Origin of the sequence: Phycicoccus sp. Soil802 (genome assembly GCF_001429605.1) — a bacterium.
GTDB lineage: Bacteria > Actinomycetota > Actinomycetes > Actinomycetales > Dermatophilaceae > Pedococcus.
The window spans coordinates 566,371-621,213 of sequence record NZ_LMSS01000001.1 but is presented as its reverse complement, the minus strand read 5'-3'; the positions used below and the strand labels follow the sequence as shown (position 1 = coordinate 621,213).

58 protein-coding genes and 1 tRNA gene (2 of these 59 cut by a window edge) are annotated in these 54,843 nt (G+C 71.4%); 30 read left to right on the top strand and 29 right to left on the bottom strand.

Translation table 11 applies throughout. From position 1 onward, the window contains the following. From ASG91_RS02925 to ASG91_RS02905, 5 genes are all read left to right on the top strand, one after another. On the top strand, positions 1-125 hold the final stretch of the coding sequence (locus ASG91_RS02925; RefSeq protein ID WP_056921078.1) for a sulfate adenylyltransferase subunit 1. Its footprint begins 1,234 nt before the window's first position; only the last 125 of its 1,359 coding nucleotides appear in the window; the start codon falls outside the window, past its left edge; its stop codon occupies positions 123-125. Next, positions 125-1,474: a uroporphyrinogen-III C-methyltransferase gene (gene cobA, locus ASG91_RS02920; RefSeq protein WP_056921077.1), complete on the top strand. Its 1,350-nt coding sequence runs from the start codon at positions 125-127 to the stop codon at positions 1,472-1,474. Before ASG91_RS02925 ends, cobA begins: the two co-directional genes overlap by 1 nt. Next, entirely contained in the window at positions 1,471-2,175 is a 705-nt protein-coding gene (locus ASG91_RS02915; protein WP_056921076.1) for a sirohydrochlorin chelatase, read from the top strand. Before cobA ends, ASG91_RS02915 begins: the two co-directional genes overlap by 4 nt. Then, positions 2,172-2,963 carry an enoyl-CoA hydratase/isomerase family protein gene (locus ASG91_RS02910; RefSeq protein ID WP_056921075.1) on the top strand — a complete coding sequence of 264 codons (792 nt, stop codon included), beginning with the start codon at positions 2,172-2,174 and terminating at the stop codon, positions 2,961-2,963. The genes ASG91_RS02915 and ASG91_RS02910 overlap by 4 nt, the downstream gene beginning before the upstream one ends. A 195-nt stretch (positions 2,964-3,158) precedes the next feature. Then, on the top strand, positions 3,159-5,027 hold the full coding sequence (locus ASG91_RS02905; RefSeq protein WP_056921074.1) for an ABC transporter ATP-binding protein: 1,869 nt from the start codon (positions 3,159-3,161) through the stop codon (positions 5,025-5,027). A gap of 13 nt (positions 5,028-5,040) precedes the next feature. Here the strand turns inward: ASG91_RS02905 and ASG91_RS02900 are convergent, their stop codons facing one another. Then, the gene (locus tag ASG91_RS02900) at positions 5,041-5,838 is read right to left on the bottom strand and encodes an SURF1 family protein (protein WP_056921073.1); all 798 of its coding nucleotides are present in this window, start codon (positions 5,836-5,838) and stop codon (positions 5,041-5,043) included. Between the two features lie 32 nt (positions 5,839-5,870). On the opposite strand from ASG91_RS02900, the gene moaA reads away from it, so the two are divergent. Beyond that, complete coding sequence (gene moaA, locus ASG91_RS02895) at positions 5,871-6,917, top strand: GTP 3',8-cyclase MoaA (protein WP_056921072.1); 1,047 nt, start codon at positions 5,871-5,873, stop codon at positions 6,915-6,917. Positions 6,918-6,948: 31 nt separating this feature from the next. On the opposite strand, the gene ASG91_RS02890 is transcribed toward moaA, so the two are convergent. Beyond that, positions 6,949-7,158, bottom strand: coding sequence for a hypothetical protein (locus ASG91_RS02890; protein ID WP_056921071.1), 210 nt, complete (start codon positions 7,156-7,158; stop codon positions 6,949-6,951). Further along, positions 7,158-7,478 carry a DUF3099 domain-containing protein gene (locus ASG91_RS02885; RefSeq protein WP_056921070.1) on the bottom strand — a complete coding sequence of 107 codons (321 nt, stop codon included), beginning with the start codon at positions 7,476-7,478 and terminating at the stop codon, positions 7,158-7,160. Before ASG91_RS02885 ends, ASG91_RS02890 begins: the two co-directional genes overlap by 1 nt. A gap of 122 nt (positions 7,479-7,600) precedes the next feature. On the opposite strand from ASG91_RS02885, the gene ASG91_RS02880 reads away from it, so the two are divergent. From ASG91_RS02880 to ASG91_RS02870, 3 genes are all read left to right on the top strand, one after another. Next, on the top strand, positions 7,601-8,311 hold the full coding sequence (locus tag ASG91_RS02880; protein WP_056921069.1) for a beta-ketoacyl-ACP reductase: 711 nt from the start codon (positions 7,601-7,603) through the stop codon (positions 8,309-8,311). Positions 8,312-8,374: 63 nt separating this feature from the next. Beyond that, complete coding sequence (gene fabI, locus ASG91_RS02875; protein WP_056921068.1) at positions 8,375-9,133, top strand: enoyl-ACP reductase FabI; 759 nt, start codon at positions 8,375-8,377, stop codon at positions 9,131-9,133. Positions 9,134-9,174: 41 nt separating this feature from the next. Beyond that, the gene (locus tag ASG91_RS02870) at positions 9,175-11,394 is read left to right on the top strand and encodes a tetratricopeptide repeat protein (RefSeq protein WP_056921067.1); all 2,220 of its coding nucleotides are present in this window, start codon (positions 9,175-9,177) and stop codon (positions 11,392-11,394) included. Positions 11,395-11,401: 7 nt separating this feature from the next. On the opposite strand, the gene cphA is transcribed toward ASG91_RS02870, so the two are convergent. The 3 genes from cphA to serB are packed head-to-tail and all read right to left on the bottom strand — an operon-like array spanning position 11,402 to position 16,405. Then, positions 11,402-14,257, bottom strand: a complete 2,856-nt coding sequence (gene cphA, locus ASG91_RS02865; RefSeq protein ID WP_056921066.1) for a cyanophycin synthetase — start codon at positions 14,255-14,257, stop codon at positions 11,402-11,404. Positions 14,258-14,295: 38 nt separating this feature from the next. Further along, entirely contained in the window at positions 14,296-15,165 is an 870-nt protein-coding gene (locus ASG91_RS02860) for a cyanophycinase (protein WP_056921065.1), read from the bottom strand. Between the two features lie 16 nt (positions 15,166-15,181). Continuing rightward, on the bottom strand, positions 15,182-16,405 hold the full coding sequence (gene serB / locus ASG91_RS02855; RefSeq protein WP_056921064.1) for a phosphoserine phosphatase SerB: 1,224 nt from the start codon (positions 16,403-16,405) through the stop codon (positions 15,182-15,184). A 432-nt stretch (positions 16,406-16,837) separates the two neighbouring features. Here serB and ASG91_RS02850 point away from each other — a divergent pair, with 432 nt between their 5' ends. Together ASG91_RS02850 and ASG91_RS02845 are read left to right on the top strand one after the other, a co-directional pair. Next, a complete protein-coding gene (locus ASG91_RS02850; RefSeq protein WP_056921063.1) occupies positions 16,838-17,236 on the top strand; it encodes a hypothetical protein in 399 nt (132 codons plus the stop codon). 15 nt (positions 17,237-17,251) lie between these two features. Then, entirely contained in the window at positions 17,252-17,491 is a 240-nt protein-coding gene (locus ASG91_RS02845; protein WP_157605952.1) for a hypothetical protein, read from the top strand. Between the two features lie 3 nt (positions 17,492-17,494). Here the strand turns inward: ASG91_RS02845 and ASG91_RS02840 are convergent, their stop codons facing one another. Both ASG91_RS02840 and glgC read right to left on the bottom strand, forming a co-directional pair. Next, positions 17,495-18,310 (bottom strand): LLM class F420-dependent oxidoreductase, encoded by an 816-nt coding sequence (locus ASG91_RS02840; RefSeq protein WP_056921061.1) that lies wholly within the window; start codon positions 18,308-18,310, stop codon positions 17,495-17,497. Continuing rightward, a complete protein-coding gene (glgC, locus tag ASG91_RS02835) occupies positions 18,307-19,560 on the bottom strand; it encodes a glucose-1-phosphate adenylyltransferase (protein WP_056921060.1) in 1,254 nt (417 codons plus the stop codon). Before glgC ends, ASG91_RS02840 begins: the two co-directional genes overlap by 4 nt. Positions 19,561-19,636: 76 nt before the next feature. Here glgC and glgA point away from each other — a divergent pair, with 76 nt between their 5' ends. Further along, positions 19,637-20,827: a glycogen synthase gene (gene glgA / locus ASG91_RS02830; protein ID WP_056921059.1), complete on the top strand. Its 1,191-nt coding sequence runs from the start codon at positions 19,637-19,639 to the stop codon at positions 20,825-20,827. Positions 20,828-20,844: 17 nt separating this feature from the next. On the opposite strand, the gene ASG91_RS02825 is transcribed toward glgA, so the two are convergent. Together ASG91_RS02825 and ASG91_RS02820 are read right to left on the bottom strand one after the other, a co-directional pair. After that, positions 20,845-22,554: an FAD-dependent oxidoreductase gene (locus ASG91_RS02825; protein ID WP_056921250.1), complete on the bottom strand. Its 1,710-nt coding sequence runs from the start codon at positions 22,552-22,554 to the stop codon at positions 20,845-20,847. A 31-nt stretch (positions 22,555-22,585) separates the two neighbouring features. Next, positions 22,586-23,353 carry a hypothetical protein gene (locus tag ASG91_RS02820; protein ID WP_056921058.1) on the bottom strand — a complete coding sequence of 256 codons (768 nt, stop codon included), beginning with the start codon at positions 23,351-23,353 and terminating at the stop codon, positions 22,586-22,588. A gap of 32 nt (positions 23,354-23,385) precedes the next feature. On the opposite strand from ASG91_RS02820, the gene ASG91_RS02815 reads away from it, so the two are divergent. The 4 genes from ASG91_RS02815 to ASG91_RS02800 all read left to right on the top strand — a co-directional run bounded on the left by ASG91_RS02815 (position 23,386) and on the right by ASG91_RS02800 (position 26,767). After that, on the top strand, positions 23,386-24,204 hold the full coding sequence (locus tag ASG91_RS02815; protein ID WP_056921057.1) for an ABC transporter ATP-binding protein: 819 nt from the start codon (positions 23,386-23,388) through the stop codon (positions 24,202-24,204). 47 nt (positions 24,205-24,251) lie between these two features. Further along, on the top strand, positions 24,252-24,719 hold the full coding sequence (locus tag ASG91_RS02810; protein WP_056921056.1) for an NfeD family protein: 468 nt from the start codon (positions 24,252-24,254) through the stop codon (positions 24,717-24,719). A gap of 11 nt (positions 24,720-24,730) precedes the next feature. Further along, positions 24,731-25,888 (top strand): SPFH domain-containing protein, encoded by a 1,158-nt coding sequence (locus ASG91_RS02805; RefSeq protein ID WP_056921249.1) that lies wholly within the window; start codon positions 24,731-24,733, stop codon positions 25,886-25,888. Between the two features lie 90 nt (positions 25,889-25,978). Further along, positions 25,979-26,767 carry a sulfite exporter TauE/SafE family protein gene (locus ASG91_RS02800; protein WP_056921055.1) on the top strand — a complete coding sequence of 263 codons (789 nt, stop codon included), beginning with the start codon at positions 25,979-25,981 and terminating at the stop codon, positions 26,765-26,767. A gap of 24 nt (positions 26,768-26,791) precedes the next feature. On the opposite strand, the gene ASG91_RS02795 is transcribed toward ASG91_RS02800, so the two are convergent. Continuing rightward, the gene (locus ASG91_RS02795; protein WP_082593844.1) at positions 26,792-28,558 is read right to left on the bottom strand and encodes an Ig-like domain-containing protein; all 1,767 of its coding nucleotides are present in this window, start codon (positions 28,556-28,558) and stop codon (positions 26,792-26,794) included. Between the two features lie 132 nt (positions 28,559-28,690). Between ASG91_RS02795 and ASG91_RS02790 the strand changes: the two genes are divergently transcribed. Beyond that, on the top strand, positions 28,691-29,503 hold the full coding sequence (locus tag ASG91_RS02790) for an RNA methyltransferase (protein WP_056921053.1): 813 nt from the start codon (positions 28,691-28,693) through the stop codon (positions 29,501-29,503). Position 29,504: 1 nt separating this feature from the next. On the opposite strand, the gene ASG91_RS02785 is transcribed toward ASG91_RS02790, so the two are convergent. From ASG91_RS02785 to ald, 7 genes are all read right to left on the bottom strand, one after another. Beyond that, positions 29,505-29,900: a DUF3037 domain-containing protein gene (locus ASG91_RS02785; RefSeq protein ID WP_056921052.1), complete on the bottom strand. Its 396-nt coding sequence runs from the start codon at positions 29,898-29,900 to the stop codon at positions 29,505-29,507. Next, positions 29,897-30,664, bottom strand: coding sequence for a HipA family kinase (locus ASG91_RS02780; RefSeq protein ID WP_056921051.1), 768 nt, complete (start codon positions 30,662-30,664; stop codon positions 29,897-29,899). Before ASG91_RS02780 ends, ASG91_RS02785 begins: the two co-directional genes overlap by 4 nt. A 29-nt stretch (positions 30,665-30,693) precedes the next feature. Next, positions 30,694-31,908 carry an MFS transporter gene (locus ASG91_RS02775; RefSeq protein ID WP_056921050.1) on the bottom strand — a complete coding sequence of 405 codons (1,215 nt, stop codon included), beginning with the start codon at positions 31,906-31,908 and terminating at the stop codon, positions 30,694-30,696. 35 nt (positions 31,909-31,943) lie between these two features. Then, positions 31,944-32,381 (bottom strand): MarR family winged helix-turn-helix transcriptional regulator, encoded by a 438-nt coding sequence (locus ASG91_RS02770; protein WP_056921049.1) that lies wholly within the window; start codon positions 32,379-32,381, stop codon positions 31,944-31,946. A gap of 57 nt (positions 32,382-32,438) precedes the next feature. Next, positions 32,439-32,627 carry a hypothetical protein gene (locus ASG91_RS02765; RefSeq protein ID WP_056921048.1) on the bottom strand — a complete coding sequence of 63 codons (189 nt, stop codon included), beginning with the start codon at positions 32,625-32,627 and terminating at the stop codon, positions 32,439-32,441. A gap of 101 nt (positions 32,628-32,728) precedes the next feature. Continuing rightward, positions 32,729-34,261: an ATP-dependent DNA ligase gene (locus tag ASG91_RS02760; RefSeq protein WP_056921047.1), complete on the bottom strand. Its 1,533-nt coding sequence runs from the start codon at positions 34,259-34,261 to the stop codon at positions 32,729-32,731. Positions 34,262-34,309: 48 nt separating this feature from the next. Continuing rightward, positions 34,310-35,431: an alanine dehydrogenase gene (gene ald, locus ASG91_RS02755; protein WP_056921046.1), complete on the bottom strand. Its 1,122-nt coding sequence runs from the start codon at positions 35,429-35,431 to the stop codon at positions 34,310-34,312. 195 nt (positions 35,432-35,626) lie between these two features. On the opposite strand from ald, the gene ASG91_RS02750 reads away from it, so the two are divergent. Then, on the top strand, positions 35,627-36,589 hold the full coding sequence (locus ASG91_RS02750) for a sensor histidine kinase (protein ID WP_056921045.1): 963 nt from the start codon (positions 35,627-35,629) through the stop codon (positions 36,587-36,589). Between the two features lie 28 nt (positions 36,590-36,617). Here the strand turns inward: ASG91_RS02750 and ASG91_RS02745 are convergent, their stop codons facing one another. Beyond that, positions 36,618-36,800: a hypothetical protein gene (locus ASG91_RS02745; protein WP_056921044.1), complete on the bottom strand. Its 183-nt coding sequence runs from the start codon at positions 36,798-36,800 to the stop codon at positions 36,618-36,620. A gap of 103 nt (positions 36,801-36,903) precedes the next feature. Then, positions 36,904-37,632, bottom strand: a complete 729-nt coding sequence (locus ASG91_RS02740) for a sulfite exporter TauE/SafE family protein (protein ID WP_056921043.1) — start codon at positions 37,630-37,632, stop codon at positions 36,904-36,906. A gap of 147 nt (positions 37,633-37,779) precedes the next feature. Here ASG91_RS02740 and ASG91_RS02735 point away from each other — a divergent pair, with 147 nt between their 5' ends. Further along, positions 37,780-38,964 (top strand): phosphodiester glycosidase family protein, encoded by a 1,185-nt coding sequence (locus ASG91_RS02735; protein ID WP_056921042.1) that lies wholly within the window; start codon positions 37,780-37,782, stop codon positions 38,962-38,964. Positions 38,965-39,022: 58 nt separating this feature from the next. Here ASG91_RS02735 and ASG91_RS02730 read toward each other — a convergent pair. Beyond that, positions 39,023-39,110: transfer RNA gene (locus tag ASG91_RS02730), tRNA-Leu, on the bottom strand. A 150-nt stretch (positions 39,111-39,260) separates the two neighbouring features. Here ASG91_RS02730 and ASG91_RS02725 point away from each other — a divergent pair. Further along, positions 39,261-40,601 (top strand): M20/M25/M40 family metallo-hydrolase, encoded by a 1,341-nt coding sequence (locus ASG91_RS02725; RefSeq protein ID WP_056921041.1) that lies wholly within the window; start codon positions 39,261-39,263, stop codon positions 40,599-40,601. Positions 40,602-40,720: 119 nt separating this feature from the next. Continuing rightward, positions 40,721-41,422 (top strand): hypothetical protein, encoded by a 702-nt coding sequence (locus tag ASG91_RS02720; RefSeq protein WP_056921040.1) that lies wholly within the window; start codon positions 40,721-40,723, stop codon positions 41,420-41,422. Between the two features lie 45 nt (positions 41,423-41,467). Here ASG91_RS02720 and ASG91_RS02715 read toward each other — a convergent pair whose 3' ends face one another. Further along, the gene (locus ASG91_RS02715; RefSeq protein WP_056921039.1) at positions 41,468-41,653 is read right to left on the bottom strand and encodes a DUF5703 family protein; all 186 of its coding nucleotides are present in this window, start codon (positions 41,651-41,653) and stop codon (positions 41,468-41,470) included. Between the two features lie 39 nt (positions 41,654-41,692). Here ASG91_RS02715 and ASG91_RS02710 point away from each other — a divergent pair, with 39 nt between their 5' ends. After that, positions 41,693-42,043: a hypothetical protein gene (locus ASG91_RS02710; protein WP_056921038.1), complete on the top strand. Its 351-nt coding sequence runs from the start codon at positions 41,693-41,695 to the stop codon at positions 42,041-42,043. Positions 42,044-42,056: 13 nt separating this feature from the next. Here the strand turns inward: ASG91_RS02710 and ASG91_RS02705 are convergent, their stop codons facing one another. After that, the gene (locus ASG91_RS02705) at positions 42,057-42,995 is read right to left on the bottom strand and encodes an aldo/keto reductase (protein WP_056921037.1); all 939 of its coding nucleotides are present in this window, start codon (positions 42,993-42,995) and stop codon (positions 42,057-42,059) included. A gap of 64 nt (positions 42,996-43,059) precedes the next feature. Here ASG91_RS02705 and ASG91_RS02700 point away from each other — a divergent pair, with 64 nt between their 5' ends. Then, on the top strand, positions 43,060-44,118 hold the full coding sequence (locus ASG91_RS02700) for an LLM class F420-dependent oxidoreductase (protein WP_056921036.1): 1,059 nt from the start codon (positions 43,060-43,062) through the stop codon (positions 44,116-44,118). A 52-nt stretch (positions 44,119-44,170) separates the two neighbouring features. Further along, positions 44,171-45,028, top strand: coding sequence for an undecaprenyl-diphosphate phosphatase (locus tag ASG91_RS02695; protein WP_082592493.1), 858 nt, complete (start codon positions 44,171-44,173; stop codon positions 45,026-45,028). 9 nt (positions 45,029-45,037) lie between these two features. Here the strand turns inward: ASG91_RS02695 and corA are convergent, their stop codons facing one another. Continuing rightward, positions 45,038-46,018, bottom strand: coding sequence for a magnesium/cobalt transporter CorA (gene corA, locus ASG91_RS02690; protein ID WP_056921035.1), 981 nt, complete (start codon positions 46,016-46,018; stop codon positions 45,038-45,040). 76 nt (positions 46,019-46,094) lie between these two features. On the opposite strand from corA, the gene ASG91_RS02685 reads away from it, so the two are divergent. The 4 genes from ASG91_RS02685 to mshC are packed head-to-tail and all read left to right on the top strand — an operon-like array spanning position 46,095 to position 49,421. Further along, positions 46,095-46,793, top strand: coding sequence for an MSMEG_4193 family putative phosphomutase (locus ASG91_RS02685; protein ID WP_056921034.1), 699 nt, complete (start codon positions 46,095-46,097; stop codon positions 46,791-46,793). Between the two features lie 9 nt (positions 46,794-46,802). Then, positions 46,803-47,342 (top strand): DUF3090 domain-containing protein, encoded by a 540-nt coding sequence (locus ASG91_RS02680; RefSeq protein WP_056921033.1) that lies wholly within the window; start codon positions 46,803-46,805, stop codon positions 47,340-47,342. After that, positions 47,279-48,151 (top strand): SCO1664 family protein, encoded by an 873-nt coding sequence (locus tag ASG91_RS02675; protein ID WP_371262026.1) that lies wholly within the window; start codon positions 47,279-47,281, stop codon positions 48,149-48,151. Before ASG91_RS02680 ends, ASG91_RS02675 begins: the two co-directional genes overlap by 64 nt. A gap of 22 nt (positions 48,152-48,173) precedes the next feature. Beyond that, complete coding sequence (mshC, locus tag ASG91_RS02670) at positions 48,174-49,421, top strand: cysteine--1-D-myo-inosityl 2-amino-2-deoxy-alpha-D-glucopyranoside ligase (protein ID WP_056921031.1); 1,248 nt, start codon at positions 48,174-48,176, stop codon at positions 49,419-49,421. A gap of 4 nt (positions 49,422-49,425) precedes the next feature. On the opposite strand, the gene ASG91_RS02665 is transcribed toward mshC, so the two are convergent. Beyond that, entirely contained in the window at positions 49,426-50,277 is an 852-nt protein-coding gene (locus ASG91_RS02665; protein ID WP_056921247.1) for a PAC2 family protein, read from the bottom strand. A 173-nt stretch (positions 50,278-50,450) separates the two neighbouring features. Here ASG91_RS02665 and ASG91_RS02660 point away from each other — a divergent pair, with 173 nt between their 5' ends. Continuing rightward, positions 50,451-51,149 (top strand): HAD family phosphatase, encoded by a 699-nt coding sequence (locus tag ASG91_RS02660; protein ID WP_056921030.1) that lies wholly within the window; start codon positions 50,451-50,453, stop codon positions 51,147-51,149. Positions 51,150-51,158: 9 nt separating this feature from the next. Here ASG91_RS02660 and ASG91_RS02655 read toward each other — a convergent pair whose 3' ends face one another. From ASG91_RS02655 to ASG91_RS02645, 3 genes are all read right to left on the bottom strand, one after another. Next, positions 51,159-52,004: a PD-(D/E)XK nuclease family protein gene (locus tag ASG91_RS02655; protein WP_056921029.1), complete on the bottom strand. Its 846-nt coding sequence runs from the start codon at positions 52,002-52,004 to the stop codon at positions 51,159-51,161. Between the two features lie 112 nt (positions 52,005-52,116). Beyond that, the gene (locus ASG91_RS02650) at positions 52,117-53,058 is read right to left on the bottom strand and encodes a hypothetical protein (protein WP_056921028.1); all 942 of its coding nucleotides are present in this window, start codon (positions 53,056-53,058) and stop codon (positions 52,117-52,119) included. Next, on the bottom strand, positions 53,055-53,606 hold the full coding sequence (locus tag ASG91_RS02645; RefSeq protein ID WP_056921027.1) for an RNA polymerase sigma factor: 552 nt from the start codon (positions 53,604-53,606) through the stop codon (positions 53,055-53,057). Before ASG91_RS02645 ends, ASG91_RS02650 begins: the two co-directional genes overlap by 4 nt. 168 nt (positions 53,607-53,774) lie before the next feature. Here ASG91_RS02645 and ASG91_RS02640 point away from each other — a divergent pair, with 168 nt between their 5' ends. Then, positions 53,775-53,993, top strand: a complete 219-nt coding sequence (locus ASG91_RS02640) for a hypothetical protein (protein ID WP_235545368.1) — start codon at positions 53,775-53,777, stop codon at positions 53,991-53,993. A 61-nt stretch (positions 53,994-54,054) separates the two neighbouring features. Here ASG91_RS02640 and metH read toward each other — a convergent pair whose 3' ends face one another. Continuing rightward, a protein-coding gene (gene metH, locus ASG91_RS02635) for a methionine synthase (RefSeq protein ID WP_235545367.1) crosses the window boundary here: on the bottom strand, positions 54,055-54,843 show its final stretch. The gene runs 2,934 nt beyond the window's last position; 789 of the gene's 3,723 nt are visible here — the last part of the coding sequence; its start codon lies beyond the right edge, outside the window; its stop codon occupies positions 54,055-54,057.

Here is a 54,843-nt window from a genome sequence, read left to right as displayed (position 1 = left end):
CCATCGACGACTACCGCGCACTGCGCCGGACCGGCGCCTTCCTGCTCATCGACGACGCCGACGGCTCGACCCTGGCTGCGGGCATGGCCGACGCGCCGGACCGCAGCATCGGTGAGGGCATCTGATGGGCTCGCCGTCCTACCCGCTGACCCTCGACCTCACCGGTCGCAGGGTCGTCGTGGTCGGGGGAGGGCCGGTCGCGGCCCGGAAGGCCGCGGCACTCGTCGAGGCCGGCGCGCTGGTCGACGTCATCGCCCCCTTCGTCTGCGAGGAGCTGGCTGAGCTGGCCGCGGAGCGCAGGGTCACCTGGGTGGCCCGCGACTACCTCCGCGGCGACCTGACTTTGAAGGATCGTCCGGATTCTGACGCCCACGATCCTTCAGAGTCGTGGGCGGAGGCGTTGTCGGCTCCGGCGTGGCTGGTGCACACCGCCACCGGAGAGGCGCAGGTCGACGCCCAGGTCGCGCGGGAGGCCGAGGCCGCCCGCATCTGGTGCGTCCGGGCCGATGACGCCACGGCCTCGACCGCGTGGACCCCTGCGGTGGCGCGGGGGTCAGTCGGCACGGCCAGTGAGGGACTCACCGTGGCGGTGAGTGCCGGTGCCGACCCGCGCCGCGCCACTGCCGTCCGCGACGCCGTCCTCGCGGCCCTCGACAGCGGCACCCTGCCCGTCCGCCGGGTGCGACGCCCCGAGGCAGCCGGTGCGCAGGACGCACCTGTCAGCGTCGGTCGGGTCGCGCTGGTGGGTGGTGGCCCCGGTGCCGAGGACCTGATCACGGTGCGGGGGCGAGCCCTCCTGGCCGCTGCCGACGTCGTCGTCACCGACCGGCTCGGCCCGCGGGGGCTGCTGCGGACGCTCTCCTCCGAGGTCGAGGTCGTCGACGTCGGCAAAACCCCTGGGAACCACCCGGTCAGCCAGGAGCGCATCAACGAGCTCCTGGTGCACCACGCCCGGCTCGGGAAGCGGGTGGTCCGGCTCAAGGGCGGTGACCCCTTCGTCCTCGGTCGCGGTGGCGAGGAGGCCCTGCACTGCCTCGCGCACGGCGTGCCCGTCGAGGTCGTGCCCGGCGTGACCTCGGCCGTCTCCGTCCCCGCGGCGGCAGGCATCCCGGTGACCCACCGTGGGGTGGCGGCGTCGTTCGTCGTCGCGTCCGCGCACGAGGGCGCCGACCACGTCCTCGCGGCAGCGGCGGACGCGGCCCCCGACGCCACGCTCGTGCTCCTGATGGGGATCACCCGGCTCGCGGAGACCGCCGCGGCGCTCATTGCTGCCGGGCGCCCGTCCGACACGCCGGTGGCCCTCGTCGAGCGCGGCTGGACTCCCGAGCAGCGCACGACGACCACCACGCTGGCCGCTGCGGCGGCAGACGCGGTGGCGGCCGGCGTGCGTGCGCCGGCGGTCGTCGTCGTCGGCCAGGTCGTGGCCCTGCGAGAGCACCTCGGCGACCTCTCCGGGAGTAACGTCACGGCGTGACCACCGACACCGACATCGTGCTGCTCGCCCACGGCTCGCCGGACCCCCGGCACGCCCAGGGCGTCGAGACCCTGGCCACCCACGTGCGCGAGCTGGCTCCGCACCGGACGGTCCACACGGCATACCTCGACCACCACGGTCCCAACGCGACCGAGGCCGGTGCCGACCTCGGTGAGCACGTGGTGGTCGTGCCCGTGCTGGTCACGCCCGCCTACCACGCCAAGGTCGACGTCCCCGCCGCGGTCGACGAGCTCGCCGCCGCGTCCGGCTCCTCGGTCTCCCTGGCCCCTCCGCTGGGGCCGCACGAGCTGCTGCTGGAGGCCGCCGAGGAGCTGCTCGCCGCCGAGGGCATCACGCCCGACCCCACCACCGCCGTCCTCCTCTATGCCGCCGGGTCCAGCGACAGCGAAGCCGTCGCGACCGTCGGCCACACCCTCGACGAGCACCCCCGCGAGGGGTGGGGCCCGTGGGGCGTGGCCGCCCTCGACGGCGGGTCCACGCTCGACCAGGTGCTGCGGCGGCTGCCCGACGAGGTCGAGCGCACGGTGGCCGTGTCGTTCATGGTGGCCGAGGGGGTCCTCCGCGACCGGATGGCCCAGCAGTGTGGTCGCGCCGGGGTGTCGATGGTTCCCGGAGCCCTGGCCCGCACGTCGGCGGTCGCCCACCTCGTCCTCGAACGGGCGGATAGCCTGCCTGCGTGACCGACGCAGCCCAGCACCACCCGCACCTGTCCGTCGTCCGCGAGGGAGCCGTCCTCACGGTCAGCCTCGACCACCCGGACCGCCGCAACGCCCAGACGCCGAGCCTGTGGCTGACCCTCGCGGACCTCGCCACGAGCCTCGACCCCGACGTGAGGGTCGTCGTGCTGCGGGGCGAGGGCCCGTCCTTCTCGGCCGGTCTCGACCGGGCGATGCTGGCGCCCGGTGGTGTGCCCGGCGAGACCGACATGATCGCGATGGCAGCCGAGAGCGCCGAAGGAGCCGCGGAGACCATCGAGTCCTTCCAGCGCGGCTTCTCCGCCTGGGCCGAGGTGCCGGCCGTGGTCGTGGCCGCGGTGCAGGGCCACGCGATCGGCGCCGGCTTCCAGCTCGCCCTCGCCGCTGACCTGCGCGTGGTGGCCGACGACGTGCAGTTCGCGATGCGGGAGACCTCGCTCGGGCTGGTGCCCGACCTGGGTGGCACGGGTCCGCTCGTCGCCCTGGTCGGGGTGGCCCGGGCCCTCGAGATCTGCGCCACCGGGCGGTTCGTCGGCGCGTCCGAGGCCGTCGCCATCGGGCTGGCCAACGTCGCGGTGCCGGTGGACGCGCTCCGGGAGACCACGGACGACCTCGTCGCGGCCCTGCTCGCCGCCCCGGAGGCGGCGCTGCGCGAGCTCAAGCCCCTGCTGCGCAGCGCGGTGGGGGCGGAGCGGGAGACCCAGCTGCGGCTCGAGCGCGAGGCGCAGGGTCGACTCCTGCACTCCCTCGCGTCCCACCTTTATCGGGTCTAGGGACAAAGGTCGGCTTCACCCCGAAACGGTTCCGGGGTGGAGCCGACCCTTGTCGGGTGGGGCCGCGCTGGCGATCCGCGGTTGCGCGCTGGGCGCAATGTCAGTGCCCGGCCCCATCATGGGGAATGAGCCGTCGCCCGGGCGGCGTTCCACGGCCGTGAGTAGAGGAGAAGCCCTGTGAGCCATGCCGGCTGGATGGCCATGCGGTCCCTGACCCGCGACGACTCGGTCAAGGACCGCAAGCTCGCGCCGGGCACCGCGCGCCGCGTCGCGTCCTACGCCCAGCCGTTCCGGCGCGAGATCGGGCTGTTCCTCGTGCTGGTCATCATCGACTCGGCCCTGGTCGTCGCCACCCCGCTCCTGCTCAAGGAGCTCATCGACAAGGGCATCACGCCCCGCGACCGCGGCGTCGTCATCGAGCTCGCGCTCGTGGTGGCTGCCCTGGCTGTCGTCAGCGGCCTCCTCACCCTGGTCGAGCGCTGGTTCTCCAGCCGCATCGGTGAGGGGCTGATCTACTCGCTGCGCACGGAGGTCTTCTCCCACGTGCTGCGCCAGCCGATCGCGTTCTTCACCCGGGCGCAGACCGGAGCCCTGGTGAGCCGGCTCAACAGCGACGTCATCGGTGCGCAGCAGGCGTTCACGTCGGTGCTGTCCAGCGTCGTGAGCAACGTCGTGTCGCTGGTGCTGATCATCGTCACGATGGCGACGCTGTCCTGGCAGCTCACGCTCGCCTCGCTGGCCCTCGTGCCGTTCTTCCTGCTGCCGGCGCGGCTGATGGGCCGGCGTCTCGCCGGGCTGACCCACGCCCAGATGGGGCTCAACGCCGACCTCGGCTCACGCATGACCGAGCGGTTCAACGTCGCCGGCGCGCTGCTCGTCAAGCTCTTCGGGGAGCCCCGCCGCGAGGACCGAGAGTATGCCGAGCAGGCGGCCGGGGTGCGCGACATGGGGGTCCGGATCGCGCTCAACCGCAGCATCTTCTTCGTCGCCCTCACGCTGGTGGCCTCGCTGGCAACCGCCATGGTCTACGGCTTCGGGGGGCTGATGGCGGTCAGCGGATCGCTCACCGTCGGCACCCTGCTCGCCCTCACCGCCCTCCTGGCGCGGCTCTACGGGCCGCTGACCTCGCTGTCCAACGTGCGCGTCGACGTGATGACCGCGCTCGTGTCGTTCGAGCGGGTCTTCGAGGTGCTCGACCTCCAGCCGCTCGTCACCGAGCGCGCCGACGCCCAGCCGATCCCCACTGCCCCGGTGCGGGTCGAGCTGTCCGGGGTCGCGTTCCGCTACCCCTCGGCCGACGAGGTGTCGCTGGCTTCCTTGGAGAGCGTCGCGACCGGCGACCGCAAGGGCGGGGGAGTCGTGCTCAGGGACGTCGGGTTCGTCGCCGAGCCGGGCCAGCTCGTGGCGCTGGTCGGCCCGAGCGGGGCCGGCAAGACGACCATCACCTCGCTCCTGGCGCGGCTCTACGACCCGTCGACCGGATCGGTGCGGCTCAACGGGGTCGACCTCCGCGACGCGACGTTGGAGTCCGTGACCCGTACCGTCGGCATGGTCACCCAGGAGGCGCACCTGTTCCACGACACCATCCGCGCCAACCTGCGCTATGCCGCTCCGGACGCCACCGACGACCAGTTCGTCGAGGCCCTCAAGGCCGCGCAGGTCTGGTCACTGGTGGGGTCGCTCCCCGAGGGGCTCGACACCGTCGTGGGCGACCGCGGACACCGCCTGTCCGGCGGCGAGAAGCAGCGACTGGCCCTCGCGCGGCTGCTGCTCAAGGGGCCGGGCCTGGTGGTCCTCGACGAAGCCACCGCTCACCTCGACAGCGAGTCGGAGGCCGCGGTGCAGCGAGCCCTCGACACCGCCCTCGAAGGTCGGACGGCGATCGTCATCGCCCACCGGCTCTCGACCGTGCGCGGGGCCGACCAGATCCTCGTCGTCGACCAGGGCCGGATCGTCGAACGCGGCACGCATCGCGAGCTGCTCGAACGCGGCGGGCTCTACAACGACCTCTACACCACCCAGTTCGCCGACCAGGAGAGTCGCAGCACCGACGTCCCCGCCTGAGGGAACCAGCCGCTCAGGCGTCCTCCTCGTCCCAGATCCGCACCTTCTTGACGGGCCTCGGGGTGCCCTCGGGGGCGGCCAGCTCGAGCCCCTCTCGGTACTCCCGCCGCGCCCCGAACCAGACCAGCACGAACCCCGCCACCATGCCCAGCCACCACTGGAACGCGTAGGCCTGGTGCGGGCCGAGGTCGGTGTCGGGGGCCTCCAGGGCAGTCGGTCGTGGGGGAGCGGTCCCGTCGGGGAGCCGCTCGACCTCGAGGATGACGTAGGCGCCGAGCAGTGGGCTGCCGACCTGGCTGCTGGCCTCCGCGAGGTTGATGCTGGCCAGCTGGCCGCGGGGGAGTGACTTGCCCAAGGACGGCTCGGAGCGACGCAGCCACCCGGTCACCGTCACGTCCCCGGTCGGCGCCGGGACGACATCGGGCAGCGTCTCGGCGGTCTGGGCGTTCTGCACCCAGCCGCGGTCCACGAGCACCGTGCCACCTGCTGCGTCCCGGAACGGCACCAGCACCTCGTAGCCGTAGGTGCCCTCGAACGGGCGGTTCCGGACGAGCAGGGTGGCGTCCGCGGCATACCGGCCCTGCATGGTGACGCGGGTCCACTCGCGCGACAGCGGCATGGGGTCGGCACCGAGCACGCCGGCGACCGGCTGGGGCTTGGCGTCGTAGTGGCTGTGGATGCGGTCGGCCCGTGCCGCCTTGGCCTCGTAGCGGTGCCACTGCCACTGGCCGAGGAAGAACGCGGCCACCGCGAAGGCCAGGGCGACCCCGAAGGCACCCAGCCACCGACGCGATGTGAGCACCTTGACCACTGCTTCACGGTACCCGGCTTAGGCTAGGGGTCATGACCGGCCTTCCCTTCCCGAGCGTGCGCGCTGACTCGCGCGCTCCTGCGGGGACCGTGGGCCTGCCCGACCAGCTCGGCCGGGTGGCGCGCGACCTGCGCGTCTCGGTGACGGACCGGTGCAACCTGCGCTGCCGCTACTGCATGCCGGCCGAGGGGCTCCCGTGGCTGGCCAAGCCCGAGATGCTGACCGACGACGAGCTGGTCCGCGTCATCGGGGTCTTCGTCGGGCTGGGTGTCCAGCAGATCCGGCTCACCGGTGGCGAGCCCCTGCTGCGCCGTTCGCTGGTCGACGTCGTCCGACGGGTCGCCCGCCTCGAGCCGCGCCCGCGGATCGCCATGACCACCAACGGGATCGGGCTCGACCGGCTGGCCCAGCCGCTGGCCGACGCCGGACTCGACCGGGTCAACGTCAGCCTCGACACGATCGACCCCCAGGAGTTCGCCGACCTCACCCGTCGCGACCGGCTCCACGACGTCGAGCTGGGGCTCAAGGCCGCGGCCGCGGCCGGGCTGACACCGGTCAAGGTCAACGCCGTCGCGATGCGGGGGATCAACGACCACTCGGTGGCTGACCTCCTGCAGTGGTGCCTCGACCGCGGCTACGAGCTGCGGTTCATCGAGCAGATGCCGCTGGACGCCCAACACGGCTGGGACGCCTCGACGATGATCAGCGCCCAGGAGATCCACGAACGCCTCGAGGAGCGGTTCGAGCTGACCCCGCTGCCGGCCGCCGACCGGGGGAGCGCGCCGGCCGAGCGGTTCCTCGTCAACGGTGGTCCCGTGACGGTCGGCATCATCGCGAGCGTGAGTGCGCCGTTCTGCGCGGCCTGCGACCGCACCCGGCTCACCGCGGACGGCCAGGTGCGCAACTGCCTGTTCTCGCAGAAGGAGACCGACCTGCTCGGACCGCTGCGCGACGGAGCCAGCGACGAGGAGCTCGGCGCCCTCATCCAGGGCGAGATGTGGCGCAAGCTCCCCGGCCACGGCATCGGGACGGCCGACTTCGTCCAGCCCGACCGGCCGATGTCAGCCATCGGCGGCTGACCGACCCCTCTCGAAGGCTCGGTCCGACGGCTCAGCCGGCGGTCTCGGGGATCGCGTCCGCGGCCACCGTCTCGACCAGGAAGCCGCGGATCGACAGGAACTCGCCGAGCGACGTGCGGTGGTCGTCGCAGGCCAACCAGACCTTGCGACGATCGGGGGTGTGCAGCTTCGGGTTGTTCCAGAGGTGCGCCCAGGTGGCTGAGTTGCGGCACGCCTTCGCGCTGCAGACCAAGGACTCCATCAGCGACCGATCTGGTCAGGACCGTCGCCGCGCGGGGTCACCGGCGCCGAGGAGCCCGGCAGCCGGGGGCGCACGGCGTTGGCCAGCACGACGGCCACGTAGGGGAGCACGATGGCGGCCACCGCGAAGCTGCCCCAGAGCCACCACGGGGCACCCTGGGTGGCGGTCACGGCGGCGAGGACGAAGCACACCGTGCGGATGCCCATGGTCACCAGGTAGCGGCGGATTCGGCCGGCCTGCTCCTCGGCCAGCGACTCCGGCACCGACGTCACCGACTGGACGACGGGCTCGTCGTGGTGGTGGCGGTGGTGGCGGGGCACATGTCCACGATAGGCGTCCTCGGATGCGGTGTACCCATGGGTAGTCGATAAGGTCGCGGCGAAGGCGCAGCGTGCGTGAGCGCCCGGCCCGGAGCATCGTCGAGAACCCCCGGAGGACATCCATGGCAGGTCGCAACGTGCTGGTCACCGGCGGCAACCGCGGCATCGGTCTCAGCATCGCCACCGCCCTGGTGGAGGCCGGCGACAACGTCGTCATCACCCACCGCTCGGGGGAGCCCCCGGAGGGCCTGCGCGGCGTGCGCTGCGAGGTGACCGACTCGGCGTCGGTCGACCAGGCCTTCACGGAGGCCGAGGAGATCCTCGGTGGTCCGGTGGAGGTCCTCGTGGCCAATGCCGGCGTCACCCGGGACACCCTGCTGATGCGGATGTCCGACGAGGACTTCGACGTGGTCATCGACACCAACCTCGCCGGGGCCTTCCGGTGCGCGCGTCGCGCGGTGAAGGGGATGATCAAGCAGCGCAAGGGCCGGATCATCTTCATCTCCAGCGTCGTGGGCCTCTACGGCTCGCCCGGCCAGACCAACTACTCCGCCAGCAAGGCCGGACTCGTCGGGCTGGCCCGGTCCATCTCCCGTGAGCTGGGCGGCCGTGGCATCACCGCCAACGTCGTCGCGCCGGGCTTCATCGAGACCGACATGACGGCGGAGCTGCCCGAGGACCGCAAGAAGACCTACCTGGCCACCATCCCCGCCGGACGGTTCGCCCAGCCCGAGGAGGTCGCGGCAGCGGTGCGCTTCCTCGCCGGTGACGACGCGGCATACATCACCGGTGCGGTGCTCCCCGTCGACGGCGGGCTCGGTATGGGCCACTGAGCCCCAGTCGGCAACCACACAAGACGAAGACGCCATCACTTCCAACAGCGAAAGGCACCCCACATGCTGCTCGAGGGTAAGAAGCTCCTGATCACCGGCGTCCTGATGGACTCCTCGATCGCCTTCCACGTCGCGAAGATCGCGCAGGAGCAGGGGGCGGAGGTGGTGCTCACGTCGTTCGGTCGCACGTTCAAGATCACCCAGACCATCGCCAAGCGGCTGCCGACCACCCCGCCGGTGATCGAGCTGGACGTCACCAACCAGGACGACCTCGACAGCCTGTCAGAGCGGCTCGGGGAGCACGTCGACCACCTCGACGGCGTCCTGCACTCCATCGGGTTCGCCCCCCAGGGTGCGTTCAACTTCCTCGAGGGCACCTTCGAGGACGTCTCGACGGCAATGCACGCCTCGGCGTACTCGCTGAAGTCGCTCGGGGTCGCGGCGCTCCCCCTGATGAAGGACGGCGGCAGCATCGTGGGCCTCACCTTCGACGCGAAGTTCGCCTGGCCGGTCTACGACTGGATGGGCGTGGCCAAGGCCGCCTTCGAGTCGACCAACCGCTACCTGGCCCGCGACCTCGGGCCGAAGGGCGTGCGGTGCAATCTCGTGGCCGCGGGACCGATCCGCACCACGGCCGCCAAGTCGATCCCCGGCTTCCAGACCTTCGAGGACACCTGGAACGAGCGGGCGCCCCTCGGCTGGGACGTCAACAACGCCGTCCCCGCCGCCCAGGCGTGCGCCGTGCTGCTCTCCGACTGGTTCCCGGCCACGACGGGTGAGATCGTCCACGTCGACGGCGGCGTCCACGCAATGGGGCAGTGACCACCGCTGCCCGCCAGCGCAGCCACAACTAGGCTCGCCGCATGACGTCTTCCCCCGCCGTCTCCGAGCCCGGATCCCTCACCCCGCCCGCCGTGGCGGTGACGGAGGTCCGGGTCCTGGAGGGGCCCAACCTCTACTTCGCCAAGCCGGCGATCAAGGTGAGCCTCGAGCTGCCGGGCTACCTCGCGGCCGACGAGCGGACCCTCACCGACCTGGCCACCAGGGTGGGCATGCGCAGCGCGCGCCCGGGAGCGCCCGGCACCGAGCAGCGCCAGCGCTTCGTCATGCGGCTCGTCGAGCGGGCGGTCCGCCGGCTGGCCGCCGCGAGCGGCACCACGCGTCTCGGTGTGCGGGTCCGTCCAGGGAGTGCCCCCGAGGCGGTCGTGATGGCCTTCGTATGGCGTCGCCGCACCCGGGCGCGCGCGCTCGGGCACGGTGTCGGCCCGGTCCTCCAGGCCTGGCTCGACGGTGGCGACGTGATCGAGGAGGAGGGGCTGGTCGTCGGGCGCACCGAGCCCGGTGACCGTCCGTCGATCCTCAAGCCGCAGATCCCGGTCGCGTCGATCACCGGCACCAACGGCAAGACCACGACGACCCGCCTGCTCGGCCACATCGGGATGACCGCCGGACTCCGGACGGCCTGGTCCTCGACCGACGGAGTGGTGGTCCAGGGCGAGGTGATCGAGGCGGGGGACTACTCGGGGCCGGCTGGTGCCCGCGGCGTGCTGACCGCCCCCGGCGTCCAGCTGGGCATCCTCGAGACCGCCCGTGGCGGCATGCTCCTGAAGGGGATGGGCGTGACCTCCAACGACGTCAGCGTCGTCACCAACGTCTCGGCCGACCACCTGGGCCTGCAGGGGATCGACACCGTCGACCAGCTGGCCGAGGTCAAGGCCATCATCACCAAGGCCACCAGGCCTGGCGGCTGGGTCGTGCTCAACGGCGAGGACCCCCGGGTGTGGGCCATGCGCAACGGCATCAAGGGCAAGCCGTGGGTCTTCACCCTGCGGTCCGATGCCCCGGCGATCCGTGAGTCCCTCGACCTGGGCGGCCGGGCGATCACCGTGCTCGACGGGTCGGTCACCGTCCTCCAGAACGGGCAGGACCCTGACCGCCTGATCAGCATCCTCGACGTGCCGGCCACGCTGTCGGGCCTGTCGCACCACAACATCGCCAACGCCCTCGCCGGCGCCGCGGCTGCCCTCGGGCTCGGGTTGCCTCGTGCGGCCGTCGTCGAGGGGCTGCGCACCTTCGCTCCCGACGACAAGCTGAACCCGGGCCGGATGAACACCTACACGCTGCGGCGCGAGGACGGGTCGGCGATCACGGTCATCGTCGACCTCGCCCACAACGAGGCGGGGCTCGAGGCGCTGATGGACGTCGCGCACGGGCTCAAGGTGCCCGGCGGGCAGGTGCACCTGGGCCTCGGCCTGGCCGGTGACCGCACTGACGACCTGCTCGAGTCGATCGGCGAGGTGGCGGGGCTGCGGGCCGACCGGATCGTGGCCGCCCACAAGGCGCACTACCTGCGCGGGCGCACGATGGAGGAGCTGGAGTCGCACCTGCGGACCGGGCTCGCCCGGGCCGGGGTGTCCGACATCGAGTCCTACGAGACCGAGCTGGGCGGGCTGCAGGCGCTCGTGCCCGGCGCCGCCGACGGCGACGTCGTGGCGCTGATGTGCCACGCCGAGCGCTCCCAGGTGGCGTCCTGGCTGGCCGAGCAGGGCGCCCGGGCCGACACCCCCGACGACATCCGCCGGAAGGTGGTGGCCGCGCGGGGTGAGCACGAGTTCGAGGCCCAGATCGCCGAGCTGTGGGAGCTGGCCGACGACCAGGAGCGGATCGACGCAGTGGCCCGGCTGCGCAGCCAGCGGCCGGCCGACCCGCGCCTGGTGTTCGAGCACGCGAGTGCGCTCGACGCGGCGGGCAAGGAGCAGGACGCCATCCCGCTCTACCGTGACTGCCTGGCAGCCGGTCTGCGCGAGCCGCAGCGGCACCGTGCCCGGATCCAGCTGGCCTCCAGCCTGCGGGTCGCGGGACAGCCCGAGCTGGCCTACTCGCTCCTGACCGAGCTCAGCACCGAACGGCCCGGCAGCGTCGCCGTGGAGGCCTTCCGCGCCCTGGCGGGCGTCGACAGCGGGCACGCCGAGTCGTCCGTCGCCGACCTGATCGAGGTGCTGCTGCACCACGCCGGCGACGAGGACGCCCTCGCCTACCAGCGTGCCCTGTCGGGGTATGCCGCGGAGCTGCGCGACCGCTAGCGGCAGCTCAGGTGGTGGCCGGCTCGACCTCGGCTGCCTCGGACGCCGCGGCGTCGTCACCGGACTGCTGCGCCTCTGACTGCATCTCGACCGGATCGAGGTCGGGGTCGCCGATGCCCTCCTTGTTGTGGGCACCGGCCTGGGCGTGCTTGGTCATCTGCTCGAGCTCGCCGAGCACCTCGGCGTGCTGGTCGACGCAGAGCACCACGACGTCGCCGGGGTTGGCGCGCGCCATGCAGTGCCGGACCGCGTCGACCTCGTTGAGGACGATCTCGACCTGTCGGCAGCGCACGCCCTCCTTGCCGATCTCGCCCTTGGCCCCCTCGGCGATGAGGTCGGCGGTCTGGCCGGCCGGACGACCGCGCTTGCGCTCGTCCTCACGCACCACGACGACGTCGAAGTGGCGGGCTGCCAGCGACCCGAGCTCGCGCATGTCGTCGTCCCGCCGGTCGCCGGCGGTGGAGATCATGCCGATCCGCGAGACCTTGCCGAGGTCGGACTGACCGGCCTTCTGGTCGGCATACGACTCCACGAACTCCCCGAGCACCCGCATGCCGGGGGCGTTGTGGCAGTAGTCGACGAAGACGTCGACGTTGTGCACGTTGACGAGGTTCATGCGGCCGGGGGAGAGGTAGTAGCTCGTCGTGAAGGTGCGCAGGCCCTGCCGGATCTCGTGCAGACCGGCGCCCGCGGCGAACGCCGCACCCGCGGCGGCCATGGCGTTGGCGACGTTGAACTTCGCCGTGCCACCGAAGGTCGACGGCAGGAGGTGGGTCCACGCGAGCTGCATCGAGCGGCGGCCGTGCTTGATGACGATCATGTCGCCGCGGTCGGTGTGGTCGAGGACGACGGCGCGTCCGCCGCGCCGGCAGTAGTCCTCGACGAACTCGCGGACCTTGCTTCCGGGTGGCTGCAATGAGAACCAGACGATCCCGCCCGAGCAGCGGCGACGCATCTTGCGGACGAGGTCGTCGTCGGCGTTGAGCACCGCGAAACCGTTGCGTGGCACCGCTTCCACGACGACGGCCTTGACGTCAGCCAGCTGCGCGAGGGTGTCGATGCCCTTCATGCCGAGGTGGTCGGGCGCGACGTTCGTGACGACGGCGACGTCGTTGCGGTCGTAGCCCAGGCCCTCGCGGAGGATGCCGCCGCGAGCCACCTCCATCACCGCGAAGTCGACGCGCGGGTTCTGCAGGACCATCCGCGCCGACCGCGGTCCCGAGGCGTCGGCCTTGTAGACCAGGCGCTCGTCGATGACGATGCCGTCGGTCGACGTCATGCCGACCTTGTGGCCGATTCCCTTGAAGATGTGGGCGATCATCCGCGACGTCGTGGTCTTGCCGTTCGTGCCGGTGACGGCGACGATCGGCACGCGCGACGGGGAGCCGGGCGGGAACAGCAGGTCGACGACAGGCTTGGCGATGAACTGCGGCTCACCGACGGTGGGGTGGGTGTGCATCCGGAACCCAGGGGCAGCGTTGACCTCGCAGATCGCGCCACCCGTCTCGCGGACGGGGGAGGCGATGTCAGGACAGATGAAGTCGATGCCGGCGACGTCGAGCCCGATCATCCGGGCCGCTTCCTCGGCGATCTCCACGTTGTCGGGGTGGGCGTCGAAGGTCCGGTCCACCGAGATGCCACCGGTGGACATGTTGCCGGTCAGGGCGAGCTTGACCATCTGGTCCTTGGGCGGCACGTCGTCGAGCTCGAAGCCCTGGTCGCGCACCAGCCCGATCGCCGCGTCGTCGACCTTGATGCGGGTGAGCACCTTCTCGTGCCCGACCCCGCGCCGCGGGTCGGCGTTGGTGATCTCGACCAGCTCGGAGACGGTGTGGCTGCCGTCGCCGACCACGTGGGCCGGGACGCGCTCCGCGATGGCCTGCATCCGGCCACCCACGATGAGGCAGCGGTAGTCGCGACCGGTGACGTGGGACTCCACGATGACGTAGCCCCGCCGCGACTCGCCCTCGGCGATGACGAAGCTCGCCCGGACGGCTTCCTCGGTCGTGAGGTCGAGGCAGACCCCTCGCCCGTGGTTGCCGTCGAGCGGCTTGACCACGACGGGGTAGCCGATCCGCTTCGCGGCGGCCACAGCTCCGTCGGCGGTGCGCACGGTCTCCTGCTTGGGGACGGGCAGACCCGCCGAGCCCAGCAGTCGCGTCGTCATGTCCTTGTCGCTGGCGATGTCGACGGCGAGGGCGCCGGTCTTCGAGGTCATCGTCGCGCGGATGCGCTGGGCGTGGACCCCCTGGCCGAGCTGCACGAGGGAGGCCGAGTTGAGGCGGATGTAGGGGATGTCGCGGGAGATAGCCTCCTCGAGGATGGCGCCGGTGGACGGCCCGAACGCCGTGCGCTGCGCGCGACGCAGGAACACGTCGAGCTCCTCGGAGAAGTCGAAGCCCTCCTCGGCCTGCACGAGGTGGTTGACGAGCCGGACGGCGAGCGTGCCGGCGGCGAGGCCCACGGCCTCGTCGGCGTAGTCGTAGATGACGTTGTAGACACCGGTCTGGCCCTTGACGGCCCGCGTCTTGCCGCGTCGCAGGTCGTGCCCGGCCTCCTGCTGGAGCTGCAGGGCGACGTGCTCGGCGACGTGGCCGAGCCAGGTGCCCTCGCGCATCCGCTCGATGAAGCCACCCTTCACTCCCCGCGAGCAGGTGTGGTTCTGCAGGTTCGGCAGCAGCTCGACCAGCCGGTCGGTGAACCCGTCGATGGTGTCAGTGGGATACGCCTCGAGCACGCCGAGGTCGACCACGAGGTGGATCGCCGGACTGTACGACCAGATGTTCCCACCGCGATAGACCCGCGACTCCACGATCGAGAGCTCGGGTGCAGCGGGACCGGTGGGGGTGGGGCGATCTGCCATGGGATCTCCTTGCGGGTCGGGCAGTGCGAGGCGGTGGGTCAGGCCTTGGCCGTTGCGAGGGCCACCGCGACATCGGGGTGCTTCTCGACGAAGTCGACGAGGCGAACCTCGGAGAGGTCGAACGTAGCGCCTGCGGGCAGCGAGTGCACGACTGCGCCGGAGACCATGAGGGGTGCACCCCGCCGGGCGTCGGGTGCGTCGGAGTCGGCGCTGCGGCAGTCGAGGACGAAGGCGACCCCGCTCCCGTGCACCGTGAAGAAACGTCGGTCCCGCACCTCGATGGCGGTGTCCTCGTCGATGCCGACGCCGATCAGGTTGGGGGAGGCCGCGACCATCGACATGAGCCGGCCGTAGCGGGACCGCTGCGCGAAGTGCTGGTCGATGATCACTCCGTCGATCAGCCCCAGCCCTGCGGTGAGCTGGCCGTAGCGCTGTCGGGGCGTGACGCCCTCCTCGCCCATCGAGATCATGAACTGGCTCATGATCGAGGCGCCGGCCGAGGTCCCGCCGATGACGGTGCCGCGCTCATGGGCGCGGTTCAGGGCATCACCGAGCGGGGTGCCCGGGAACCGCTGGCTGAGCTTCAGCTGGCTGCCGCCACTCATGAAGATGCCGGTCGCCTGGTCGAGCAGGGCGACGAGCTCCTGGTCGTGGGCCGAGACGCGGTTCGGCGGGTTCACCACCGCGATCTCGGGGGCGCCCAGGCGGGTGAAGACCTCGCGGTAGGACTCGACGACCTCGTTCTCGAACGACGACGCCGTGGGGATGAGGACGATCCGCGAGCGCTTGCCACCCGCGAGCCGCACGAAGCGGCGGAGCACGGTCGCCTTGCCGACCCGGTCCTCTGCTCCGCCGATGATGAACAGTGTCGGAACCTTGCGACCCTTGCGGCCCTGCGTGCTTGCCATTGCGTCAGCCTAGGAGTCAGGGGGTGGGGATCGGCGGAGCGGGGGTCGGCGTGCCGTCTGCCTCGTCCGCCTCCTCGATCTCCTCGCGGGTGATCCCCAGGAGGTAGAGCACCGCGTCGAGGTAGGGCACGTTCACCGCGGTGTCGGCCTGCTCGCGCACCACCGGCTTGGCGTTGAAGGCCACCCCGAGCCCGGCCGCCTCCAGCATGTCGAGGTCGTTGGCACCGTCGCCGATGGCGACGGTGCGCGACAGCGGGAGGCCGGCCTCGGCGGCGAACCGGCGCAGAGCGGCTGCCTTTCCGGCCCGGTCCACGATGTCCCCGACCAGGCGTCCGGTGAGTATGCCGTCGCGCACCTCGAGGCGGTTGGCGTGGGCGTGGTCGATGCCCAGCTCGCGGGCGAGGTCCTCGACGATCTCGATGAAGCCCCCCGACACGATGGCCACGGTGAAGCCGAGGCGCTTGAGGGTGCGGACGAGAGTCCGTGCCCCCGGGGTGAACTGGACGGCGGCGCGCACGTCGTCGAGCACCGAGACGGGGAGACCTTCGAGTGCCGCGACCCGCTCGCGCAGGCTGTCGGCGAAGTCGAGCTCGCCCCGCATTGCGGCTGCAGTCACGGCGGCCACCTCGGCCTCCCGGCCGGCGTGGCTGGCGAGCAACTCGATGACCTCATCCTGGATGAGCGTGGAGTCGACGTCCATGACGACCAGCCGGCGACCGCGCCGGGCCAGGCCGCCGGCGGCGACCGCGATGTCGAGCCCGTGGACACTCGACTCCATGGCCAGCTCGCGACGGAGTCGGTCCACGTCAGCGCCGGAGACGTCGAACTCGACCGTGGTGACGGGGTAGCGCGACAACCGTCGGATGCGGTCGATGTTGGCGCCGTGGGAGGCGATGCGGGCCGTGATCGCCGCGACGCCGCTGGCGCGCAGCGGGGCCCCGAGGACGACGACCGCGGCCCGGCCGCCGCGTCGCTTGCGGCTGTCGCCGGTGCCGGACTTGATCTTCACCTTGAGGTCGAGGTCGCGACCGACGTTCGTCAGCACGCTGCGCAGCCGCTCGTGGGCCTCGCCGGCGGTGAGCAGCATCGCGAGGGTGAGGTGGCCACGGACGACGACCTGCTCGAGGTCGAGCACCTCGGCACCCACGTCGGCGATGGCGTCGAAGAACGTGCTGGTGACGCCCGGACGGTCCTCACCGGAGATGGTCACCAGGAGCGTCTGCGCGGTCAGGTCGGGCACCTCATCACACTATCGACGGAGGTCGAAGCCCCCTCCGGGAGTCTCGCCATCCGACCCGTTCGGACACCGAAGGGCCTACTACCTCACGCAAGGCGATGGGTAAAGAATCTGTATGAATCCACGTAGTCACAGGCAGTCACGTGCATGTATATCCCTAACTTTCTATCTTCGCTTCAGTGTCGAGCTCGAACCGCGAGCCTACGAACGACTCGGGGGACTACATGAAAAGACTGCCTTACGTCGTGACGACACTCATCGCAATGGTGCTGGGGCTGGCTTTTGCCGGCAACCGCGACTTCGACGTCATCCATCGAGGCTGCCAGGCCTCGTGGGGTGCACCACTCAGGCCCCCCGGCTGGGACACCCGTCGAGGCGGGAGTCGGATCGAACGACCGCCTGGACACGCAACACACACCGGCTCAGGAGGGCGTCATGTTGTTGGACGCGAGCTCTCCGGAGGCGCTGGCCGCATCCAGCGTCATCGTTTCGGCAGCCAAAGGTTCGGACTACTGGTACGGCGTGGCGTTCAACTCGCTGGGACAGCCGAAAACCGTCATCTACCTGCGCTATTCGTGGTCGTGGATGTGGTATCTCAAGCAGCACATGGGCACCATCAACGACCTGTCCCAGGCTGCGTGTGGCCTGCTTATCAAGGCCGGTGCTACGACCGTCGCGGCATGCGTGTTCATGGTCAAGGCCTACTTCGCCAAGATGCAGTCCGTCATCAACCAAGGAATCTCAGCAAAGAAGTGCCTGCGCTTCCGGATTCCTGCCCCGCCGCTGGCAGACATCAGCCTGGTGCGTTTTGATCTCGTCACCTGCAGGGTCTGAGAGACACTCATGAGCATGAGAACGCACAGCAAGGAGGCCTCGCTGCGCAAGGACGCCTTCGCAGTGGCGATCGTGATGTTCGTGGGCCTTGTGGCGTCGTTGTCGACCACTCACAACCCTGGGCGCACCATCGCGGTCTACGTCCCGGCATCGGTTCTTTTCTGTGCGGTGGGGCTCTGGCTGGGACGGAGCCGCTACGTCAAGAACGGACAGGGGTCGCGAGGGTCCACGCCGAGTTGGCGAGTGGACGACTGACCGCTAGGTCGCCTGGCGCGCGTCGCGCCAGGCGACGAGGTCGCGGATCGGGCCGAGGTCGTACCTGGGGCCCCCGATACCGACGGTGAAGAGTCGCGTGCCCACGGCATACAAGGCCTCGGCGCCGGCCACGTAGTCCCTGACGTCCTCGGGGAGGCGACCGGGCTTGGGGGAGACACCCGAGGAGCGCTCGATCTCGGCCGGGTCGCGCCCCAGCTTCGCGCACCACTCGTCGAGGACGGCGTGCTTGTGAGCGATGGTCTCCGCGCTGCCGAAACCGTGCCAGATGGTGGCGTGCTCGGCCACGATCCTGAGCGTCTTGCGTTCGCCGCCGCCGCCGATGAGGACGGGGATGTCGCGGGTCGGCGGGGGATTGAGCTTGGCCCAGCGCTGCTTGATGAGCGGCAGGTCGCGGGCGAGGTTGTCCAGCCGCCTGCCCGCTGTGCCGAACTCGTAGCCGTACTCGTCGTAGTCGCGCTCGAACCAGCCCGACCCGATGCCGAGGATGAGCCGGCCACCACTGATGTGGTCGACGGTCCGCGCCATGTCGGCCAGCAGCTGCGGGTTGCGGTAGCTGTTGCACGTGACCAGCGCGCCGATCTCGACGCGCGAAGTGGCCTCGGCCCAGGCGCCGAGCATCGTCCAGCATTCGAAGTGCGCCCCGTCGGGCTGGCCGTAGAGCGGGTAGAAGTGGTCCCAGTTGAAGACGATGTCGACACCGATCTCCTCCGCCTCGGCCGCGGCGCGACGGATCGCGGCGTACTCGGCGTGCTGCGGTTGGAGCTGGACCCCGATCCGGATCGGCCGGTCGCCCGTCACGCAGTGACCTCCTGGAACTTGGCGATGACGGTCAGGCCCGACTCGGTCACCATGAACCCGCGGGCGCGGTCGTGGTCGTGGTCGACGCCGATGGTGGTGTCCTCGGGAACCTGCACCCCCTTGTCGATGATGGCCCGCTTGATGACGCAGCCCCGTCCGACCTCGACGCCGTCGAGCAGCACGCTGTCGTCGATCGTCGTGCCGCTGTGGATGTGGCACCGCGGGGAGAGCACCGAGTTGGTGACCGTCGCGCCGGAGATGACGACACCGGGGGAGACCGCCGAGTTGTGCGCCTCGCCGAACTTGCCGGCCGCGCCGTGGACGAGCTTCGCGGGCGCGAGCGGCCCGTAGTCGGTGTAGATCGGCCAGTCGTAGTTGTAGAGGTTGAAGACCGGGTGGATGGACACGAGGTCCATGTGCGCCTCCCAGTAGGAGTCCATCGTCCCGACATCGCGCCAGTAGGCCTGGTCACGGGGCGTCGCGCCCGGGATGACGTTGTCCTTGAAGTCGTAGACGTAGCCGGCACCGTTGTCCACGAAGTCGGGGACGATGTCGCCGCCCATGTCGTGCTTGCTGCCCTCGCGGTCGTTGTCGCGGGTCACGGCGTCGATCAGCACGTCCGCGTCGAAGACGTAGTTGCCCATGGACGCGAGCACCTCGTCGGGGGAGTCGGGCAGGCCCTTGGCGTCCTTGGGCTTCTCCTTGAACGCCCCGATCTTGCGGTGGTCGCCGTCGTCGACCTCGATCACCCCGAACTGGTCGGCCAGCGAGATCGGTTGGCGGATGGCCGCGACCGTCACGCCTGCCTTGGTCTCGATGTGCTGGGCGACCATCTGCGAGAAGTCCATCCGGTAGACGTGGTCGGCGCCGACCACCACGACGATGTCGGGCTTCTCGTCGTGGATCAGGTTGAGGCTCTGGAAGATCGCGTTCGCCGAGCCGAGGTACCAGTTCTTGTCGATGCGCTGCTGCGCCGGGACCGGGGCCACGTAGTTGCCGAGCATCGTCGACATCCGCCAGGTCTTGGTGACGTGGCGGTCGAGGCTGTGCGACTTGTACTGGGTGAGGACGACCACCTTGAGGTAGCCGCTGTTCACGATGTTGCTCAGCGCGAAGTCGATCAGCCGGTAGATCCCCCCGAACGGCACCGCTGGTTTGGCTCGGTCGGCGGTCAGCGGCATCAGCCGCTTCCCCTCCCCACCCGCGAGGACGATGGCCAGCACCTTGGGTCCACCAGACTTGTACGCCATGGGTCGACCCTAGGGACTGTGACGCCGCGCGGCGACCCCTGTCCGCAGATGAGCCGACGCGGCTACGCTCGCGAGCGTGAGAGTCGACATCCTGACCAAGGAGTACCCGCCCAACATCTACGGCGGAGCGGGGGTCCACGTCGCCGAGCTCGTCCGCGCGTTGCGCGACAGGGGCGATGTCGATGCGCGGGTGCGCGCGTTCGGCGTGCCCGTGGTCGAGGAGGGGACGACCGGGTATGCCGACCTGCCGGACCTCGCGGGCGCGAACGCCGCGATCCGCACGATGGGGGTCGACCTGGCGATGGCGGGCGACTGCGTCGGGGCCGACCTGGTCCACTCCCACACCTGGTACGCCAACTTCGCCGGGCACGTCGGGTCGCTGCTCGGCGGCATGCCGCACGTGGTGAGCGCCCACAGCCTGGAACCGATGCGGCCCTGGAAGGCCGAGCAGCTCGGCGGCGGCTACCGGGTCTCGTCGTTCGTCGAGCGCACCGCCTACGAGGCCGCCGCCGCGGTCATCGCGGTGAGCGAGGGCATGCGCCAGGACGTCCTGCGCAGCTACCCCTCGATCGACCCCGAGCGGGTGAAGGTCGTCCACAACGGCATCGACTCGCAGCTGTGGCAGCGGCACCGCGACGACGACACCGTCCGGCGGCACGGTGTCGACCCGGACGGCAAGTCCGTCATCTTCGTCGGACGGATCACCCGCCAGAAGGGGCTCCCCTACCTCCTGCGAGCTGCCGCGCAGCTGCCGCCCGACGTGCAGCTCGTCCTGTGCGCCGGCTCGCCGGACACCCCCGAGATCATGGCCGAGGTGCAGGGCCTCATGGAGGAGCTGCGCGCCACCCGCAAGGGCGTCGTGTGGATCCCCGAGATGCTGCCGCGCGCCGAGGTGGTCGCCCTGCTCTCGGCCGCGACCGTCTTCGCCTGCCCCTCGATCTACGAGCCCCTGGGCATCGTCAACCTCGAGGCGATGGCCTGCGAGCTGGCTGTCGTGGCCACGGCCACCGGCGGCATCCCCGAGGTCGTCGTGGACGGCGAGACCGGCTGGTTGGTGCCGATCGAGCAGAAGCAGGACGGCAGCGGCATACCCCTCGACGCCGACCGGTTCGTCGCCGACCTGGCGCACGCGCTCAACGACGCGGTCAGTGACCCGGCGCGCGCCAGCGCCATGGGGCTGGCCGGGCGCACCCGCGCGGTCGACGCGTTCTCGTGGGCCACCATCGGCGACCGCACCATCCAGGTCTACCGCGACGTGCTCGGCTGAGCCGACCCTCGGCCCGGCTACGACACCGGCGCCGAGGCCAGCTCGTCCTCGGTCGCGGGCGCGAGGTAGGCGTGCACGAGGGGCACCACCGAGGCGCCCTCCCCGCTGGCGGCAGCGACCCGCTTCATCGACCCTGCCCTGATGTCGCCGGCGGCGAAGATGCCGGGCACCGTCGTGGCCAGGTTGGCAGGGGGCACGTCGTCGGTCCACTGGTCACGCGGCACGTCGCGTCCGGTGAGCACGAAGCTGTGCTTGTCCCGGGCCAGCTGGGGTGGCAGCCAGTCGCACCGGGGCGCGGCGCCGAGCAGCAGGAACAGTCCCCGCGCCTGCTTCGTCGTGCGCCGACCCGTGGTGGTGTCCTCGAGACACACCCACTCGAGCTGACCCTCGCCGCCACCGTCGACCACCCTGGTGCAGGGCAGCACGGAGATGCGCTCGTTGTAGCCGATCTCGTCGATCAGGTACTGCGACATGGTCTCCTCGAGCCCGCCGCGGCGGACCACGATCGTCACCGAGCTCGCGAACCGCGCCAGGTGCAGCGCGGCCTGGCCGGCGGAGTTGCCGCCCCCGACCACCACGACGTCGTAACCCTCCATCTCGCGGGCTGCGGTCATGGCGGCGCCGTAGTTGACGCCGGCCCCGACGAGGGCCTCGAGCGGGGGCACCCCGAGCTTGCGGTAGGCCACGCCACTGGAGATCAGCACGGTCCTGGCCCGTACCTCGCCGCCGTCCGTGCGCAGCAGGTGTGGGGCCTGGTCGGTGCCCGGCTCGAGCGCGGTGACTTCCCACCCGGTGAGGAAGTCGGTCCCGAAGCGCAGCGCCTGGTTGCGCGCACGCTGGGCCAGCCGCATGCCCGAGATGCCCCGGGGGAAGCCGAGGTAGTTGCGGATCATGGAGCTCGTGCCGGCCTGGCCGCCGATCGCCTCGGCCTCCAGCACGACCACGGAGAGGCCCTCGGACGCGCCGTAGACGGCCGCGGCGAGTCCGGCGGGTCCGCCACCCACGACCGCGAGGTCGACGACACCGTCGAGCTCGAAGTTGCGCGGGGCGCCGTTGATCGCGATCGCGACGTCGCGGACGCTGGTCGCCTGGACGGGCACCCGGTTGGCTGCCACGACCAGCGGCCAGCGGAGCTCGTCGACCCCGAGCTGCTCGCGGATCCCCGCGAGGTAGTCCTGCAGCTCCAGGGTGTCGGGGTGCCAGAGCCGGTTCTGCATGCCCATCCGGTCGAGGAAGTCGCGGATCGCCATCGTGAGCGCGTCATGGGTCGGCGAGATGACCTTGGCGACGACGACCTCGGGCTGGGGGATCGTGGAGGTCCACTCCGACAGCAGGTCGGTGATGGCGTTGTGGAACTCCTCGTCGCGCCGCCCACGCGGCATGAGGAGGTAGGCGTCGAACTTGCCCTTGGCCATGCCGACCCGCAGGTCGGGCGCGTCGGCGAGGAAGTAGTCCCAGTGGGCGGCCACGACCCGGCGAGCGGTCGCGACGACCAGGCGCCAGCGGTGGAACGCGTAGTGGACGCTCTCGACGTCGGGCAGCCGTGAGTCGGTGACGAAGAGGGCGACGTGGTCGCCGCGGTCACGGATCTCGCGGGCGATCGACTCGGCCTCCGTGCAGGAGCCGGCCGTGCGCAGGTCGTAGTCGCGCGCGTACCTGCTCTGGAACTCCTCGAGCAGCGTGTCGGCGTGGTGTTCCGACACCAGGATGATTGCGGGGTCCGCCATGGTGTCCAAGCCTAATCCGCCGGGCGCGAGTTCAGGCCGGTCGCCAGCCCGCCAGCACCGCGCAGGCCGCGTTCGTGGCATCGGCCAGCGCGCGCTCCGAGGCCCGCTGGAGGCGCAGCAGCAGGCGGTGCCGGGCGCCTGCCTCCGCCGCCGTGAGGGCGCCGTCGCCCGCCGCCAGGGCCACGTCGACGACGGTGTCGATCGTGCCGGCCAGGGCGATGACGCGAGCGGCCCGGCCCGGCAGCCCGGTCGGCAGCCCCCAGCGACCACCCATGGCGGCATCGGCGAGCTCGCGGGCAGCGGTGGCGCCGAACGGCTGGCCGCCGACCGCGTCGATGGCCTCGGTGGCGGTGCGGATCTCGTCGCGCAGGTGCCGCTCGAGCTGTGACGGCTCGAGCGCCTCCACGCGGTGCCGGGGCACCGGTTGCGCGTCGTATGCCGTCCAGTCCACCCGGGTGCCGACGTCCAGCCCACCCTCGGGACCGGCACCGTACGTCGAGATCGTGGGCACGAGCATCCCGCCGAGGCCGGGGACGAACACGCACTCGCCCCCCACGGCCGCGGCACCCTGGGCCTCGACCGACGCGCCCGGGAGGCCGACGAGGTCGCCCGGCGCCGGGAGCGCCACGAGGAGGGCCTGTTCCCCGAGGTCGTGCCACAGCGCGAGGCGGTCGAGGTCGCCAGCCACGTGGTCGATGTCGGGCAGGGCGCGGGCGAGGGCGTCCTCGAGTGGGGTCCCTGTCGCCCAGGCGTGGGTGGTCCACAGCGAAAGCCGCACGGACGCAGGGAGTTCGGGCATCCCGTCATGCTAAGCCGATAGGGTCCCGTGACATGAGTGACGTCCTTGAGTTCGCAGGAGTGACTGTCGTCCGGGGTCAGGCGACCCTGCTCGACGACGTCTCCTGGGAGGTCGAGGAGGGACAGCGCTGGGTCATCCTCGGCCCGAACGGCGCCGGCAAGACGACGCTGCTCCAGCTGGCTGCCGGACGGATGCACCCCACGCGTGGCGTGGCCGGCGTGCTGGGCGAGGTGCTGGGAGCGGTCGACGTCTTCGAGCTCCGGCCGCGGATCGGGCTCGCCTCGGCCGCCCTGGCCGAGCGCATCCCGTTCGACGAGGTGGTCCACAACGTCGTGGTGACCGCCTCCTACGGAGTCGTCGGTCGCTGGCGCGAGAGCTACGAGACGTTCGACCACGCCCGAGCCTCCGAGCTGCTCGCCGCGCTCGGGGCGGACCACCTGGCCGACCGCACCTACGGCACCCTGTCCGAAGGGGAGCGCAAGCGGGTCCAGATCGCCCGGGCGCTGATGACCGACCCCGAGCTGATGCTGCTCGACGAGCCCGCCGCAGGCCTCGACCTCGGTGGTCGCGAGGACCTCGTGCGCCGGCTGGGTGTGCTGGCCGCAGACGTCGAGGCACCCGCACTGATCCTCGTCACCCACCACGTCGAGGAGATCCCGCCCCACTTCACCGACGTCCTGCTGCTGCGCGACGGGCGCATCGTGGCCCAGGGGCCGCTCGAGATCACCCTCACGGAGGCGAACCTCTCCGAGACCTTCGGGATGCCGCTCGAACTGGAGCGCCGCGGCGACCGGTGGACGGCCCGACTGAAGGTCGCCGAAGGAACGTCAGAGGCCCCTCCTTCGTCCTAGAGTTGCTGGACCACTGAGTGGTGGAACTGCTGAGAGGGAGGGGTGTCATGGACTGGTTCGCGGACAACCCGTGGCTGGCATGGCTCGGTCTGGCACTGATCCTGGCGGCCATCGAGGCTGCCACCGTCGACTTCGTGTTCCTCATGCTGGCCGGCGGTGCCGCGGCCGGCGCCGCGGCCTCCGCGGTCGGGGTGCCCTTCCCGGCCCAGGTCGTGGTCGCCGTCGTCGTGGCCGGTCTGCTGCTCCTCCTGGTGCGGCCGGTCATCACCCGCAAGTTCATGGTGGCCGAGGCGAGCCACGGCATCGGAGCCCACGGGCTCGTGGGCCGCAGCGGCCGCGTGCTGCAAGCCGTCACCGCGACCGACGGTCGCGTGAAGGTGGGCGGCGAGACCTGGTCCGCCCGCACCCCGCAGGGGGATGCCACATGCCAGCCCGGCCAAGAGGTCCGGGTTGTATCAATCGAGGGGGCCACCGTGATCGTCACCGGCGTCACGGCGGGTCAGAAAACGGAGTAGACGTGGACGGCATCGGAGCAGGCTTCATCGTCCTGCTGATCCTGGTCGCCTTTGCGCTGATCGTGCTCTTCCGCACGGTCCGCATCGTGCCCCAGCAGACTGCCCTGATCATCGAGCGGCTGGGACGCTACGCGCGCACCCTCGAGGGAGGCATCCACTTCCTGGTGCCCTTCGTCGACAAGGTGCGCGCGAACGTCGACCTGCGGGAGCAGGTCGTGTCCTTCCCGCCCCAGCCCGTGATCACCAGCGACAACCTGGTGGTCAACATCGACACGGTCATCTACTACTCGGTCATCGACGCCAAGTCGGCCGTGTACGAGATCGCCAACTTCATCCAGGGCATCGAGCAGCTCACGGTCACCACCTTGCGCAACGTCATCGGCTCGCTCGACCTCGAGCAGACGCTGACCAGCCGCGACCAGATCAACGCCCAGCTCCGGGGGGTCCTCGACGAGGCCACCGGCAAGTGGGGCATCCGCGTGAACCGCGTCGAGCTCAAGGCCATCGACCCGCCGCACTCCGTGCAGGAGTCGATGGAGAAGCAGATGAAGGCCGAGCGCGAGCGCCGTGCCCAGATCCTCTACGCCGAGGGCACCAAGCAGTCCGCGATCCTCACCGCCGAGGGTGAGAAGCAGAGCCAGATCCTGCGCGCCGAGGGTTCCGCCCAGGCCCGCATCCTCGAGGCCCAGGGCCAGGCCCGCGCGATCCAGCAGGTCTTCGACGCCATCCACCGCGGCAAGCCCACCCAGAAGCTGCTGGCCTACCAGTACCTCCAGGTGCTCCCGCAGATCGCGCGCGGTGACTCCAACAAGATGTGGATCATCCCCAGCGAGCTGACCGACGCCCTTCGCGGCATCGGCGGAGCACTCGGCGCCTCGGACAAGCCGCACGGCCCCGACGACGGGGGCGACGAGGAGTGGGTCGACCCCGGCCAGCTCGCCGACGCCTTCGACGAGACGGTGCTCGAGGACCCGATGCAGGCCCTCGCCGAGGCCCGCGGGCTGGCCGGCAAGGCCAGCCAGGAGGCCACCGAGCACGCGGCCCCGGTCCGGCGCGTCCAGCCGCCGGTGCAGCCGCCGGCCGACGCGGTGCCCGACTTCGAGCCGCCGACCCCGCCGGCGGTCCCGCCCGTGGAGACCGACGAGGACCCCAAGCCGCCGCCGGCCTGACCTCCACCCCACCTCGGTATGCCGCCCGCGCAGGTGCGCGGGCGGCACACCTGTGTCCGGGCGGGGGAGAGGCGTCGCTAGGGTGACGTGGTGTCCGTCTTCGAAGCCCTCGGGATCTTCCTCGCGGGGCTCGCGGCGGGGACCATCAACACCGTGGTCGGCTCGGGCACCCTGATCACCTTCCCCACGCTGTTGTTCTTCGGCTACCCGCCGCTTACGGCCAACATCTCGAACAACATCGGACTGGTCGGCGGCGGCGTGACCGGGTCGTGGGGGTACCGCCACGAGCTCGGGGGCGCAGGCCCGGCCATCCGGCGACTCGTTCCGATGTCCCTCGCTGGTGGCATCACCGGCGCCGTCCTGCTGCGCGTGCTGCCGGCCTCGGCCTTCGCGGCCATCGTCCCCGTGCTGATCGCGATCGGGGTGCTGCTCGTGGTCCTCGGTCCGGCGATCCAGCGTCGAGCGGCCGCGCGGCGCGAGGGCGAGGACGAGGTCCACCCGGTTCACCGCGGTGGCGCCACGACGGTCCTGCTCATGGCGGCGGTGTTCGTGGCCGGTGTGTACGGCGGGTACTTCGGAGCCGCGCAGGGCGTCATCCTCATGGGCGTCCTCAGCGTCCTCAGCAGTGAGCCGCTGCAACGCCTCAACGGCTACAAGAACGTGCTCGCCCTGGTCGTCAACACCGTGGCAGCGCTCGTCTTCGTCGTCGTCGCCCACGAGCTGATCGACTGGCTGGTCGTCCTGCTCATCGCGGTCGGGTCGCTGCTCGGCGGGGTGGTCGGCTCGACCGTCGGCCGCCGACTGCCACCGGTGGTGTTGCGCGGGTTCATCGTCGTCATCGGGGTGGTCGGGATCATCAAGATCGTGTGGTTCAGCTGAGGGCTGCCGACGCCCACGCTGCGGTCAGGTGACCTTGACCACCGTGACCGCCGAGACCGACTCGGCATGCGCGGAGCTCCCGAGGTAGCGCGCCGTCAGGCTGTGGTTGCCCCTGGCGACCGGTGTCCAGGCGATCGTGGCCTTGCCGTCGGTGAGGGTGGCGGCGGTCCCGACCGGCTCGGCGCCGTCGTAGAGCTGCACGGAGCCCGTGGGGCGGGGGCCGGAGGCTGCGGTCACCGTGACCGCCACGGGCAGGGGCTTGCCGGTCTTCCCGGTCTTGGCGACGGAGGTCGAGGTCGTGGTGGCGACGCCCGGGACGACGACTGTCGTCGCCCCGCTGCTCGGCAGGAGCGTCGCGCTCCCGACGTAGTCGCCGGTGAGGGTGTGACTGCCGCGAGGTAGCCCGGGGACGAGGAGGTAGGCCTTGCCGCTGCCGTCGAGGGCTACCGTCCCGAGCGTCGTCGACCCCTCGCGGAAGGTCACCTGGCCGGTCGGGACCGCGGTCCCGCCCTGCACGGTGGCGGTGAGGGCGACCCCGCCGTCACTGGTCGCGCCACCGGTCACGGTGGTCGTGGAGGCCACCCGCGGGTCAGCCGCGACGGTGTTGTACCGCGCCCGCCCGGAGATCGCGGCGACGGCGTTGTCGCAGAACTGCCGGAACGTCACGTCGAGGCTGGTGATCGCCCCGGCGGGGTCGGTCGCGATGCTGTTCACGGTGAAGTCGCCGGTGAGGGTGTTGCAGCCACGCCCCGTGCCCGAGAAGTCCAGTCCGGGCTGACCTGCCCCACGGAACGGGGCCCGCACCGCGCCGGTGTAGGAACCGACCTGCAAGGTCTGGCCCGGGGGCGCCGCGACGTCGAGGGTCCACCACTGGTCGGTGCCGGGCGAGTCCACCGAGACGGTGGCGTGCCCGGCGGTGCCTCGTGCGGTGATGGCGGCTGTCGGCGGCACGTAGCTGGCCGACGCCCCCTGCCCGATGTAGTCCCCGGCCAGGCTCCCGAACCACAGCGAGGTGTCCGGGACGGCGACCTCCTGGACCAGCCGGGCGGAGGTGAGGGTCCCGACCTTCGCGTAGAGCGAGTGCGTGCCCGGGGTGAGCCGGGACGTCGTGAGTCGTGCGGTGCCGTTGGTGTCGAAGGAGCCCTGGCCGATGGGGGTCGTGGCGTCGTAGAAGACGACACCCCCGGCCGTGCCGGGCGAGGTCCTCGCGGTCAGCGTGACCGGTTGGTCGGCCACGACGCTGGGGTTGGAGGACGTGAGCACCGGGGTGATGACGTAGGGCGCCGCGTACTTGACGGTGGCGGACAGGCTTCCGGTGCTGTTGTCGCAGACCTGGGTCAGCGTCGCGTCGAGGGAGGTGATGCGCCCGGCGGTGTCCGCACTGATGGCGAAGATCGTGAAGCGACCATTGACCTGGTTGCAGCCACGCCCCGTCGACGTGACCGAGAGGCCGCCGGACGTGCTGTTGAACAGCGCGCGGGTGGCGTTCTCGTAGGACCCGGTCGTCAGCTGCTGGCCCTTGGGGGCGGCGAGCGTGACGTCCCACCACTCCGACCCGGTGTCGGCCGAGACCGTGACCGAGCCAGCGGTGCCGCTGATCCGGAACTGCGTGGGCGCGACGAGGGTGCCGCTCCGACCCTGCCCGATGTAGTCGCCGGGGGCGCTGACGTACGACAGGTACGTCTCGCTCTCCGCGGCGGCCAGGGCCGGTGCCGTGGTGGCCACCACGGCGAGGGGCGCGACCACGACCGCACCGGTCACCAGCCGCGCCCAGATTCCACGTCCACTCATCGCGAGCCCCCTCGTCCCAACCGCGGTCACCGACCCTGCATCGGGCGCAGCTGTGCTGCGCAAACGGTAGACCGATGGCCCAGCCGTCAGCAGGCTTTTCGCGGAAATCGGCGGTGGCCTAGCCTGCTCGCCGTGCCCCTCGCCATCACCGACCCTGCCGACCCCCGGCTGGCCGACTACGTCTCGCTCACCGACGTCGCGCTGCGCCGCCGGACCGAGCCGGAGCGCGGCCTCTACATCGCCGAGTCGGAGAAGGTCATCCGCCGGGCGCTGCGAGCCGGGCACCGACCGCGCAGCTACCTGATGGCGGAGCGCTGGCTGACCGACCTCGCCGACCTCGTGGCCGAGGCCGAGGCCGACGGCGTGCCGGTCTTCGTGGGCGAGCACGACGTCATCGAGCAGCTCACCGGATTCCACCTGCACCGGGGCGCGCTGGCCTCGATGCAACGGCCCGAGCTGCCCGGCGTCGGGGAGCTGGTGGCCGGCGCCCGTCGGGTGCTGGTGCTCGAGGACATCGTCGACCACACCAACGTCGGCGCCGTGTTCCGCTCGGCTGCAGCGCTCGGCGTGGACGCGGTGCTCGTGACTCCGCGGTGCGCAGACCCGTTGTACCGCAGGGCGATCCGGGTCTCCATGGGCACCGTGTTCCAGGTCCCGTGGACCCGGATCGACCCGTGGCCGGGTGGCATCACCGAGCTGCAGGCCGCCGGGTTCACGGTGGCGACCCTGGCCCTCGCCGACGACGCGGTGAGCCTCGACCAGCTGGCTGCTGACCCACCGGAGCGACTGGCCCTCGTGCTCGGCACGGAGGGCGACGGGCTGTCGCACCACACGCTCGAGGCAGCCGACCTGACTGTCACCATCCCGATGGCCGGGGGAGTGGACTCCCTCAACGTCGCCGCGGCGGGCGCCGTGGCCGCCTGGGCGCTGCGCCCGAAGCGCTAGGTCAGGACGGCTGGGCCTGGTCGACGAGTCGCCGCAGCAGCTCGGCCAGCTCTGCGGCCGGGTCCTCGGTGAGGCCGCCGTGCACCGGCCCGGGCTGCACGACGGTGCTCCGCGGGGCGCTGAGCCAGCCGAACCGGCGGCCCAGCCCGCCGAGGGTGGGCAGCCCGCCGCCGGTGACCCCACGGCATACCTGGCAGATCGTCTCGAGGGCCTGGTCCACGTCCTCGACGCTGACGTGGGGGGCGAAGGCGTGCAGGCGCGCCTCGTCGACGCGGTAGGCGGCCTCGAGGAAGTCGGCGGACTGGCTGTAGAGCACCACGCCGACGTTGAGGAACTCCTCGCGCTCCACGCGTGGCACGCAGCGCAGGACGACGTACTGGTAGCCGTGGCGGGTCATGACGCCTCGCCCGGGAGCCAGGCCTGTGGCTGCGCGACGCGGGCCACCAGGTGGTCGACGTAGGCCGCGCGCACGGCGTCGACCGTGTCGAGGCCGGGCGCCTGCTCCAGCCACACCTCGGGCACGCCCGCGACCACCTCGGTCAGGAGCTCCCGGGTGAGCGCGGGGGCGTGCCGCTCGTGGGCGGCGGCCGGGCTGGAGGCGACGTCGCGCAGCACGTGCGTGCTGGCGTCGAACGGCTGGGCCGCGAAGCGCTCCGGGTCGGCACCGCGGCTGGGCCAGCCGTGGTGGAAGTAGAGCGCGGCACCGTGGTCGATCAGCCACGGGTCGCGGTGCCAGACGAGGAGGTTGGGGTTGCTCCAGGTGCGGTCGACGTTGGCCGTGAGCGCGTCGAGCCAGAGGATGTCGGCGGCGGTGTCGGGTGCCGGCGGCCGGGAGCCGTCGTAGCCGAACGAGCCGGGGAGGAAGTCGATCCCGAGGTTCGGTCCGATGCTGGCCGTGAGGAGGTCCTGGACCTCCTCGTCCGCCTCGTACTTGGCGATCGGGGCCTGGAGGTCGACGACGGCGAGGCGGGGCACGCTCAGCCCCAGCGCGCGGGCCAGCTCGCCGACAACCACCTCGGCGACGAGGACCTTCGGGCCCTGGCCGGCGCCACGGAACTTCAGCACGTAGGTGCCCAGGTCGTCGGCCTCGACGATGCCCGGCAGCGACCCGCCCTCCTTGAGGGGCGTGACGTAGCGCGTGGCGGTGACCTGGTCGAGCACGATGCCCAGCCTATGGGGAAGCAGCGGACTCAGGCGTCGCCGACCGTGAGCGCCGCGGCCTCGAGCGGCCGCCCCTGCTCGACCGTCTCGTCGACGTGCTCCCGGTCGACGGCGGTGATCTCCCGTCGTGCGGTGACCAGGACGGCCACGCCGAGCAGCACCGCGCCCGAGCCGACCCAGAAGGGCACGTGCACCGAGCGTTCGCCGAGCTTGCCGGCCAGCCACGGGGCGATCGCGCCACCGCCGAACCGCACGAAGCTGTAGGCCGCCGAGGCCACCCCGCGCTCCACCGGCGAGACCTTCATGACGGTCTCGGTGATCAGGGTGTTGTTGATGCCGAGGAAGGCACCCGCGAGGACCACCCCGACGACCAGCACCGGCTTGTGGTCGGTGCCGATGGCCATCGCCGCCAGGATGAGGGCGAACCCGACCAGGGCGCCGATCACGCCGGGCAGTGTCCCGAACCGGCGCTGCAGCCGTGGGGCCACGACCACCGAGGTGAACGCGAGCAGCAGGCCCCAGCCGAAGAAGATGAGCCCGACCTGGTGGGCGCCCATGGCGAGCGGGAAGGGCGTGAAGGCGAGCAAGGTGAAGAAGCCGAAGTTGTAGAGCAGTGCGGTGATCCCGACGGTCAGCAGACCGCGGTGCGAGAGCGCCCTGAGCGGTGCCGAGATGCTGCTCCGGGGGCCGGTCGGCGGCGTCGCCGGCAGGGTGGTCAGGATCGCGACCAGGGCCACGGCCATCAGGGCGGAGACGCCCCAGAACGGCCAGCGCCACGAGTGTCCGCCCAGCCACCCGCCGAGCAGCGGGCCGGTCGCGATGCCGACGCCGAGGGCCGCCTCGTAGAGGACGATCGCCTGGCCCACCGAGCCGCGGGCGGCGCTGACGATGGTGGCTAGCGCGGTGGCGATGAACAGCGCGTTGCCGAGGCCCCAGACCGCGCGGAACGCGACGATCCCGCCGATCGAGTCCTGGGCTCCGGCCAGGCCCGCGCCGATGATGATGACCACGAGCCCCAGCAGGAGGGTCCGCTTGGCGCCGGTCCGGCTGGACACCCAGCCGGTCACCAGCATCGCGACCCCCATCACCGCCATGTAGCTGGTGAAGAGCAGCGAGACCTGCGACGCGCTGGCGCCGAGGTCGTCGGCGATCGGCTTGAGGATGGGGTCGACGAGGCCGATGCCCATGAACGCGATGACACAGGCGAAGGCGACGGACCAGACGGTCTTGGGTTGGCGCCACATGGTGGGTGCAAGCTTCTTTCTCTGGGGGAGTGGGCTCAGGAGGTGGTGTTGGCGGCCCGGGCCAGCAGGTCGTCGAGCGCCGCCACGGCGACCTCGAGCCGCGCGATGGCCTCGGCGTCGAGCTGCTCGAACACGGGGGAGAGGGCCTCGAGCCGGGCCCGCCGGGCCCGTCCGAGCGCCGCGCTCCCGGCGGCGGTGAGCGAGACGAGGCTGGCGCGGGCGTCGGCCGGGTCGGGCACGCGCTCGGTCCAGCCCTCCGCCTCGAGCCGTTGCACCTGCAGGCTCATCGTCGGCTGGCTGGTGTGGTCGGCGGTGGCCAGCGTGCTGATGCGGGCCGGCTCGAGCTCCTCGACCAGGGCCAGCAGCCGGGTCTGGGCCATCGGCACGTCGAACGACGCGTTGCGCGATGCCCAGCGGGTCAGCCGGGCCGCGGAACGCAGGACGCTGTTGCCCAGCTCGTCGCGATCGGTCATGGCTCCCACATTACATAGGAAACCTATGTAATGCACGTCGCGCCGTGCACTCCTGGGTCAGGCAGCCAGGCAGGTGGCGTGGTTGAGCGCCCCGATGACGGCCTCGCGCCAGCTCAGCTGCACGACGCTGCTGCGGCACGAGGCACCCCCGCAGTCGCACTGCCAGCGCCACGTGCCGGTGTTGACCCGCAGCACGTGCGGGTGGTGGTGGGCGGTGTCGCCCCTGGTGATGTGGTGTGTCCGCATGGTTCTGTCCCCCTCGTCCGTGCCGCCCCCCGCGGCACGTCCTGACTCAAGGAGGCTGGTGAGGTCGCGCCTGATACGTGCGCCCGCCCTCCGACTCGCACTCAGCGCAGCGCGCGCACCGTGTCGATGGTGTCGGCCTCCTCGGCCGTCTTGTCGTCGCGGTAGCGCAGCACCCGGGCGAACCGCAGCGCCATCCCACCGGGGTAACGCGACGAGGTCTGGATGCCGTCGAACGCGATCTCCACGACCTGCTCGGGCCGCACCGGCACGACGTAGCCGTCGGTGCCATCGGTGGCCAGCTCGGTGAAGCGCTCGGTCTGCCACTGCAGCATCTCGTCGGTCATGCCCTTGAACGTCTTCCCGAGCATGACGAAGCCGCCGGTCTCCGGATCCCGGGCGCCGAGGTGGATGTTGGAGAGCCAGCCCTTGCGGCGGCCGCTGCCCCACTCGATCGCCAGCACGACGAGGTCGAGGGTGTGCCGTGGCTTCACCTTCACCCACCCGGCACCGCGGCGACCGGCGGCGTAGGGGGCGCTCGGCGACTTGACCACGACACCCTCGTGACCGTCGCGGACGAGCTGGTCGAAGAACGCCGTCGCCTCAGCCGGGCTGGCCGCGGTGATGCGCGGCACGAGGCTGGCCTGCGGGACCAGCGCGGCGAGCCGGCCGAAGCGCTCGGACGCGGGAAGCTCGAGCAGGTCGTCGCCGTCGACGTGGAGCAGGTCGAAGAAGTAGGGGGTCACCGGCACGGCGGCCCGGAGCTCGTCGACACCGGTGCTGCTCATGGTGCGAGAAGCGGTCTGCTGGAACGGCAGCGGACGGCCGGTCTCGTCGAGGGCGATGGCCTCGCCGTCGACGACGAGCGTGGTGACCGGCAGCGCCAGGACCGCCTCGACGACCTCGGGCAGCCGGTCGGTGATGTCGTCGAGCGACCGGGTGAACAGGCGCACGTCGTCGCCGTCCCGGTGGGCCTGGAGCCGGATGCCGTCGAGCTTGCCGTCGACCACCACTCCCTCGGAGGTGTCACCGACCTGCTCCCAGGCCGCCGTGACGTCGGGCGCGGACGCGGCCAGCATCGGGCGCATCGGCCGACCCACCTCGAGGTGGATGTCGTCGAGCGCTGCGACACCGCCGGTCAGGGCGGCGACGGCCACGGGCGCGGCATACCCGGCCAGCATGGTGGCTCGACGCACGGCGGCCTCGGGCACGTCGGCCGCCTGCGCGATGGCCGCGAGCATGACGCCGTCGAGCGCGCCCTGCCGCACCTGACCTGTCACCAACGCCCGGAGGTAGTCCTGCTCCGGCTCCGTGAGCCGGGCGAACAGCGCTGTCACGGCCGCGGTGCGGGTGGCCGCGGAGCCGCTGCCGGCGATCACCGCGATCTCGCCCAGCGCCGCGTCGACCTCGGCGACGGTCACGCTCGCCTCCGCCGCGGGGGCGGGGAGGGTGGACAGGCCACGCCAGCTCACGCCGATGCGTCGCTGCGGCAGCACCCCGGAGAGGTATGCCGCGACCGTCGCCGCATCGTCGGCTCCGGCCGCACGCAGCGCGTCGGCCACGGCAGCAGTCTTGGCCAACCGTGACCGGGTGGCGGTGGCTGCCGCCGAGGCGGCGACGACGTCGGCGAAGAGCACGGTTCGAGGCTAGCCGGGGCGGGTGACAGGGACGGGGACAGCCGGGTGTCAGGCCTTCCCGAGGATGGTCTGCAGGTCGGTCGACTCGAACCCGTGCGCCTCAGCCACCGGGGCATAGGTGACCGCGCCGTCATGGGTGTTGAGGCCCAGCGCCAGCGGACGGTTCGCCGAGAGGGCGTCGCGCCAGCCCTGGTTGGCGAGCTGCACGGCATACGGGAGGGTCACGTTGGTGAGCGCGTAGGTGCTGGTGTGCGGCACGGCGCCCGGCATGTTCGCGACGCAGTAGAACACCGAGTTGTGCACCTGGTAGGTCGGGTCGGCATGCGTCGTCGGGCGCGAGTCCTCGAAGCAGCCGCCCTGGTCGATCGAGATGTCGACCAGCACCGAGCCGGGCTTCATCCGCGAGACCTGCTCGTTGGTCACGAGCTTGGGGGCCTTGGCGCCCGGCACGAGGACGGCGCCGATGACCAGGTCGGCGTCCTCGATGGCCCGCTCGATCTCGTAGGTGTTGGAGGCCACCGTCTGGCAGTGCCCCTGGTAGATCGCGTCAGCGTGGCGGAGCTTGGCGATGTCGCGGTCGAGCAGGAGCACCTCGGCCTGCATGCCGAGCGCGATGGCCGCGGCGTTCATGCCGGAGACGCCGGCGCCGATGACGACGACCTTCGCGGCATACACCCCGCTCACGCCTCCCATGAGCACTCCCCGGCCACCCTGGGCCCGCATCAGCGTGTGGGCGCCGACCTGCGGCGCGAGCCGCCCGGCGACCTCGGACATGGGGGCCAGCAGCGGCAGCGAGCGGTCGGGGAGCTCGACGGTCTCGTAGGCGATCCCGGTGACCTTGCGCTTCACGAGCTCCTCGGTGAGCGGCTTGTCGGCCGCGAGGTGCAGGTAGGTGAAGAGGGTCTGGCCCTCGCGCATCCGGTGGTACTCGGGCTCGATCGGCTCCTTGACCTTGAGGATCAGGTCGCCGGTGCCCCAGACGTCGTCGGCGGTGTCGAGGATCGTGGCGCCGGCAGCCGTGTAGTCGGCGTCGAGGATGGACGACCCGACGCCGGCGTCCTTCTCGACGAAGACCTCGTGGCCGTGGACGACGAGCTCGTGCACGCCCGACGGGGTGATCGCGACGCGGTACTCGTTGTTCTTGACCTCGCGCGGAATGCCGACCTTCATCAAAAGCCTCCTGGGTTGCAGTGGTCCTCGAACAATGGCGGAGATGCGCCACGCTGCCAACCTCAGCCTCCCAGACGGCAGGCGCGCGAGAGGCGGATTCCTGCCCTCCCATTTCCCCTTCGGGCCGGCTCGCACGGGCGTACCCTGACGGGAGTCCGGGAGGTGTCGCCCGGCGCCCCCGCGCACGGAGTCATCATGAGCATGACGAGCACACCCCGCCCGATGATGGGGCGCGCCCACGAAGGCTACGTGCACGACGTGATGCTGTGGTCCGGGCAGCGGTCCTTCGTCAGGGCCGCCGCGGACTTCGTGCGGCAGGGGGTCGTGGCGGGTGAGCTCGCCCTGGTGGCCCTTCCCGCCGTGCGCCTCCGGGCGGTGCGGGCCGCCCTGGGGGAGGCCGCCGCACAGGTGCGGTTCGCGGAGATGGAGACGCTGGGTGCCAACCCGGCGTGCCTCATCCAGGCCTGGGTGGACTTCGTCGCGGAGGCGGGTGACCGGCCCTCACGCGGTGTGGGCGAGCCGCTCTGGGCGGGTCGCACCGGTGTCGAGGTGACCGAGTGCCAGCTGCACGAGGCGTTGCTCAACGACGCGATCCCCGCGACGGCACCCCTGTGGCTGCGCTGCCCCTACGAGGTCGGCGCCCTCACCGACGAGGTGGTCGAGGAGGCCCTGCACACGCACCCGTGGGTGGCGGACAGCGACGGCCTGGCCCGCACCAACGCCTTGTTCGGCGGCCACGACCTGGGCGCCGCCGCGTTCGCGTCCCCACTGCCCGCGGCCCCGGCGGCCACCATCGTGCGGGCCATCACACCGTCCACGATCCGGGCGGTCCGAGACCTCGCGTTGCAGGTGGCCCGGGCCTGCGGCATCACCGACGACCGCGCAGCCGACCTCGGGCTGGCCCTGCACGAGCTGGGGGTGAACTCGGTCCTGCACGGTCGGGGGAGGGGCACCCTGCGGCTCTGGAGGACGAGCCAGGCGCTGGTCTGCGAGGTCACCGACCAAGGGGTCGTGGCGGACCCGCTGGCGGGCCGGCTCGCGCCGGGGACCGAGGAGCTGGACGGCCGGGGGCTGTGGATGGTCAACCAGCTGTGCGACCTCGTGCAGCTGCGGTCGTCCGCGGCGGGCACCACGGTGCGGGTGCACACCTGGCTCTAGCAGCGCCAGGTGTCGGGGGAGCCCTCGGTCAGGGCGCGATGGTGGACGAGTGCAGGAGCGCACCGATCAGGGCCGAGCGCCAGGGCAACGGGGCCTGGGCGGGGGTCCGGCACGACGCGCTGCCGCAGTCGCACACCCACAGCCAGCCCCGCGCCCCGCGCAGGACGCGCGGGTGGTGGCTGGTGGTGCGGTGGATGGTCTGCGTGCTCACGTCTTCGACGGTAGGAGCCGGATGAGAGCGCCGTGCGCGGACGCGCCGGGGGTCGGCCGAGTTCACGACCGGGAATGGCCGAACGGGTGAGGACTAGTCAGTCTCAGCGGACGATGAGGGCGACGGCGGCCACGGCAGACGCGACGAGCACGGACTGGTCGAACCGCGCCTGGCTCAGCCGCCGCACCGTCCGGAGCCCTGCCCAGGCGCCGAGCAGCACGAACGGCGCCAGCAGGAGGGTGCGTTGCACGGTGTGGGCACCGAACAGGCCGAGCCCGAAGCTGAAGGGCAGCTTGCAGAGGTTCACCCCGAAGAAGAGCAGTGCGCTGGTCCCGAGGAACCGCAGCTTCTCGACCCCCTGCGCCACGAGGTAGAGCGTCGTCACCGGACCCGCCGCGTTGGCGGTCATGGTCGTGAACCCGGCGGCGATCCCGGTCCCGATCGCGGCGCTCCGGGACCTGCCGACCCTCCCGACATCGGGCGACCGCCAGCGCAGGGCCAGCTGGAGGGCGGCCAGGACGAGCAGGAGCACCCCGATGGAGCGGCGCAGGACGGTGTCGTCGACCACGGCGAGGAACACCGCGCCCAGGGCGAGCCCCGGGAGCACGGCCGGGATGAGGCGGCGCAACAGGCCCCAGTCGGCCTCGCTCCGGTAGTGCCACACGGCCACCACGTCGCCGATGATCAGGAGGAGCAGGATCGCCGCGGTCGACTCCCGCGCCGGCATCACGCTCGCGAAGATGGCGACGCTGATGCTCGCGAGGCCGCCGATCGCGGTCTTGGCGTACCCGATCAGCAGCGCCGCGACGACGAGCAGCAGGGCCTCGAGCACCCTGCGACCCTAGCCAGTCGCAGGCCCGGCCCTATCGGGTGTTCGGCCACCGTTCGCCGGAACCCCCGCTGCACGGTCACCGGATGCGGCACGCTTCCGGGTGAGGCAGCCGACCCCCGGGCTGCGCACGACGAAGGACCCGTACCGATGACTGCACCCACGCGGCGCGCCGCTGTGGCGCTGAGCGCCTCCGTGGCCCTGGCGGCCACCCTGACCGGCACCGTCACCCTGGCCACCCCGCAGACCGCGGACGCCGCGACCTGCCGGGCCACGCCCACCCTGCTCTCACGCATGCCCACCGTGACCCAGCTCGCCGGTGGCGCGACAGCCCGGATCTGGGACACCGGGCCCACTCCGAGCAACCCGCAGGCATCCACCCGCATCGTGGCCGTGACCGTGCCGGCGGCGTCGGCGGCGAACCCCCGGGTGCGCGCTGCGGCCAACCTCAACACGGCACGCATCCCGTCGGCGTACTTCCTCGACGCACCGACCGCCGTCGTGATGGTCAACGGCGGGGTGTTCAACCCGACCGTGGGAGCCATGCCCGACCTGCCGCAGATGACCTCCGGCTGGCTCCGGAAGGCGCGATCGACGCACGACCCGGCCATCGTGACCGCCAAGGACGGCCGCTCCCTCCCGTCGCGGCTGTGGATCACGGGCAGCGTCAGCGCCACCGGCCATGGCTACAAGGCCGTGACCGGGCTCAACTGGCAGAGCCTGTCGGGCAGTGGCATCAACGCCTACACGCCGTCCTGGGGCAAGGCCCGTCGGCCGTACGGCACCGCCGACGTCGTCGTCGCGGGAGGCAAGGTCGTCGCGGTGCGCACCGGCACGACGCGCGGCCAGACCGCCGCCTCCGGGCAGACCATCCTGACAGCGACCGGCACGGCCGGGAGCTGGCTGGCCTCGTTCCGGATCGGCACCAGCGTGTCCATCAGCTACCACGCCTCCACCGATGCCCCGTTCCCGGTCTACGAGGCCGTCGGCCGCGGAGCCCGGTTCCTGAACCAGGGCGTCAAGAACGGCGGCACCTGCACGAGCCGCGACGAGCTGCTGCGGCCCCGCACCGCCATCGGGTGGACCAAGAGCGGGGACCTGCTCTTCGTCACCGCCTCGGGTCGGGCCACGGTCGACGGCGTGCGCTACGGGGGCGCCACCATCCACCAGATGGCCGACTACATGGCCAAGCTCGGCTCGTGGGACGCCACCAACCTCGACGGTGGCGGCTCGACGACCATGGTGGCGCGCACCTCCAGTGGCAAGGTCATCCGCCTGGACCGGGCCGGCACCGAGTGGCAACGGGCCGTCCCGAACGTCTTCTCCGCCGGCTGACCCGCAGGAGGCCCACGCAGAAGGACCCCGACACGGTGTGTGTCGGGGTCCTTCGCGTTGGTGTCCGGAGGGGGACTTGAACCCCCACGCCCGATAAAGGGCACTAGCACCTCAAGCTAGCGCGTCTGCCATTCCGCCACCCGGACAAGGTGCTTCGCAGGCCTCTTGGGGAGCGCCTGCTGCGACCCGGAACGATAGCACGCAGGCCACCCCAACTCCCAAACGGCCCAGCCCTCAACGGAACCCGGGCGAACCGCCACGGGCACGGCATACCCGACGCGCCTAGTCTGGATGGCATGAGCGAGGTCACCGAGCCCAGCAGCCAGCCCACCAGCCCCGTCGACGAGGTCGTGCGCCTGTGCCGCGACCTGATCCGCATCGACAGCACCAACTACGGCGACGGCAGCGGGCCGGGGGAGCGCGAGGCGGCCGACTACGTCGTGGCCCAGCTGCGCGAGGTCGGGCTGGAGCCCACGGTGGTCGAGAGCGACCCCGGCCGGACCAGCGTGGTGGTGCGGTTCGAGGGCGAGGACCGTGCGCGACCGGCCCTCTGCATCCACGGACACCTCGATGTCGTGCCCGCCAATGCGGATGACTGGCAGGTGGACCCGTTGTCCGCGGAGCTGAAGGACGGCTGCATCTGGGGTCGCGGCGCGGTGGACATGAAGGACATGGACGCGATGATCCTGGCCAACATCCGCGACCTCGCCCGTCGTGGCGCCAAGCCGCCGCGCGACATCGTGTTCGCGTTCTTCGCCGACGAGGAGGCCGGCGGGGTCAAGGGCAGCCACCACGTCGTCGACCACCACCCCGAGCTCTTCGAGGGTGTCACCGAGGCTGTCTCCGAGGTCGGCGGCTACAGCGTCACCGTCCCGACCCCCGACGGCGAGACCCGCGCCTACCTGGTGCAGACCGCCGAGAAGGGCATCCTCTGGCTGCGCCTGACGGCCCACGGCCGCGCCGGCCACGGCTCGGTGCCCAACGACGAGAACGCCCTGGTCCGCCTCGCCGAGGCGATCACCCGGGTCAACGAGCACAAGTGGCCGCGCGAGTACCTCGCCTCGGTCCGCGAGCTGCTCGACGGGCTGTCCGAGCTCACCGGCACGTCCTACTCCGACGAGGACCTCGACGAGCTGCTCGACCACCTCGGTGGCGCCCAGGGGTTCGTGCGCGGGACGCTCCAGGACACCGCGAACTTCACCATGGCCGAGGCCGGCTACAAGCACAACGTGATCCCGCAGAGTGCCTCGGCCTCGCTCGACTGCCGGTTCCTGCCCGGCCACGACGACGAGCTCCTCGACACGATCCGCGAGCTCGCGGGCGAGCACGTCACCGTCGACATCGTGCACCGCGACATCGCGCTGGACGCGCCGTTCGAGGGTCCGCTCGTCGACGCCATGAAGGCCGCCCTGCTGGCCGAGGACCCCGGCGCCGAGGTGCTGCCGTACTGCCTGTCCGGAGGCACCGACAACAAGGCCCTGAGCAAGCTGGGCATCACCGGCTACGGGTTCGCCCCGCTCCAGCTCCCGGCCGACCTCGACTTCGCGCCGATGTTCCACGGCATCGACGAGCGGGTGCCGGTGGCTGCACTGGAGTTCGGCACGCGGGTCCTCCAGCGCTTCATCGCCACCTGCTGAGCGGTATGCCGCGTGGCTGGCCACGCGGCATACCGAAAACTTTGCCCCTCCGTGGGCGTAGCCTGCGGGCCGAGCCCGTCGTTTGAACTCATGAGAGATCGACGACGGAGGAGCAGCGGATGGCACACAAGTCCCCGGGCACGAACCTGGCCCGGCTCGCAGGGGCGCTGGCAGTGGGCGGCCTCGTCTGGTTGTCGTCGGGGGGAGCGGCTGAGGCCGCGACCCTGCCCGACCCGGTGACGGCGGCTGTCACCCAGCTGCTCGGTGGCTCCGCCACTCCTACCCTGCCGCCCCCGCCCCCGAACGCCCCGGCACTCCCGTCGGTGCCGTCGGCGCCGGCGCCACCTGCCCTACCCGGGCTCCCAGGCGAGAACCCGTCCGACGAACAGCAGGACGCACCCGGCGCCAGCGCCGAGGTGCAGGCTCCGGCTGGCGACGACCGTGCGGCAGTGGACGCGGCCGTGGCGGAGTTCCTGGGCGTCTGTGCCCGCGTCCCACATGACGTGGTGCCGGTGCAGGCGACCATCGTGGTGCTCGACCGTGACGTCATCGCCGAGCTGGTGGACGCCGGGGTGCCGTTGCAGCCGCTCGTCGTCCCGTGCCCGAAGGCCGCCGCCGCGAGCCCGGCCGCGCCGCAGTCGCCGGCCGCGCCCCAGGATGCCTCGCGCCCCGGGCCGACCGCCGACCCGCGGTCCGGCCTGCCGACCTCGCTGGCCTTCACCGGGACCGACGTCGCCCCGACCCTCCTGCTGGCGGGAGGGTTGCTCGCCCTCGGCCTCGCGTGCCTGCGCAAGGCCCACCTGCTCGCAGTCGTCCGGTGAGCGCGCGCCGAGGACCGCTGTGGGACTCGCCCGCGCTGACGACTGTCAGTGCGGGCGAGGCACGCGGATGATCTTGCGGCGCAACCAGGTCCGCTGCTGGCCACCCAGGTAGATCCGGGTGCGGTGCAGCTCCCAGTGGCCGTACTCGGCATGCTCGGTCAACGTCCGCCGGATGTCGGATCGTGAATCGGTTCGGGTGAAGCTCACCACGCGGTACTCGTACTCAACCATCGTGCGCCATTTTGCCCCAGAACCCGATACCGTCGAGCCATGACCGCAGACCCGCGTGGCGCGCTGGCCAACCTCATGACCGCGTTCGAGCGGCACCTCGAGGCATCGGCCTCCAAGCGGGGCGAGGAAGACCCGACCGTGATCGCGGCCTACGACGACCTGGCTGACGCCTTCGCGTCGTACGACGACGCCCTCCTCCAGGCCTACGGCGAGATGACGCCGCTCGACATCTACGACGGTGACGACGACGACGAAGACGACGACGACGACGACCAGGACGACGACGACGAGGACGACGACGAGCTCGACGACCACGGTGACGAGGACGGCGACGGCAGTGTCTACTCCGGGCTCGACGACGCGGACTACGAGGTCGAGAGCGAGCGCTGAGCGGTCAGCCGGCTCAGGCAGACACCTCGTCGAGGGCGGCCACCAGCTCCTCGGGCAGCTCCAGCGACTCGCTCGCCAGTGAGGTCCGCAACTGTGCGGTGGTGCGCGCCCCGACCACCGGGCTGACGACGCCCGGGCGGTCGCGCACCCAGGCCAGGGCCACCTCGGCAGGGCTGACGTCGAGTCCCTTGGCCGCGATCGCGAGCGCCTCGACGATGCCGGTGCTGCGGTCGTCGAGGTAGCGGGCGGTGAAGCGCGGGAAGTCGCGGGACGCGGCACGGGAGTCAGCAGGGATCCCGTTGCGGTACTTGCCGGTCAGGACCCCACGCCCCAGCGGAGACCAGGGAAGCAGCCCGAACCCGAGGGCCTGGGCAGCGGCGAGCAGGTCCGGCTCGGCCGTGCGGTTGGTGAGGGAGTACTCGACCTCGTTGGCCACCAACGGGACCCGCGCCTGCTCGAGCAGCGACATGGCCCGCGCGACCTGCCAGCCACTGAAGTTCGAGACCCCGACGTAGCGCGCCCGACCGGTGCTGACGGCCCACTCGAGGGCCGACAGCGTCTCGGTCAGCGGGGCCTCGTCCGACCAGGTGTGCACCAGCCACAGGTCGACGTGATCGGTGCCGAGTCGTTCGAGCGAGGTGTCGAGCTGGCTCAGCAGGCTGTGTCGTGAGGTGTCGACGACCCGGTGCCCAGATCGACGGGAGATCCCCGACTTGGTGCAGATGACGAGATCCTCGCGCGGCACGTCGTCGTCGATCAGCCGGCCGATGATCTCCTCGGAGGTGCCGTCGGAGTAGCCGTGGGCGGTGTCGACCAGGGTGCCACCCGCGTCGAGGAACGTGCGCAGCTGCTCGCGGGCGCCCGCCTCGTCGGTCGTGCGGCCCCAGGTCATCGTGCCGAGGGCAAGGCGGGAGACCGACAGGCCAGAGCTCCCCATTCGTCGCTGACGCATGGTTCCGTACGGTAGTCGGCCCACGCCGCGTTCCCGTGGTGCACCCGCCGCTAACCTCGCACCCATGGAACTCGGAGTGAACCTCGGCTACTTCGGCATGGGCGTGGACCAGGACAACGTCGCCGTCGCGCAGGAGGCCGACCGGCTCGGGTATGCCGTGGCGTGGGCTGCCGAGGCGTACGGCTCGGACGTGCCCACCGTGCTCTCCTGGATCGGGGCGCTGACCGAGCGGATCGACCTCGGGGCCGCGGTCATGCAGATCCCGGCGCGCACGCCCGCGATGACGGCGATGACCGCCGCGACCCTCGACACCCTGTCGAAGGGGCGCTTCCGGCTGGGGCTCGGGGTCAGTGGTCCGCAGGTGAGCGAGGGGTGGCACGGCGTCCCGTTCACGGCCCCCCTGGGCCGCACCCGCGAGTACGTCGAGATCGTGCGCATGGCGCTGCGGCGCGAGACCCTCGCGTATGCCGGGCGGCACTTCACGCTGCCACTGCCCGACGGTCCCGGCAAGGCGCTCAAGCTCACCGTCCACCCACCGCGCCCCGACCTGCCGATCTACCTCGCGGCGGTGGGGCCGAAGAACCTCGAGCTGACCGGTGAGGTGGCTGACGGGTGGCACGCGATCTTCTTCAGCCCGGAGCACTCGGGCGACCTCGTCGAGTCGGTGGTGTCCGGCCGACGTCGCGCGGGGAAAGGGACCGAGGAGGACCCGCTCGACGGGTTCGACCTCGCCCCGTCGGTGCCGGTCGTGATCGCCGACGACGTGCAGGCCGCCGCTGACGCCATCCGCCCGTATGCGGCGCTCTACATCGGCGGCATGGGGTCGCGCGAGCAGAACTTCTACAACCAGCTCGCGGTCCGAATGGGCTTCGAGGAGGCGGCGGCGCAGGTGCAGGACCTCTTCCTCGCCAGGCAGCACCGAGATGCGGCCGCCGCCGTGCCGTTCGAGTTCATCGACGCCACCTCACTGATCGGGCCCAGGGACCGGATCCGCGACCGGATGTCGAGGTACGCCGAGGCCGGGACCGGCACCCTGTCGGTGGCACCCTTCGCCGGCGGGCTAGAGGAGCGGCTGCATGTCGTGCGAACCATGGCCGAGCTCATGGGGGAGACTGGCCTCTGACCTTGGCGCCGCACCGCTCCCGGCCACACCCGACTGAACGGAAAGCAGACCGTTGACCCTGAGCTATCTCGACGCCCTGATCCTCGGCATCGTGGAAGGCCTGACCGAGTTCCTCCCGGTCTCCTCCACGGGCCACCTGACCATCACGGAGAAGCTGCTCGGCCTCAAGGTCGACGCCCCCGGGGTCACCGCCTACACGGCCGTCATCCAGCTGGGCGCGATCCTCGCCACCCTGCTCTACTTCCGCAAGGACATCGCCCGGCTGCTCGGTGCCTGGTTCGCCGGTCTCGGCAGCGCGCAGGCGCGGACCCACCACGACTACCAGCTCGCGTGGGCGGTCATCGTGGGCTCGATCCCGGTGGGGATCGTGGGCTTCGCGGCCAAGGACCTGATCAGCGGGGGCCTGCGCAGCCTGTGGGTCGTCGCCGCCGCCCTCATCGCCTGGAGTGCCGTGATGTGGCTCGCCGAGAGCCGCCACGCGATGCTGGCGACGCGGGGCGAGGAGCGCGGTGAGGGACAGGTGACCCTCACCGACGGACTCGTCATCGGGCTGGTCCAGTGCGCCTCGCTGGTGCCCGGCGTCTCCCGCTCGGGTGCGACCATCTCGGCCGGCCTGTTCCGTGGCCTCGACCGGCTGACCGCGACCCGGCTGTCCTTCTTCATGGCGATCCCGGCCCTGACGGCGGCCGGCGTCTTCGAGATGCTCAGCGAGTCCGACCACCTCGAGCTGCTGGGCGTGGGGCCGATCATCGTCGGCGTCATCGTGTCCTTCGTGGTGGCCTACGCGTCGATCGCCTGGCTGCTGAAGTTCGTGAGCAGCAACAAGATCACGGCGTTCGTCTGGTACCGGGTCGCGCTGGGGCTGGTGCTGCTCGTGGTGCTGGCGGCCGGCTGGATGACCGCCACCTAGGCGGACCTCCTACAGCCACCCGGACTTCCGGAACGCCCGGTAGAGCCCCAGGCACGCGGCCGCCATGATGGCGACGACGAGGTAGTAGCCGTAGTGCCACTTGAGCTCGGGCATGTTCTCGAAGTTCATGCCGTAGATCCCCGCGATCATCGTCGGCACGGCGGCGATCGCGACCCAGGCCGAGATCTTTCGCATGTCGGAGTTCTGCTGGACCGAGATCTGGGCGAGGTGGGCGTTGAGGATGTCGGTCAGGAGCCGGTCGTACGACTCCACGTGGTCGATCACCCGCAGGAGGTGGTCGGCCACGTCCCGGAAGAGCAGCCGGACCTCCTTCTGCGGCAACGGTGACCGCGAGCCGTCGTGCAGCATCTTCAGCGGCGCCGCCAGCGGCACGGCGGCCCGACGAAACTCCAGGACCTCGCGCTTGAGCCGGTAGATCGTGGCCGAGCTGACCCGGTTCGCTCCCGTGAAGACCGACGCCTCGATGTCCTCGAGGTCCTTCTGGAGCTCGGCATCGATGGAGACGTAGTTGTCGACGATGCTGTCCATCACTGCGTGGACGACGGCGATGGCGCCGTGGCGGAGGGTGTCGACGTTGCCCTCGAGGTTGTGCCGCACCCCCGCGAGCGGGTTCGCCTCGCCCCGTCGGACGGTCACGACGAACCGGTCGCCGACGAAGAGCATCACCTCACCGGTCTCGACGTCCGAGGTCTCCTCGATGTACCGCAACGTCTTCATCACGACGAAGATGGTGTTGTCGTAGAGCTCGACCTTGGGTCGCTGGTTGCCCTTGACGGCGTCCTCGACGGCGAGCGGGTGGAGCTTGAGCTCGTCGTTGACCAGGTCGAACTCGGCGTCGGTGGGGTTCTTGAGCCCGATCCAGAGGAAGGCGTGTGGGTCGTCGCCGCCGCGCAGGTCCTCGAGGGCGTCGCTGAGGTCGCCGCAGGGGAGCCGCTGGCCTTGGCGGTAGATGGCCTGGTCCACGATCACGGGGCTACTCCACCACGTCCCCGACGGTCCCGCGAGACCGTGCCCGAAAATCGATGCCGCGCCGTAGAGTGCGCACGTGCCCACCGTCCTGCTGGTCCGCCACGGCCACTCGAGCGCCAACGGCGACGGTGTCCTCGCGGGCCGGCTCCCCGGCATACACCTCACCGATCGGGGTCGGGAGCAGGCCGACCAGCTGGCCGAACGGTTCCGCGACCTCCCGGTGGTCCGCGTGGTGAGCAGCCCCCTCGAACGCTGCCTCGAGACGGCCGCGCCCCTGGCCGCCGCAGCCGGCGTGGAGGTCACGGTGGACGACGACCTGCAGGAGTGCGCCTACGGCGCGTGGACCGGCCGGGCGCTCAAGGACCTGGCCAAGGAGCCGCTCTGGCGGACCGTCCAGGACGACCCCGAGGCTGCGCGCTTCCCCGACGACGACCGGTATGCCGCGGAGAGCCTCCGGGAGATGAGTGACCGCGTCGTCGCGGCAGTGCGGCGCCACGACGCGGAGGTCTCGGCCGCGTCCGGGGAGTTCGCGCTGTGGGTGGCGGTCACGCACGGCGACCTCCTCAAGGCCACCCTGGCCGAGGCGACCGGGTCGGGTCTGGCCCGCTTCCAGCGCTACACCGCTGACCCCGCCTCGGTGTCCGTCGTGCGCTACGGCAGCCGGCACACCTTCCTCCTGGCCGCCAACGACCTCGCACCCGACCTCACGCGTTTCCAGGCTCCGGCGGAGGTGCCCGGGTCGGGCGACGCAACCGTCGGTGGGGGAGCCGGTTAGAGTTTTGCCATGGGGCTCGTCGAGTTTGATCCACCGGACCGGTTCGTCGCCGGCACCGTCGGTCCGCCGGGGCAGCGGACCTTCTTCCTCCAGGCCAGTGAGGGGCGCCGGCTGACCAGCGTCTCGCTGGAGAAGCAGCAGGTCTCGGTCCTCGCCGACCGGATCAACGACCTGCTGGACAGCTACGCCGGGGGCGAGGGAGCCGACCACGCGGCCGCCGAGGTGGTCGACAACGCGCCCCTCGACACCCCCATCGAGGACGACTTCCGCGTCACCACGCTGAGCCTGGCCTGGGACGAGGACCGCCAGGTGATCATCATCGAGGCGCTCGACCGCGACCCCGACGACCCGGAGGCCGGGGTCGACCCGGAGGTCCTCGCCGAGGAACCGCGGCAGATGCGGGTCGTGCTGCCACCGTCCCGGGCGCGCGCGTTCGCGCGGCGCGCCCAGTCCGTGGTGTCCGCGGGTCGACCGCCCTGCCCGTTCTGCGGCGGTCCGCTCGAACCCGAGGGGCACATCTGCCCCCGCTCGAACGGGTACAAGCGCTGACCCAGCCCGCAGGTGGCCCGTCGGTCTCCCTCGACCTCCTGGCGCGCGCAGACCTGGTGGTGCTGGGAGCGCTGGCCGACGCCTCGAACCTCGCGCTGCTGGTGCGGCTCGAGGACGACGAGGGACCGCTGGCGATCTACAAGCCGATCCGGGGCGAACGGCCGCTCTGGGACTTCCCGGACGGGTCGTTGGCCGCCCGGGAGGTCGCCGCCCACCTGATCAGCTCGACGGGCGGGTGGGACGTCGTGCCCGAGACGGTGCTGCGTGACGGACCACGGGGTCCGGGCTCGGTGCAGCGCTGGGTCGGTGACCCGGAGACGGCCCCCGACTACGTGGTCGACCTGGTCACCCCCGACGAGGTGCCGCCGGGGTGGCTGGCGGTACTGCGGGGCGAGGACGAGCGGGGCCGTCCGGTCGTCGTGGTCCACGAGGACAGCCCCGTGGTCCGCGCCGTCGCCGCGTTCGACGCGGTCATCAACAACTCCGACCGCAAGGGGTCGCACCTCGTCCGCGAGGGCGACCGGCTCCGCGGCTTCGACCACGGGGTGAGCCTGCACGAGGACCCCAAGCTGCGCACCGTCCTGTGGGGCTTCGCCGGGCAGCCGCTCCCGGACGACGACGTCGTCCGGATCACCCGGGTCGGTGACGCCCTCGCCGACGGTGGGTCGACCCTGCGGACCGAGCTCGCCCCCTTGCTCACCCCGGTCGAGGTGACCGCCCTGGCGGCCAGGTGCGCCGCGTTGCTCGACCACGCGGCATACCCGGTGCCCTCCGGTGACTGGCCGGCCATCCCGTGGCCGCCGCTCTGAGCCCTCCCCGTAGGCTTCCGCTGTGATCTCCTGGCCCACCCCGTTCCGTCCCGCCGTGCCCGGCACCGGCCACCCCGTGCAGGTCTTCGACTCGGCGACCGGAGCGGTCCGCGCGATCACGCCCGGACCGACCGCGCGGATGTACGTCTGTGGGATCACGCCCTACGACGCGACGCACATGGGGCACGCCGCGACCTACGTGACGTTCGACGTCCTGGGGCGGGCCCTGCGCGACGCCGGCCACGACGTCGAGTACGTGCAGAACATCACCGACGTCGACGACCCGCTCCTCGAGCGCGCCAACCGTGACGGCATCGACTGGGAGGACCTGGCCGCGGAGGAGATCGCCCTCTTCCGTGAGGACATGACCGCGCTGGCCGTGATCCCGCCCGACCACTACGTGGGGGTCGTCGAGAGCATCGAGCCGGTGGGTGCCGCAGTCCGGGCCCTGCTCGAACGCGGTGCCGCCTACTCGGTCGACACCCCGGACTCCGACGGCGACGACCTCTACCTCGACATCTCCACCGACGCGGGCTTCGGCGCGGTCTCGAACTGGACCCGCGAGCAGATGCTGGCCGTCTTCGCCGACCGCGGTGGCGACCCAGACCGGGCCGGCAAGCGCGACCGGCTCGACCCGCTGCTGTGGCGGGCCGCTCGCGACGGCGAGCCCTCGTGGGCCGTCGACGGCCTCCCGCAGGGCCGCCCCGGCTGGCACATCGAGTGCACCGCGATCGCGCTGGACCACCTGGGCATGTCGTTCGACGTCCAGGGTGGCGGCACCGACCTGGTCTTCCCGCACCACGAAATGAGTGCCACCCAGGCGGTCGTGCTGACCGACCAGCGGCCGTTCGCCCGGACCTACACGCACCAGGCGATGGTGGGCCTGCACGGCGAGAAGATGAGCAAGTCCAAGGGCAACCTCGTCCTGGTCTCCAAGCTGCGGGCCGACGGGGTCGACCCGATGGCGATCCGGCTCGCCCTGCTCGGGCAGCACTACCGCACCGACTGGTCCTGGACCGACGCCGTGCTCGAGCAGGCCCAGGCCCGGCTCGACACCTGGCGCGCGGCGCTGTCGGTCAACTCCGCCCCCGACTCGGCCCAGGCCGTCGAGGCGATCCGGGCGCGGGTCGCGGACGACCTGGACACCCCGGGGGCGCTGGCGGCCGTCGACGCCTGGGCGAAGCAGACCCTCACCCGCGGTGGGGCCGACGGCACCTCGGCCGGCGTCCTCGCGCGCGCGCTGGACGCCATCCTCGGCGTCCGGGTCTGAGCCCTCAGCCGGGCCCTTCCTGGCCGCGCCGACGCAGGTAACGCTCGAACTCCCTGGCGATGGCGTCACCGCTCGCCTCCGGCAGGTCGGCGGTGTCCTGCGCCTCCTCGAGGGACTGGACGTACTCGGCGACCTCCTCGTCGGTGTCGGCGAGCTCGTTGATGCCCCGTTCCCACGCCTTGGCCCCCTCGGCGAGGTCGCCGTGGGGGATGGTGGCGTCGAGCAGCTCCTCGAGCCGGGAGACCAGCGCCAGGGTTGCCTTCGGCGAGGGGGAGTGACCTGCGTAGTGGGGCACGGCGGCCCAGCAGGAGAGTGACTGCATGCCCGACTGGGTGGCTGCGTCGGCGAGCACACCGACGATCCCGGTGGGTCCCTCGTAGCGGCTCGGCTCGAGGTCGAACCGGTGGATCACGTCGTCGTCGTCGGAGGTGGCGGTGACCGGGATCGGCCGGGTGTGGGCGACGTCGGCCATCAGCGCGCCGAGCGTGAACACGGTGCTCGCGCCGACCTCCTGCGCGAACTCCATCAGCTCGATCGTGAAGGCCCGCCAGCGGAACGACGGCTCGATGCCCTGGATGAGCACGACGTCGCGGTCCAGCCCCGCGGACCGGGCCACGAGGATCCGCGTGGTGCGCCAGTGGATCCGGCGACGGCCGTCCTCGAGGACGACGCGCGGACGGTTGACCTGGAAGTCGTAGTAGTCCTCGGGGTCGAGCGCCGCGATGGCGTCGGCGTCCCAGACGTCGATGAGGTGGTCGATCACGGCCGTGGCCGCCTCACCCGCGTCGTTCCAGCCCTCGAAGGCAGCGATCACCACGGGGTTGTTGAGCTCCGGGACGTCTTCGAGTTCGATCACCATCGCTCCTTCTGCGGGAAAACACGGTCTTGGTCGGACACAGCCTCCACCACACCCAGTCTGGGCAGGCGGCACCACTCCCGCCCAGCCTACGGTCCACGGCACGGACGCAGATGCCCGGCTGCGTATAGTCGGGCGCGCCGCCCCTCCCGCACCACGAAGGCCCCTCTGGAATGCCGTCTCAGCAACCGCTCCCCAGCGAGCTCACGACCACCCCCGCAGCAGACCTGCCGGCCGCGGTCTTCTGGGACATGGACGGCACCCTGGTCGACACCGAGCCGTACTGGATCAACGCCGAGCACGCCATCGTCGAGGAGGCCGGAGGGGTCTGGAACGACGAGTACGCCCACCAGCTGGTCGGCAACGACCTCATGGTGTCGGCCGAGTTCATCCGCGACAACAGCCCGATCACGCTCGAACCGGTGGAGATCGTCGAGGACCTCCTGCGGCGCGTCATCGCCCAGGTCACCGAGCACGTGCCGTGGCGTCCCGGCGCCATCGAGCTGCTCACCGCCCTCCGCGAGGCCGGCGTGCCCAACGCCCTGGTGACCATGTCGTGGCGGTCGTTGGCCGACAGCGTCCTCGCGGCCCTCCCCGAGGGCACCTTCGCCGCGGTGATCACCGGCGACGAGGTGGAGCACGGCAAGCCGCACCCGGAGCCCTACCTCGCGGCGGCCCGGGCACTCGGCGTCGAGGTGACCGACTGCGTCGCCATCGAGGACTCACCCACCGGAGTCCGGTCCGCGGTGGCCGCCGGCGTCCCCACGCTCGCGGTGCCGCACGTCGTGCCGGTGCCGATCATCGCCGGGGCCGTGCAGGCCCCGAGCCTGCGCGGGCTCACCCCAGCCGACCTCCACAGGCTCTTCGGGTGACCGGCCGGCTCACTCGTCCGTCGGCGTGACCTGACCCGAGATCGCCGGGTTGAGGGCGATCAGGGCGGCGTCGGGCGGCAGCGGCGGGGGAGTGCCGCCCCAGGCCGGGCAGAACTCGCGGTAGTCGCACCAGTCGCAGAGCCGCGACGTCTTCGGTCGCCAGTCGCCGGTGGTCGCGGCCCGCTCGATCGCGGTCCAGACCGCCTTGAGGTTGCGCTCGAGACTGAGCAGGTCGTGCTCGTCGGGGGTGTAGCGGACCACCTCGCCGTTGCCGAGGTAGACGAGCTGGAGGAGCCGCGGGATCTCACCACGCAGCCGCCACAGCACCAGGGCGTAGAACTTCATCTGGAACAGCGCCTTGCCCTCGAACAGCTCGCTCGGGGAACGCCCGGTCTTGTAGTCGACGACCCGCATCGCGCCATCGGCCGCCACGTCGAGGCGGTCGACGTAGCCACGCAGGACCAGCCCGTCGACATCGGTCTCGACGTAGAGCTCGCGCTCCGCAGGCTCGAGGCGGGTCGGGTCCTCGAGGGTGAACCAGGTCTCGATCAGGGCCTGCGCGTCGCCGAACCAGCCGGCCTCGGTCAGCTTGTCGTCGTCGGCGATCATGGCCGCGAGCTCGGGCTCCTGCTCGACCAGCGCCTCCCACTGCGGGCCCAGCAACGCCTGTGCCGCTGCCGGGGTGCGCTCGTCGGCGGGGAGGTCGAACAACCGCTCCAGCACGGCGTGCACGAGCGTGCCCCGCGCCGCAGCAGGGCTGGGCGGGGAGGGCAGCTTGTCGATCGTGCGGAACCGGTAGAGCAACGGACACTGCTTGAAGTCCGAGGCCCGGCTCGGGGAGAGGGCGGGAACCATGGACCCCACGGTATGCCGCGGCGCCGACAACGCTGCCGTGGCGCACCGGCGGTGCGCCACGGCATACCGTGCGAACCCGGTGGCTCAGCCCGTGCCTCGCCGTGCGTGGCGGTCAGCGATCGCTCACCATGACCCAGCCGGCCGGGACGGTGGCCCAGGCACACGTCGACGTCACACCGCCGCTGGCCTCGAGGCTCTGGGCCGCCACCACCCGCACGTCGCGCAGGACCGTTCGAGGGCCTTCCGGGGCACTGCACCCGAACGTGGGAGCCTGCGAACTGGTCAGGGTGACCGTGCCGTCCGACGAGACCGTGACGGCGCCCGCATCGCGAGGGCTCTTGGCCAGGTTCCCCTGGTCGTCCAGCGCGTAGGTGACGCGGCTTGGATCGCTGGCGTCGATCGCGAGGAGCATGCCGGTGCCGGGCATGAGCCACACGCCACCCACCTGCGCGACACGTCGGACGGGTGTGGAACCCGCCATCGAGAACATCGGGATCTCCGTGCCGGCGGGGCTGGCCGGGGACAGCCGCACGAGGGACACCGGGGGTGCGTTGTTCCCGCAGAAGTCCAGGACATCGCCCGTGAGCTTGCCCTCCCGGTAGCTCGTCAGCCGGAAGGAGAAGTCGCATCCTGAGCCGTCGTGCACGCCGAGCTTGGCGCCCTTGAGGGTGTAGTAGAAGGGGGTCTCGAGGGTGTCCGCGTTGTTGCTGTACCCGCCCGACCCGTCCGCGTAGAAGGTCCAGAGCCCCATTCCCGTCCAGACGCCGACCATGTCCGCTGCCGAGATGACCGAGGGCTGGGTGACGGTCGGCGTCGCGGGCTGCAGCCGGTCCATGGTGCGCCCGGCCCCGGCCCAGTAGGCAGCCGCGCCACCCAGCAGGAGGACTGCGGCAGCGCACGCCGCAGCCAGGCGCTGCGTGCGTCGGCGCTGCGCTGCGACGGTCGACCGATCCGCGAACTCCGTGAACGCCGTGTCCACGTCGGTCGCCGTCAGCACGACGTCGTCGGCAAGGCGAGCGAGTGCGCGCTCGAGGTCACGGTCCTGCAGTGTCATTGCCCTGCTCCCATCGCTGCCTGGAGGGTTGCCCGCGCCCGGTGCGTGTGCTGCTTGACACTGCCCATGCTGATGTCCAGCTCGGTGGAGGTCTCGGACTCGCTGAGTCCCAGCAGGAACCGGCACACGACGACTTCGCGCTGGCGGCGCGGGAGCTCGCGAATGGCCTGGCCGAGACGGTGCGTCTCGTCGAGCCCGAGCGCCGCGTCCTCCGAGCTCGGCACCAGGTCGGGCGATCCCAGCTGGGTCATCGCCCTCCGACCGCGGATGAGCCATCGCTGCCGCGACCTGCACTGGTTGAAGACCACGGACCGGACATAGGGCAGCAGTGCGCCGCGGTCTCGCAGGCTGCTCCAGTGCAGGTGCAGGGAGACGAACGCCTCCTGTGCGACGTTCTCGGCGGCGGCACGGTCGCCGAGCAGGCAGTACGCGAGACGCACCATGGTGCCGTAGTGCTCGCGGAACAACGCCTCGACCACGGCGTCCTTGTCGCGCGACGTGGGCGTCGCGAAAGCCAGTACGACCGCTGACTCCTCGCCACCGTTCACTCCGACCTCCCGGCACCAGTCTCCTGCGATGTAGTCGCCAGAGCGTGCTCGAGGTTGACACCAGCTGCCAAGAAATTTCGCGGGCGCGGTCGTCAACCTCTGGGTCCCTCCCGACGACTACCCCTCATGAAACCAAACACCATGCAGCACAGGCAGATTCGTCACGTGATGTGGATCGTTGCACTGCTGGCGTCAGCGGTGACCGTCTCGGTCTCCTCACCCGCCGCAGCACGGCAGGACCCCGGGCCACCCCGTGGCACGGTGGTGGGCTGGGACTCGAGCCCGTTCCGCTGTCCCGTGGAGCGCATCGACACCCAGATCGTCCGGTGCGACAACCTCTCGGGCGCGGGGGTGTCAGCCCCGCTCGGCATCCCACAGCGGCACTGAGCAGCTCCACAGTGGCACTGAGCACCAAAGGGGGCGCGCTGGGACCGCACCGGTGCGGCGGTCAGTCCTCGGGCAGGTACCCGAGGTTGGGGGCCAGCCAGCGCTCGGCCTCGGCCACCGTCCAGCCCTTGCGCTTCGCGTAGTCCTCGATCTGGTCCCGGCCGAGGCGGCCCACCACGAAGTACTGGGACTGCGGGTGCGAGAAGTACCACCCGGACACCGAGGCGCCCGGCCACATGGCCATCGACTCGGTCAGCTCCATCCCGGTGTTCTCCTCGACCTGGAGCAGGTCCCAGAGCAGGGCCTTCTCGGTGTGGTCGGGGCAGGCGGGGTAGCCCGGCGCGGGCCGGATGCCGACGTACTTCTCGGCGATCAGGTCGGGGTTCTTGAGGTGCTCGTCGGGGGCATAGCCCCAGAAGTCGTGCCGCACCCGCTCGTGCATCCGCTCCGCGAACGCCTCGGCCAGCCGGTCGGCCAGGGCCTCGAGGAGGATCGCGTTGTAGTCGTCCATCGCGGCCTTGAACTCGTTGACCTTGTCGTGCGACCCGAGACCGGCGGTGACGGCGAAGGCGCCGACGTGGTCGGGCCGTCCGCTCTCCTTGGGCGCGACGAAGTCGGACATCGCCCGGTTGGGGATGCCCTCCCGGTGCTGTCCCTGCTGGCGCAGCGTGTGCAGGGTGGTGGCCACGGTCTCGCGCGACTCGTCGGTGTAGACCTCGATGTCGTCGCCGACCGAGTTGGCCGGGAAGAGACCGATCACGCCGTTGGCGCGCAGCCACTTGTGCTCGATGATCTGGTCGAGCATCGTCTGCGCGTCCTGGTAGAGCTTGGTCGCGGCCTCGCCCGTCGC

What these genes read in the sequence shown, in the direction of transcription:
- ASG91_RS02715 (WP_056921039.1), bottom strand. Translation starts at nt 41,653, where the DNA reads ATGGTTGAGTACGAGTACCGCGTGGTGAGCTTCACCCGAACCGATTCA.
- ASG91_RS02765 (WP_056921048.1), bottom strand. Translation starts at nt 32,627, where the DNA reads ATGCGGACACACCACATCACCAGGGGCGACACCGCCCACCACCACCCG.
- ASG91_RS02810 (WP_056921056.1), top strand. Translation starts at nt 24,252, where the DNA reads ATGGACTGGTTCGCGGACAACCCGTGGCTGGCATGGCTCGGTCTGGCA.
- ASG91_RS02660 (WP_056921030.1), top strand. Translation starts at nt 50,451, where the DNA reads ATGCCGTCTCAGCAACCGCTCCCCAGCGAGCTCACGACCACCCCCGCA.
- ASG91_RS02725 (WP_056921041.1), top strand. Translation starts at nt 39,261, where the DNA reads ATGAGCGAGGTCACCGAGCCCAGCAGCCAGCCCACCAGCCCCGTCGAC.
- ASG91_RS02850 (WP_056921063.1), top strand. Translation starts at nt 16,838, where the DNA reads ATGTTGTTGGACGCGAGCTCTCCGGAGGCGCTGGCCGCATCCAGCGTC.
- ASG91_RS02825 (WP_056921250.1), bottom strand. Translation starts at nt 22,554, where the DNA reads ATGGCGGACCCCGCAATCATCCTGGTGTCGGAACACCACGCCGACACG.
- ASG91_RS02705 (WP_056921037.1), bottom strand. Translation starts at nt 42,995, where the DNA reads ATGCGTCAGCGACGAATGGGGAGCTCTGGCCTGTCGGTCTCCCGCCTT.
- cphA (WP_056921066.1), bottom strand. Translation starts at nt 14,257, where the DNA reads ATGGCAGATCGCCCCACCCCCACCGGTCCCGCTGCACCCGAGCTCTCG.
- ASG91_RS02870 (WP_056921067.1), top strand. Translation starts at nt 9,175, where the DNA reads ATGACGTCTTCCCCCGCCGTCTCCGAGCCCGGATCCCTCACCCCGCCC.
- ASG91_RS02775 (WP_056921050.1), bottom strand. Translation starts at nt 31,908, where the DNA reads ATGTGGCGCCAACCCAAGACCGTCTGGTCCGTCGCCTTCGCCTGTGTC.
- ASG91_RS02750 (WP_056921045.1), top strand. Translation starts at nt 35,627, where the DNA reads ATGAGCATGACGAGCACACCCCGCCCGATGATGGGGCGCGCCCACGAA.
- ald (WP_056921046.1), bottom strand. Translation starts at nt 35,431, where the DNA reads ATGAAGGTCGGCATTCCGCGCGAGGTCAAGAACAACGAGTACCGCGTC.
- cobA (WP_056921077.1), top strand. Translation starts at nt 125, where the DNA reads ATGGGCTCGCCGTCCTACCCGCTGACCCTCGACCTCACCGGTCGCAGG.
- ASG91_RS02890 (WP_056921071.1), bottom strand. Translation starts at nt 7,158, where the DNA reads ATGGAGTCCTTGGTCTGCAGCGCGAAGGCGTGCCGCAACTCAGCCACC.
- ASG91_RS02880 (WP_056921069.1), top strand. Translation starts at nt 7,601, where the DNA reads ATGGCAGGTCGCAACGTGCTGGTCACCGGCGGCAACCGCGGCATCGGT.
- ASG91_RS02650 (WP_056921028.1), bottom strand. Translation starts at nt 53,058, where the DNA reads ATGACACTGCAGGACCGTGACCTCGAGCGCGCACTCGCTCGCCTTGCC.
- ASG91_RS02815 (WP_056921057.1), top strand. Translation starts at nt 23,386, where the DNA reads ATGAGTGACGTCCTTGAGTTCGCAGGAGTGACTGTCGTCCGGGGTCAG.
- ASG91_RS02785 (WP_056921052.1), bottom strand. Translation starts at nt 29,900, where the DNA reads ATGACCCGCCACGGCTACCAGTACGTCGTCCTGCGCTGCGTGCCACGC.
- ASG91_RS02860 (WP_056921065.1), bottom strand. Translation starts at nt 15,165, where the DNA reads ATGGCAAGCACGCAGGGCCGCAAGGGTCGCAAGGTTCCGACACTGTTC.
- fabI (WP_056921068.1), top strand. Translation starts at nt 8,375, where the DNA reads ATGCTGCTCGAGGGTAAGAAGCTCCTGATCACCGGCGTCCTGATGGAC.
- ASG91_RS02710 (WP_056921038.1), top strand. Translation starts at nt 41,693, where the DNA reads ATGACCGCAGACCCGCGTGGCGCGCTGGCCAACCTCATGACCGCGTTC.
- ASG91_RS02680 (WP_056921033.1), top strand. Translation starts at nt 46,803, where the DNA reads ATGGGGCTCGTCGAGTTTGATCCACCGGACCGGTTCGTCGCCGGCACC.
- glgC (WP_056921060.1), bottom strand. Translation starts at nt 19,560, where the DNA reads ATGGCGTACAAGTCTGGTGGACCCAAGGTGCTGGCCATCGTCCTCGCG.
- ASG91_RS02845 (WP_157605952.1), top strand. Translation starts at nt 17,252, where the DNA reads ATGAGAACGCACAGCAAGGAGGCCTCGCTGCGCAAGGACGCCTTCGCA.
- ASG91_RS02735 (WP_056921042.1), top strand. Translation starts at nt 37,780, where the DNA reads ATGACTGCACCCACGCGGCGCGCCGCTGTGGCGCTGAGCGCCTCCGTG.
- ASG91_RS02655 (WP_056921029.1), bottom strand. Translation starts at nt 52,004, where the DNA reads ATGGTTCCCGCCCTCTCCCCGAGCCGGGCCTCGGACTTCAAGCAGTGT.
- ASG91_RS02905 (WP_056921074.1), top strand. Translation starts at nt 3,159, where the DNA reads ATGGCCATGCGGTCCCTGACCCGCGACGACTCGGTCAAGGACCGCAAG.
- ASG91_RS02795 (WP_082593844.1), bottom strand. Translation starts at nt 28,558, where the DNA reads ATGAGTGGACGTGGAATCTGGGCGCGGCTGGTGACCGGTGCGGTCGTG.
- ASG91_RS02720 (WP_056921040.1), top strand. Translation starts at nt 40,721, where the DNA reads ATGGCACACAAGTCCCCGGGCACGAACCTGGCCCGGCTCGCAGGGGCG.
- moaA (WP_056921072.1), top strand. Translation starts at nt 5,871, where the DNA reads ATGACCGGCCTTCCCTTCCCGAGCGTGCGCGCTGACTCGCGCGCTCCT.
- ASG91_RS02640 (WP_235545368.1), top strand. Translation starts at nt 53,775, where the DNA reads ATGTGGATCGTTGCACTGCTGGCGTCAGCGGTGACCGTCTCGGTCTCC.
- ASG91_RS02700 (WP_056921036.1), top strand. Translation starts at nt 43,060, where the DNA reads ATGGAACTCGGAGTGAACCTCGGCTACTTCGGCATGGGCGTGGACCAG.
- ASG91_RS02820 (WP_056921058.1), bottom strand. Translation starts at nt 23,353, where the DNA reads ATGCCCGAACTCCCTGCGTCCGTGCGGCTTTCGCTGTGGACCACCCAC.
- ASG91_RS02770 (WP_056921049.1), bottom strand. Translation starts at nt 32,381, where the DNA reads ATGACCGATCGCGACGAGCTGGGCAACAGCGTCCTGCGTTCCGCGGCC.